Raw genomic sequence first — 54,383 nt, 5'->3', positions numbered from 1 at the left:
GCACTGCCCAGAGTCAGCGCGTAGGCTACAAAACGGGGCGTCTCATCTCGATCTCGCCACTGCCGCAACGCCAATACAGCCCCGAATAGGGCGGCATAGGGCAGTCCTTCGCTCGAAATCTGTAGCCACACGGCCATGGCGGCGCCTGCGACCATGCCGCCGCGTGCAGGCCTTATATCCATGGCACCGGCAAGCGCGATCGTCGCCATCAGGATCTGCCAGCCATGGTGATCGATTCGCAGCGGCCCGAACTGCACAAGGATGGTCGGCGTCGTCAGCATAAGCACCGGCGCAAGTATCGCCGCCGGTTTGCCAGCAATGCGAACGCTGGCAACATGCAGCGCCCATGCCAACGCACCCAGCAACAGCAGTGGAACCGTCGAGCAGGCGATCACTTCGGCCAGGTGGCTGCCCAGCACCGGTCGCAGCAGCAGGATTATCGCCGCGATCGGCATATCGACGATCCGCGACCAATGCATGGGTCCGCCAAATGGCGGGTTCACCCGATGCTGACTGACATCCAGAAAGGCTTGGCCGCCGAGCCAGTCCCGCACCTGCTGAAGGCGCATTGCGTCGTCCGGATCACGAAAGCCCAAAACGTCTAGCTGGTCGAGGGCCAGCCACAACAGAATGATGGAACAGCAAATCCAGGCAAGGATGAGCCAGCGGGCACTAGGGGTGGTTGTCCCCCCAATGTCGCGGGTAAATCCCGTGCGGATCTTAGCGAGCGGCGAAGACGCCATATTTCCGGATCGCATATACAGATAGAAAGCTGGCGGGGATGGCGAACAGCTTCGCAAGCGCCGGGGTCATTCCGGCGGCTCCCAGAACACTGATAAGGCCGGATGTCACGGCGATGCCGACCACCGCGCTGACGGCAAAGCCCAGACGCTGCCGGTTCGTCGGGCCGACAGCCGAAGGAAAAACGAAACGAACGCTGATCAACCAGTGCAGCAGCAGGCCCGATGTATAGCCGATGGCCCCCGCTATCGTAGGCGGCACATCGAAGCGCAGCAATGCCAGGAACAGCAGCATGTCGCCGCAAAGCGCGCAAAGGCTGGCCAGCAAATAGCGGACTATGGTGAAGCGGACGGTGAGGGCGCTGCTCAGATGGCCAAGGTTCATCAATGCATGACTGCCGGTTTACGCGGCCTTCAGGCGGCCGGGCACCCGCCGCACGCTCCCCAGCGCCGCATTCTGCCCGATGGCTTCTTCGCCTTCCTCGCCAGCTTCATGATATTCGGCATCCTCGTTGACCGCCCAGATGTCGAACTGCCGCTCGCCAGCTTCGATGTTCCGCACCGTCAGCATGGCGGTCATCATCGCATGATCCTGATTATTATAGCGGTGCATGCCGTTACGGCCGACCAGATGCAGCGTCGGGTAGAGCTGCTCCAGTTCCGTCCGCATCTTCAGCACATTGGCGGCATAATCATCGTCATAGACGGGATAGGCCTTCTCCTGACGGACGACCGCTCCCCCGACCACATCGGCAGGATCGCACAGCCCCAGTATCGCCATTTCGCGCTTGGCGAGCTCGACCAGGGCATCGTCGTTCGATGACCAAAGGCCATCGCCCTCGAAGCAGAAATATTCAAGGCCGACGCAGGCGAGCGATGGATCTGGCACCATTTCCGGAGACCAGCTTCGGAAATTCTGGATGCGGCCGACCTGAACCTTCGAATCATGGATGTAGATCCAGTTGTCGGGAAACAGGTCCTCCGACTTGATCATCAGCGCCACGGTCAGGAAGTCGCGATATTTAAGCTCCATCGCATTGCCGAGCGTCGCGGGCAAAGGATGAATGCGGCCCGCCAGCTCACGCATCGGCGCGGAACTGATGACATGACGCGCCTTCAACAGCACCTCACCCTCGGGACCCTGAGCGACCATCTGCCACCGGCCGGTGCCTTGGTCGTGCGACAGCTGCTTGAGGCTGTGCGCCATCAGCACCTTGTTGCCGCCCTTGACGACGAAGTCCCGTGCGGCTTCCCACATCATGCCGGGGCCAAGGCGTGGATAGCGGAAGCTTTCCAGCAAGGTCTTGGTCGCCATGCCGTCATTGGGCCGCTTGTTGAGACCCAGCGAGCGCTTCAGCCCATCCTTCACCGCGCCCCAGAGCGACAGACCCTTGATCCGCTGCGCCGCCCAATCAGCCGACATCTCGTTGCAGGGCATGCCCCAGACCTTTTCGGTATAGGTCTTGAAGAAGATGGAGAACAGCTTGTGTCCGAACGCGTTCACCGTCCAATCCTGAAACGACCGGACATTGCGGTTCGGCAGCAGCCTCGCCTTCGCGAAACTCGCCATGCATAGCGTCGATCGCCACACGCCCAGGTTCCACAGCGCTTCGAAGGCGCGCAGCGGATAGCTGTAGAATTTGCCCTCATAATAGATGCGGCTCATCCGGGGGCGCTGGATGAAATCATTGGGCAGGATCTCGTTCCAGAGATCGACCACCTCTTTTGACTTGGAAAAGAAGCGGTGGCCGCCAATGTCGAAGCGGAATCCGTTCAGTTCAACAGTCCGGCTGATCCCGCCGACATAGCGGGGGTCCTTCTCGATAACGGTGACCGAATAGCCCTTCTTGGTGAGCAAATAGGCCGCAGTCAGGCCTGCCGGACCCGCGCCGATGATGGCGACATCCACATTCTGGTCGATTTCCGGCATGCAATGCCCCCCGATAGGCTAACTTCTATCATCGGAATTGGCGGAAATCATCTAAGGAATGGTTAATGATCAGGTAAGCATGGCGGGGCAGGTGAACCGCCCCGCCAGCCTGTCTTAGTGGCGGAAGTGCCGCATGCCGGTGAAGACCATGGCGAGGCCCGCTTCGTCCGCCGCCGCGATGACTTCCTCGTCACGGATCGATCCGCCCGGCTGGATCACTGCCGTCGCGCCAGCTTCGACCGCCGTCAGGAGGCCATCGGCGAAGGGGAAGAAGGCGTCGGAAGCCACCGCCGACCCGATGGTGCGGGCTTCGCTCCACCCTGCCTTATCAGCGGCATCCTTGGCCTTCCACGCCGCGATGCGCGCAGATTCGAGGCGGTTCATCTGCCCCGCGCCGATGCCAGCAGTGCTGTTGCCCTTGGCATAGACGATGGCGTTGGATTTCACATGCTTGGCGACGGTCCAGGCGAACAGGCAGTCATTCAGCTCCTGATCGGTGGGCGCGCGCTTGGTCACGACCTTCAACTGATCGCGCGTGATGCGGCCGTTGTCGCGGCTCTGCACCAGCATGCCACCGGCAATGCTCTTCATCATCAACCCGGTCCGCGCCGGGTCGGGCAGTTCGCCCGTCAGCAGCAGGCGGAGGTTCTTCTTCTTCGCAAAGATCGCCTTGGCTTCCTCATCGGCGTCGGGCGCGGCGACGACTTCGGTAAAGATGCCGCTGATCGCTTCGGCGGTCGGGCCGTCGAGCGGGCGGTTGACGGCGATGATACCGCCAAAGGCCGAGACGCTGTCGCAGGCGAGGGCGGCTTCATAGGCTTCGATCAGCGTATTGCCGGTGGCGACGCCGCAGGGATTGGCGTGCTTGACGATCACTACGGTCGGCGGGCCGTCACGGAACTCGCTGACCAGCTCCAGCGCGGCGTCGGCGTCATTGTAATTATTGTAGCTGAGCTCCTTGCCCTGAATCTGCTTCGCCTGGGCAATGCCATTGGCGGAAGGACCGACGGGCAGATAGAGCGCGGCCGACTGATGTGGGTTCTCACCATAGCGCAGCGTCGCGCCGAGCTTGCTCGATACGGCCAGTGTTTCGGGGAAATCGACGCCCTGATCGGCAAAGGCGAACCAGCTGGCGATCATCGAGTCATAGGCGGCGGTGGCGGCATAAGCCTTCGCCGCCAGCATCCGGCGGAAGTCATAGCTGGTCGCGCCGCCCTTTTCCGTCATCTCCGCGATCAGACGGGCATAGTCGGCCGGATCGGTGACAATGGCGACACTCTCATGGTTCTTCGCGGCGGAGCGAACCATCGAGGGGCCGCCAATATCGATATTCTCGATGATCTCCTCGCGCTCTGCCCCCTTCGCGACCGTGGCGGCGAAGGGGTAGAGGTTGACGACGACAAGATCGATGGCGCCGATTTCATGTTCCTGCATGGAGGCGACATGGTCGGGATTGTTGCGCACGGCGAGCAGGCCGCCATGAACCTTGGGGTGCAGCGTCTTGACGCGGCCGTCCATCATTTCCGGGAAGCCGGTGAGGTCCGAAATATCCTTCACGTCCAGCCCGGCATCGCGCAGAGCCTTGGCCGTGCCGCCGGTGGAGACCAGTTCAACGCCATGTTTGCCCAGCGCCTGACCCAGTTCGATGAGGCCGGACTTGTCCGACACGGAAAGGAGGGCGCGTTTGATGGTGACGTCTGACATGATGCTTCCTGCTGTTCGAAGTGCCGCTCAGGCTTGCCGCAGCCCTCTAGTCCTGCCGGACCGATGCGGCAAGCGATAGGATTTGGGGTAAGGGGCCTTAGCTCATCCGCTTGAAGAGCCAGCCGATGGTCGATCCGCCGGGCAGTGCTTCGGCGGTGATGACCAGCTGGCGGGTCTCATGGGGGCGGCCTTCCCCGTCCACCCAAAGGCTTTCCTCTATGGCGAGCTTCCCGGCATTGGCGCGGAACTGCCAGATAGGCCCCATCTCGATGCGCAACAACGCGCCCATGCCGTCCGCCGTGGCCGTCGGTTCGACTCCGGGCGCGAGGTGGAATCGTAGCTCAGCGGGCAGCTTCACCGGCCGACGGCGGCGCGCGGCAGGCGTCAGCATGTCTTCGCCCCGGATTTCGCGGCCATCGATGCTGACGAGCAGCAGGCGGCGATGGACATAGCCCATGCGCCGCACATAGCCGTCATGGCTGATCTCTATTCGGCTGCCGCTTTCCTGTTCTTGCCGGTGAAATTCGACTTCAGTGACGCCGCGTCCCAGCGTGCCGTCGGGGAGCAGGGCGGTGGAATTGCTATTGTTCAGCACCAGTGTGCTGTGCGCCGCCGTGGTGCGCAGGCCCTGTGCGAGGCCGCCGGGCATCCATGCGCCCTCAAGCGCCGCGCCGCCGCAATTGACGATCAGCCGCTGCGGCCCATCGCTGATCTCGATCGCGGTGGTGGAGGCGCATCCCGCCTCGGCCAGTCGGGCGACCGGCGGTGGCGCAGCATCGATCTGGACGATGGTCGTGCCCGCGACGAGCCGCTGATAGCCCCAGTCGCTCGCTTGTCGCAGCGGACGCGCACGCACGCGGCTCGCCCGGATCACGGCTTCTATGATGGCGGGGTCGATGGCGCCCGTGCCCTGCCAACTGCCAAGCCCGCCATCGCCATGGGTAAGGCTTAGCAGCGCGGGAACCATTCGCCCCTGCGCTTCGGCGAGGAAAGGCGGCACCTGTTCGCGGCGAACATCATAAACCGCCCGCACCATTGCCAGCAGCATGATGGCGTCCAATTGGTCACTGGGCGAGCGCGAGACAATGCCGCCATCGCCATGAACCGTGTTTTCGATCGCGCGCTTGAGACCCGCCTCACCGAAAATCTTGCGGGCAGCGCCGCCCGGCAGCAGCATCGAAGCCGCGACGATCCCGCCCCAGGCCACCAGACGCGGGAGGCCAAGCGGGGCCTTGTCCGCGCCGCGATCCAGATGCCGCGCCGTCCGCGCGATGCAGTTCAGCACCAGCGAGCGATAGACCAGATCGCTGGATGACAGGATGAGCGGCGCATGGGCCGACCAGAAGAGCAGCCGCCAACCGGCATTGTCCGCACGCCATGCCGGTTCGCTCGGCGTTTCGGCATGCACGTCCAGCCATTTGCGCAGCACGGCTTCTGCAATGGGCGCACCCTGTTCCCGCGTCGCCGCCGATGACAGGTCGCGCAGCCACGCAAAGCTGTGCAGATAATCGGCGAAAGCCGGGATGACGGTCAGGCGATCGAAATCCAGCGTGTTGACCGGCTGCTTCAGTCCGCGAAAAAGGAAATAGCCAGCGCGGATCGCCTGGCCAGCCTTCGCATCACCCGCAATCTCATCATCGGGCACCGCGAGCAGTTTGAGCGGATATTTCCCCTTCAGCCGCCGTCCGTGGATCGGCGTCTTCCAGCTCATCAGGTAAAAGCGGTTGGCGACCCGTTGGGCCAGCGACAGGCCCTTGTCATCCGCGACGCGGATGAGGCGCTTGCCCTGTTCGATTCCGTTTTCGGCTGGTTCTGATTCCGCCGTATCCGCAAGCGATGGGCTGGGGATGCGCCGCTTGTCGCTCACCCGCCCTTGAGCTTCCGGATATTGTCGGCATAGGCGGAAGGCCCGCCACGGAAGGTTGCGGTGCCAGCGACCAGCACGTCCGCGCCCGCTTCGATCGCGCGCGGGGCAGTGGTGAAATCGATGCCGCCATCGACCTGCAGGCGAATGTCACGCCCGCTCTTGTCGATCATCTTGCGGATCGCCTCAATCTTGCGCAGCTGATTTTCGATGAAGCTCTGCCCGCCAAAACCGGGATTGACGCTCATCACCAGGATCAGGTCGACATCATCGATCAGATAATCGAGCATCTTGGCCGGGGTGCCGGGATTCAGCACCACGCCCGCCTGCACGCCCAGCGATTTGATATACTGGATGGATCGGTGAATGTGCGGCCCGGCTTCCGGGTGGACGGTCAGGATATCGGCACCTGCCTGAGCGAAGGCGTCGAGATATTGGTCCACCGGAGAGATCATCAGGTGAACGTCGAACGGCTTCTTGCTGTGCGGGCGCAGGGCCTTCACCACGGCCGGGCCGATCGTGATGTTGGGTACGAAATGGCCGTCCATCACGTCGATATGGACCCAGTCGCAACCCGCCTCGTCAATCGCGCGGACCTCCTCGCCCAGGCGGGCGAAGTCGGCGGAGAGGATGGAGGGCGAGATAAGGATAGGGCTGGTCATCAACAGTCGGCTCTAGCCGCGCCTTGGGTCAAGGGCAACGGCGCAGTTCGACCTTATCCACAGGCTTTTTCGGCGCTCGTTGGCGCGGGATTCAGGGCAGGTTGAAAATAGTGGGATCAAGGCCGCGTGACGCCACCGATCCGCGCGGCAAAAACTGCTTCACGCCGTGGAGCGCGACGACATGCGCGCCCTCCAATATCGGGGCGGCGATGAGGCGCATGGTGCATTCGCCGCCGTCGAGCGGCCGTATATCGACGTCCACGGTGAAGCCGCGGCGATGGCGAATGGCATAGGCGCGTAGCTGCTCCATCGCCTCGCGAGAGTCGGGTTGGTAGAGTGATGTGGCGAGCGGGCGCTGAACCGTCATGCCCCGTTCCAGGCCAAACAGATCATAGACGCCGCCTGTCCAACACAGGCTGTCGTCGTCAAGATTGCAGTGCCATAGGCCAATGCCCCGCTCCGCCAGCGCCTGATCATCGCGCGCGGTATGATCGTCGAGCGACACCGAGGCGAGATGCTGGTGCAGGTCGTAGAGCGGCCAGCTATGGTTCAGGGCAAGGGGCTCGGTCGGGCGCAAGCGATGCCTTTCAGACGTTGCCAGATCTCAGTTCTTACAGGGTTGACCTTAATTCATTGTGGCGCGCGGGCAAGCCGGGCAACGAAAAATCCGTCCGTTCCGCCTTGGTCGGCCAGCGTCTCGGGCAGGGTGCGCAGCCAACCGTCCGGACGGGGGGGCAGGCCCTGCGGCAATTCGGCCACGTTCGCGCTCTGAATGCTGAAATCGGGATGGGCGTGAAGGAAGGTTTCCAACTGATCTTCGCCTTCCGCTCGTTCCAGGGAGCAAGTGGCGTAGATCAGGGTGCCACCGGGCCTTAGCCATTGGGCCGCGCGGCTCAGCAACTCCGTCTGTAACTCGGCAAGTTCGGCAATCTGGCGGCCCCCAATGCGATGCAGCACGTCGGGATGGCGGCGATAGATGCCGGTCGCGGTGCAGGGGGCATCGAGCAGGATGGCGTCGGCGGGGGTGGCGGGCTCCCACTGGCGCAGATCGGCTTGAACGATCGTGGCGGAAAGGCCGGTGCGCGACAGGTTTTCGCTCAGCCGTTCCAGCCGCTTCTTCGACTGGTCGATGGCCGTCACCTGCCACCCTGCGGCGGCGAGTTGCATCGTCTTGCCACCGGGCGCCGCGCAGAGGTCCAGCACCGTGCGGCCCTCGCTCTGGCCAAGAAGGCGCGCGGGGCAGGAGGCGGCGATGTCCTGCACCCACCATGCGCCTTCGGTGAAGCCGGGAAGCTCCGTCACCGGTCCGTGATCGGGCAGGCGGACATGGCCTGGCGCGAAACTTTCGCCGCCCAGCTTTGCGGCCCAGCTCGCGGTTTCTGCCGGGTCGCGCAGGGTGACATCGACAGGCGGGCGCACGGCATAGGCGCGCGCGGCGGCAGCGGGCATGTCACTGCCCCACTGGCTTTCCCAGCGCGCCACGACTTCGTCCGGCAATGTGGCTGGATCGGGGAGGGTGGGTGTGGCGCGCGTGACAGTGCCGAAGACGCCATGGACCAGCTTGCGCGGGCCGCCATCGACCAGCGGCAGCGCGGTCGCAATGGCGGCATGGGGCGCGGTGCCTAGCGCCAGCACCTGGATGAGGGCAATGCGCAGGACCATGCGCGCCTTGGCATCCGGGGGCAGCGGCTGGCGGGTAGCGCCGTCGATCAGCGCGTCGAGATCGGGCAGGTGGCGCAGTGTCTCGGCGGCGATGGCATGAACGAGCGCCCGGTCGGGAGCGGGCAGGCCCTGTGCTGCGCCATGCAGCGCCAACTCCAGCGGATCGCCCCGGCGCAGGATGGCGTCGAGCAGGCGCAAGGCGGCGCGGCGGGCGGGGAGGCCGGGAATATCTGTGGGTCGGGGGGCTAATGAGAGTTGGGCAGGGCGGCGGGGCATCAGCGGGCCCTACGCGTTTTCCCCTCTAGGGTCACCTTTAAAGAAAATGAGTGACGATAATGCCGACCAGCAGAAATAATCCTATCCAGCTGCCGATGCCGACCCATAGTGCTACCCAATCCGACCGGCGGGGGCTAGCGCGGACGCCTTTCGGCACTGTCCGCAATGAGGAAGGAATGCGCTTGGCGCCCAATGTCGTGACAAAGATGACGCGCCGCCCCACGCCATGAAAGAATCGCGCCGTGTGACGGGAGAAGATGTGCTCGACGGTCAGGTCGATCACCAGCCCACCCGCATGTCGGAATAGCGCACCCGCGACTTCGGCTGCGGCCTCGCCAATCACGTCTACCATTAGCGCCCGTTTGGATTGAGCGCGCTCGACCGGCGGCGCGGTGGAGCTGCGACAGGGTTGAGTGCCGATACGGGGATGGTGGAGGGTGCGGGCACGCCCATTTCCTCCAGCGCCGCGATGCGCTTTTCGGTCGCGGGGTGGGTGGAGAAGAGTTCGCTCACATGAACAGGGACGATGTAGAGCTGGGCGGCGGCGGGATTGCGCTCGGCCACATGGTTCGGGATCATCTCCGCCTTGCCGGAAATCTTGGCGAGCGCGGATGCGAGTGCGCGGGGATTGCCGCTGATCTGCGCTCCTGCGGCGTCAGCGCCATATTCGCGCGTGCGGCTGATCGCCATTTGCACGATCATCGCGGCGAAGGGCGCGACGATGACCGCCATCAGCGTGGCGAGGATGTTGCCATGTCCATTCTCTTCATTGCCGCCACGGAAGAACAGCCCGAAATTGGCGAGCATCGAAATGGCGCCCGCGATCGTCGCGACCATGGTCATGATCAGCGTGTCGCGATTCTGCACATGGGCGAGTTCATGCGCCATCACGCCCGCCACTTCCTCACGGGTCAGCATAGACAGCAGGCCCGTCGTCGCGGCGACGGCGGCATGTTCGGGATTGCGGCCCGTGGCAAAGGCGTTGGGATGCGGCTGGTCGATCAGGTAGACGCGCGGCATGGGAAGACCCGCCCGCTGGGCAAGATCGCGCACCAGCCCATAATATTCGGGCGCGCTCTGCGCATCCACCTCCCGCGCATTGTGCATCGACAGCACAATCTTGTCGGCGTTCCAGAAGGTGAACAGGTTCATGCCCGCCGCAACCAGCAGCGCAATCATCGCGCCGCCGCTGCCGCCCAGCGTATAGCCCAGCGCCATGAACAGCGCCGTCATTGCCGACAACAGCATCACCGTCTTGAAACCGCTCACTTGTCTTCCACTCCTTTGCAGCCCAGATAGCGGGGCATGCATGAATATGGGGTTGCCGGTGCGGCGCCACAATCGAAAGGCTTTTGGACATGGGAACATATAACGGCAAGCGTCCCGCGCATGTGAAGCCGCCCGCTCATCTGTCGAAGAGCCCGCCGGTGCCTGCGCCCGACCCGATCGACCACCCCTCGCGCCACGAGGAAGAATTGAGCCCCGTCCGCTACGGCGACTGGGAACGCAAGGGAATCGCTATCGATTTTTGAATGTCAGCAATTGCCCCTCGATCGGTTCATCGCTGATTATGCACGTCTTCCGCTGGCCTGTGCCCTCGCTGCGAGCGGCGCGGTGCGTTCCTCTAGCCTTTGCTACCCGCTTCCGTGCAGGATTCAGCGGGGCAAAGGAAGAAAACAGAGCCGGGGTGGGTCGTGAATCATATAGCCGAGATAAAGGTGAGGGCGGTGTCTGAATATGCGCCGGAAGATGCGGCGCTGCTTTGTGCCGTGGGTCGTCTGGTCTGTGCCTGGACGATGCTGGAACAGAGTCTGGAGGCGAAAATTGCCATGATGCGGGAAGCGATGGGTGACGTACGAACCGTCGGCACCCGGATGCGCCCCGGCATGGCGAAACTGATGACCGAGCTTCGGACGATGGTGGCGATGCGCGACAAGCGCAACGCCAGCGCGCTCAAGGAGATTTCGGATATCGAGCGACACATGCAGAGGATCGATCGCTTCCGATCGCTCATCATTGGCGGCTTTCAGCAGCCCGCGCCCGGTGGTTTTACGTGCCGCGACGCGCGGAACAATCACACGCATGTCTCGCTTGATCACCTCGATGCGGAGATATCTTCGCTCGAAACGGTGGCACAGCGCCTGCTGGCCGTCTGACCGGGCGAGGTAATCCTCCCGCTATGCTTGACCTTTGACACGTGGAGGGCGAAGCCTGTCCGCGCGTCTAGCGAGAATGGAGTACCATGCCCTACAAGCCTATCCGCAAAGCCGTGTTTCCTGTCGCAGGCCTCGGCACGCGCTTCCTGCCTGCCACCAAATCGGTGCCCAAGGAACTGCTGCCGGTCGTTGACCGTCCGCTGATCCAATATGCTGTCGATGAGGCGCGCGAGGCGGGCATCGAACAGATGATCTTCGTGACTGGGCGCGGCAAAGGCGCGATCGAGGATTATTTCGACATCGCTTATGAAAGCGAAGCCACCCAGCGTGAGCGCGGCAAGGACCTGTCAGCCCTGGACGGCACGCGCCTTGCGCCCGGCAACGCCGTCTTCTTGCGTCAGCAGGAGCCGCTGGGCCTGGGCCATGCAGTCTGGTGCGCGCGCGACATCGTCGGGGACGAACCCTTCGCTATCCTGTTGCCCGACGAATTCATGAAGGGCGCGCCGGGGCGAGGCTGCCTCAAGCAGATGGTCGATGCTTATAATCAGGTCGGCGGCAATCTGGTCTGCGCGCTTGAAGTGCCGATGGCCGATACGCCGAGCTATGGCGTGATCGATCCGGGCCAGCGCGATGGTGCGCTGACCGAGGTCAAGGGGCTGGTGGAAAAACCTGCGCCCGGCACCGCGCCCTCCAACCTTATTCTGCCGGGCCGCTACATCCTGCAACCTGAGGTCATGAAGATTCTCGCGACCCAGGAAAAGGGCGCGGGCGGCGAGATCCAGCTGACGGACGCCATGGCATCGATGATCGGGCAGCAGCCCTTCCATGGCGTGACCTTCGACGGCCGCCGCTTCGACTGCGGCTCAAAGGCCGGCTATATTGAAGCGAACTTGGCGCTGGCTTTGGAACGCGAAGATCTGGGCGAGCATATCCGCAAGTTCGCGCTGGCGGAATTGGGCGCAACGACGATCGCTGCTGCTGCTTGAGAGTATTTCACTAAGAGAGTTGGTCCGGTGCTGCCGGGCCACTTTTTTTGTTTGGTACGGAGGGAGCCGTTCCTACCGCAGACCTCTCTATCATCTCCCCTCCCGCAAGCGGGAGGGGTCGGGGGTGGGCCAGCGCAACATCAGCCTCGTTTTAGGAGGGGTTATCGCGAGAGCTTGCCAAGCTCGCGCCCACCCCTAACCTCTCCTGCTTGCGGGAGGAGAATGTCTCCGGGCCGACCCTCCAAATATCCATCATCGACATGAAAAAGGCGGCCCCTCACAGAGCCGCCTTCTTATCGTTTCAGCGCGAAGCCTCAGAACGGCACTTCATCATCCAGATCATTGTCGAAATTCGGCCCGCCAGCGCCGCCCCGGGCACCACCTGACGAGCGCCCACCGCTGCCGCCGCCAAAGCCGCCACCGCCGCTGCCACCGCCGAAATCGTCATAATCGCCGCCAAAGCCGCCCGAGCTGGCGCCCCAATCACTGCCGCCGCCCTGCGAGCGACCACCGCCCTGGCCACCACCAGGCGCGCCGTCGAGCATGGTCAGCACCGCGCCCGGCCCCTGCAAAACCACTTCGGTGGTGTAGCGGTCGTTACCCGACTGATCCTGCCACTTACGCGTGCGCAGCTGGCCCTCGACATAGACCTTCGATCCCTTGCGCAGGAACCGCTCGGCGACGCCCGCCAGACCTTCGGAAAAGATCGAGACGCTATGCCATTCGGTGCGCTCCTTGCGCTCGCCGGAATTGCGGTCCTTCCAGCTTTCGGAAGTGGCGATGCGAAGATTGCACACCTTGCCGCCATTCTGGAAGCTCTTCACTTCGGGGTCAGCGCCCAGATTGCCTACCAGAATGACCTTGTTGACCGAACCCGCCATATTTCCTCCGATACTTTGGAGGTTCTTATAGTCGGCTGGCCTGCGGACGCTACCCTAAACCGAGGGCTGTTGCTGTCCAGTAAGTAACTCCCGCCGCGACATAAGCGAGCGCGAAAAGATAGCCGATCATGAAGAGCGGCCATTTCCAACCGTTGGTTTCCCGCTTCGTCACGGCGATCGTCGATATGCACTGCGGCGCGAACACGAACCAAGCGAGGAAGGCGAGCGCAGTGGGCAGCGGCCAATTATCCTTCAGCCGATCGCCCAGGCTCCGTTCCAGCTTGGTCTCATCTTGATCCGCATCGAGCGAATAGACGGTCGCGAGTGCCGACACTGCCACTTCCCGTGCGGCCATTGCCGGGATCAGCGCGAGGGAAATGTCGCGGTTGAAACCGATCGGTTCCAGCACGACGTTGAGCCCGTTGGCGATCCGTCCGGCGACCGAATAATTGACCTGGCTGACGCTGCTGTTCTCCGGCGCCTTCGGAAAGCTGAGCAGCACCCACAGGATCACGGTCGATGTGAAGATGATCGTGCCTGCACGCTTCAGGAAGATGACGGCACGCTGCCATAGGCCGAGCAATATGTCCTGCGGGCGCGGCCACTGATATTTGGGCATTTCCATCAGGAAGCTGCCGCTTGCGCCCTTGGTGACGGTCGCGCGGAGGATCAGCGCGACCAGCATCGCGCCGACGATCCCGGCGATGTAGAGGCAGAACAGCACGAGTCCCTGAAGGCCGATGCCCAGCCCCACGTTGCGCGCCGGGATGAAGGCGCCGATGATCACCGCATAGACCGGCAAGCGCGCCGAGCAGGTCATGAGCGGCGCGATCAATATGGTCGTCAGCCGGTCCTTCGGATCGGCGATGGTGCGCGTGGCCATGATGCCCGGCACGGCGCAGGCGAAGGAGGAAAGCAGCGGGATGAATGCGCGGCCCGACAGGCCGACACGGGCCATCAGGCCGTCCATCAGGAATGCCGCGCGGACCATATAGCCGGTCGCTTCCAGCATCAGGATGAAGAAGAAGAGGATGAGGATCTGCGGCAGGAAGACGACCACCGATCCGACGCCGTTGATGACGCCATCGACCAGGAAGGATCGTAGCAGGCCATCGGGCAACGCGTTGGTGATGATCTTGCTTGCCGTTTCGGCCAGCCCCTCGATCATGGCGATCGGCGCTGCCGACCAGGCATAGACCGCCTGGAACATGATGAAGAGCAGCCCGAGCAGCAGCAGCAGACCTGCAACGGGGTGGAGCGCAACCCGGTCGACCGCGGCGGTCAGGCGGCGCGAGGGCGTTTCGCGAACCACCGCCGCGCGTGCGATCCTGCGCGCCTCGCTGCGCAGGGCATCGAAGTCGAGAGGCGCGGCGGTAGGCCGGACCTTGGCACTGCCATCGAACAGCGCGTCCAGTTCGGTGCGAAGATGGTCGAGCCCGCGTTTCCGAACCGCAACGGTCGAAATGACCGGCACACCCAGCTCGCGCGAGAGGATATTTGCGTCCAGTTCCAGCCCGTCGCGGGTGGCAAGGTCCACCATGTTGAGCGCCACGACCGTCGGCAGGCCAAGGGCGATCAACTCGAGCGCGAACCGCAGATGATTGTCGAGGTTGGAGGCATCGACCACCACCACCAGCGCGTCCGGCAGCCGCTCACCATGTTGCTTGCCGAGGACCACGTCGCGGGTCACCTGCTCATCGGGGCTGGTGGGATTAAGGCTGTACGTACCGGGCAGGTCGACCAATTCGAGCGGGCGGCCATCGGAAAGCGACAGCCTGCCTGCCTTACGTTCCACCGTGACGCCGGGATAGTTGCCCAGCTTCTGCCGCGCGCCGGTCAGGGCGTTGAATAGGGCGCTCTTGCCGGCATTGGGATTGCCGACCAGCGCGACCAATGGCAGGCCACTCATGCCGCCTCCGCCGTACCCGTGCGGACGGTAATCGCGGCCGCATGATTGCGGCGCATCGCAATGGTCATGCGCCCGACCTTGCAGGCGATCGGACCCCGGCCGAGCAAACCGCCATGATGCAGCGCTTCGACGCTGGCGCCTTCGCACAGACCGAATTCACGCAAACGCTGGCCGTCCGACGCGGAAAGCGCGTCCCAGTCGATCAGGTCCACATAGGCTGGCTGGCGCAACGGCAGTTCGGACAGGCGCAAGGAAGTAATACTCGCTGAGATCACCTGCGAGTGACTATCAATATAGATAGGAAAAGGCCAGCCGGAATCGCGGCCTTTCGCGGGCAGTCAGATTGCGGGGTAGCGGAGCCTGCCGATGAAGCGAGCAAGGCTCAGCCGCTCGCCGCCGCCTATGCCTTTCCACCTCGCCTTGGCTCGTTCGAAGCGCATCACCCCTTCGATACGCCGATCGAGGAAGGCGCGGCTATCCGCCCAATCTTCGCTTTCATCGTCCACGAACACCAGCAGCGTTGCGGCATAGACAGCCGCGAGCGTGAGGCGCTTGCTATAGTGATTGAGGTCGGTCGCGCTGTCGCCAGCCGCGCGCCACATCACGTCGGCCGATCGCCAGCCCAGGCGGGCAGCGCGGACGCTATTTTGTGGCAGGGCCATGATAGCGAGCGCCCGGCGCAAGGCTTCCCGGTCGCGCGCCAGTAGCGTCAGCCGTGCCGTGACCAGCGCGATGATGCGCTGGCGGATCGACATGGTGACGAGCTTCTCTGGCGTCAGCGCCTCCAGCATGCGCGTGTCGATGCTGGCGAACCAGGCATCGATCATGTCCATGGCGCCCGTCGAAAAGGCAAGATGGGCGATGTCGGCATCCACCCGGCCTTCCGACGCGGCCATGGTGACCGCTTCGGCGCGCCAGCCGTCAAATGCGGCATGGCGGGGCAGGATCGGCGCGAGAAACGCCCGCACTTCATCAAGGGTCGGGTCTTCAGGCAAGGTCGTCATGCCCCTTATGGTAAGGCGCGGCACGCCTGCACACAAGCGCAGGACTTCGATCAAAACATGATGTTGCAACATATCATTAGATATGATGTAACATCATGTCTGTGATGAGCAGAAACGCGCGCGGATTTTAGGATGGAGGATGCGATGGCAGTAATGGCAATGCATGCAACGGGCGGCGAGAGACGGCCTGGCTATAGTGGCGGGGGCGGGTCGCCCGTCGCGATCGGAGCGACCATCGCCGTCCACGCGCTGGTGGTGGGCGCTTTCATCCTTATACCCAAGGAGGTGATCGCCCCCTATGTGCCGCAGATCCTGATCGGCAAGCAGATCCCGCTCAACCCGCCGCCTCCACCCGAAGCGCAGCCCCAGCCGCCCGAGAGCAGGCTGCCGGTGCGGCCGACGACCGACCCGATTCCGACAAATCCCGATGATCTGGTGATGCTGCCTGACAGCGAAACGGGGCCAATCGTGCCCGCCGGTGGCACTGGTACTGACACGGGCGGGGGTGTCACCCTCCCGCCGATTGAACCAGTATACGAGCCTCGGCTCGTCGAACCCGGTATCGACCCGCGCGCCATGTCGGCGTTCCAGCCGGATTATCCCGGATCGATGATTCGCCAGGGGATGGAAGGCTCCGTCACCGTCCGCGTCAGCATCGGCGCGGATGGCAAGGTGACGGCTATCGAAAGGCTCTCCGCCACGGACGAAGCCTTCTGGATCGCGACCCAGTCGCACGCCATGCGCAAATGGCGCTTCCGGCCCGCGACTCGGGACGGCGTGGCTGTGCCAGGCACGAAGGTGCTGACCGTCCATTTCAAGCTGACCGACCGTTGAATGCCGCCATGCCGGATGCAAGGCCCGGCTTTGCATCCGGCGCCGCCATCTCCTATATAGCGGCGATGGCGATCTTCCCCCGTCCGGTCTCTCCCAGAAGCGCTCTAGGCGATATGTGGAGCTATTTTCGCGAGAATCGGCCGCATAAATGGCCGCTGCTCGGGCTGTCGATGGCGATTACCTGGGTTATCATGTGGGTGTTCATGGTCGACGCGAACACCAACACGATGCCGACCCGCAACAAGATCATCTACGTCCAGAGCTGGGACGCGAGCCGGTCGGACGCGGCGATCATCCTGCAACAGAAGATCGACCTCGCAAAGAGTGAGGCTGCCTTGCAGAAGCGGCAGAAGCAGATGCAGGGATGGGCCGACTCATTTGGCATCGACTGGCGCACCGAAGAAGCCCGCAACAGCGCGCGCCGCAAGGAAGCGTTGAAGCAGATCAATGCCCAGCTCGATTCGCGACTGGCCAAGGCGGAGGCGGCGGAAAAGGCCGCGCCCCAGACCAGCCAGAATTGAATTTCCCGATGGCCGACCCTGCCGACGACCGCCGTTTCATGGCAGCGGCGATCGCCCTGTCCGAGCGCGGGCGGGGTCTGTCCACCCCCAACCCCAATGTAGGATGCCTGGTCGTCCGCGACGGCGCCGTGGTCGGTCGCGGCTGGACCCAAAAGGGTGGCCGACCTCATGCCGAAGCCCAAGCGCTCGATGAAGCAAAGGATCAGTCGCGCGGCGCGACCGCCTATGTGACGCTGGAGCCCTGCTTCCACCTGTCTGCTCGTGGGCCGCGCTGTGCCGACCTGATGGCGCGGGCTGGCGTCGCGCGCGTAGTGATCGCGCTGCGTGATCCCGACCCGCGCACCGATGGCCAAGGTGCGGGGCATCTGCGCGCGCGAGGCATAGAGGTCGAAATGGGCCTGATGGCGCATGAAGCTGCTGCGGCGATGCGCGGCTTTGTCCTGCGGCAGACGCTGGGCCGCCCGGCCGTCACCCTGAAGCTAGGCCTGTCGCTCGATGGCTGCATCGCGCTCAAGGACGGGTCGAGCCGCTGGATCACCGGCGAGGCGGCGCGCGCCCATGCACATCTGGAGCGGGCGCGGCATGACGCCATCCTGGTCGGCGGCGGCACTTTGCGCGCCGACGCGCCCCGCCTTGATGTCCGGCTACCGGGACTGGAGGATCGCTCACCCCGCCGCCTGCTGCTGACTCGCGGCCGGGCGCCCAAGGGGTGGGAAGCCATTGCGCAGCCGGAGGATATTGCCGCGCTCGACCATGTGGACCATCTGATGGTTGAGGGCGGCGCGGCGGCGGCGGCGGCCTTCCTGCGCGCCGATCTGGTCGACCGCCTCCTGCTCTACCGCGCGCCGATCATCATCGGCGACGGCCTTGCGGGGATCGGCGACATTGGACTCACCGATCTTGGCGAGGCGCACCATCGCTGGACTCTGACCGACGGACGCCAATTGGGCGAGGACCGGCTGGAGGTTTACGAACGGCGGCGCGGCGCTTAGGAGCGTCACGGAACCAGCAGGATCGCATACCCATGTTCACCGGCATCATCACCGACATCGGCACCATTCGCTCCGCCGAGCAGCGCGGGGACCTGCGCCTCGTCATCGGCACTGCCTATGACATGGAAGGCGTTGCGATCGGCGCTTCGATCGCCTGTTCGGGCGCCTGTCTGACCGTGGTGGAAAAGGGCGCGGACTGGTTCGCCGTCGATTTGTCGGCCGAAACGGTGGAGCGAACCGCGCCCGGACTGTGGGCGCAGGGCGGCAGGCTGAACCTGGAACGCGCGCTTAAGGTCGGGGATGAACTGGGCGGGCATATCGTGACCGGCCATGTCGATGGCGTCGGCACATTGGTGTCGATCACGTCGGAAGGGGATTCCACCCGGCTGGTGATCGCCGCGCCCCCGGCGCTGGCGTCCGCGCTTGCCGCCAAGGGGTCTATCACGGTCGATGGCATCTCTCTGACCGTGAACAGCGTTGAGGATCAGCCGGACGGGTCCGTTCAGTTCGGTCTGAACATCATTCCGCATACGGCTGCGGCTACGACGCTGGACGATCTGGCGACCGGCCGGAGGTTCAATCTGGAGATCGACGTGCTGGCCCGTTATCTCGACCGCATGCAGAGCCTTCGCGGATCGATGTGATTCGCGCTTGAAATAATCACATCATAATGTGATAACTGCGTCCCGAGGCCGATCTGGTCAAGGAGTCGCAGTCATGTCTTCCGCGCTTATCGATACCGTTCGCACGCTGGTCAATGAAGGGGGCATGTCCCGGTCGGGCCTTGCGCGCGCTGCGGGCCTTCATGCCAACTCCCTGCGGAAACTGGGCGAAACGGATTGGAACCCGACCGCCGAAACGCTGGGCAAGCTTGAAAATTATCTGGCGCGGCGCGAGGGCGGCACTGCGCTTGCCTCCCCGGAAGAAATCATCAACGAAGCGCGCAACGGCCGCATGTTCATCCTGGTCGATGATGAAGACCGCGAAAATGAAGGCGATCTGGTGATCCCGGCGCAGATGGCGACACCCGATGCGATCAACTTCATGGCGACGCATGGCCGGGGCCTCATCTGTCTCGCGATGACCAAGGATCGGATCGATCATCTGGGCATCGACCTTATGAGCCGCAACAACGGCACGCGGCATGAAACCGCCTTCACCGTGTCGATCGAGGCGCGCGAGGGTGTGACCACGGGCATCAGCGCCGCCGACCGCGCGCGCACCATTTCCGTGGCGATCGATGGCTCCAAGGGCCGCGATGACATCGTGACCCCCGGCCACGTCTTCCCCCTCGTGGCCAAGGATGGCGGCGTGCTCGTGCGCACCGGCCATACCGAGGCGGCTGTCGATGTGGCGCGTCTCGCCGGGCTCAACCCGTCGGGCGTGATCTGCGAAGTGATGAAAGACGATGGCACCATGGCGCGCCTCGACGACCTCATCCCTTTCGCGCAGAAGCACAAGATGAAGATCGGCACGATCCGCGACCTCATCGCCTATCGCCGCCGTCATGACCATATGGTCGAACGGCGCGCCGAAACGGTCTTCAACAGCAAGTGGGGCGGCGATTGGAAGGCGATCAGCTTCTATAACAAGGCGACGCAAAGCGAACAGCTGGTGCTGCAAAAGGGCCATGTTTCGCCCGACGAACCGACGCTGGTGCGCGTGCATCAGCTTTCGCTGCTCGACGATGTCTACGGCGCCAGCGGCCCCCGCTGCGAAATCCTGCGCAAGTCGATGGAGATCATCGCCAAGGAAGGCGCGGGCCTCATCGTCGTCCTGACCAGCAATTCGCCGGCCGATTTCCTGACCCGCATCCTGCGCCATCATGCTGGCCAGCCTGGCAGCGGCATGGACGAATTGCGCGACTATGGCGTAGGGGCGCAAATCCTCGCTGAACTCGGCGTGCACGACATGATCCTGCTCACCAATTCCAGCCACAGCCTCATCGCGCTTGACGGCTATGACCTTGCCGTGGTTGGGCATCGACCCGTCGAGCTATAAAAAAGGATATCGGCCGTGGCGAAATTCCTGATCGTTGAAGCCCGCTTCTACGAACATCTCAATGACCTTCTGATCGAAGGCGCGGTGGCCGCGCTGGAGGCGGAAGGGCATAAATATGAAGTGGTGACGGTGCCCGGCGCGCTGGAAATCCCCGGCGCGGTTGCGCTGGCGGCGGAGTCCGGACGCTATGACGGTTTCGTGGCGATCGGCGTGGTGATCCGCGGCGAAACCTATCATTTCGAAGTGGTGTCGAACGAAAGCGCGCGGGGCCTTATGGCGCTCAGCATGGACGGCATTCCCATCGGCAATGGCATCCTGACCGTCGAGAATGAGGCGCAGGCGCTGACCCGCGCCAAGCCGGATGAGAAGGACAAGGGCGGCGAAGCGGCCAAAGCCGCGATCGCCATGCTGGGCCTGCGCGAGAAATTCGGCGCCTAGGCGCTTCGGGCTTTAAAAGAGCATCGCCTCTTAATCCCGTTCGCCCTGAGCTTGTCGAAGGGCTTCACTTCTTTTTTGGAGAAAGGGCCGACCCTCGGAGCGGCCCTTTCTCCATAAGGTTCAGCCCGCCTTGGCGAGAACCGGATAATCCACATAGCCCTCGCGGCCCTGCGTGTAGAGCGTATCGGTGCTCAAGCGGTTCAGCGGAGCCCCTAGCGACAGGCGATCCGGCAGGTCGGGATTAGCGATGAACGGGCGGCCAAAGCTGATCGCCTGGGCAAGGCCGCTGTCCAGATCCTCCTGCGCCCGCCCCGCGTCATAATCGCTGTTCAGGACGAGCGGGCCGCTGAAATGACGGCGGACGAGCGGCGACTGACGCGGAACGTTGCTCGCGCCTCGGCTGCCGTCCGGACGCAGCTCGCGCATCTCCAGAAAGGCGATGCCGATCGGGTCAAGCGCCTTGGCAATGGCGATGGCAAGGCTGGCGGGATCACTGTCGTCCGTCCCCTGCGACGCGCCGTTGATTGAAATCCGCACCGCCGTCCTGTCAGCACCGATGGCGTCGGCGACAGCTTGCGTGATCTCGCGCAGCAGCCTGACACGGTTTTCGGGGCTGCCGCCATAGATGTCCTGCCGCTGGTTGACGCCATCGCGAAGAAATTCGTCGAGCAGATAGCCGTTGGCGGCGTGAACCTGAACGCCGTCAAATCCGGCTTCGCGGGCATTGCGCGCGGCTGTGACATAGGTGGCGATCAGAGCCGGGATTTCCTCTGCGTCCAACGCGCGGGGCTGCTCATAGGGCTTGTTGCCTTCATAGCTATGGGCGTGGCCGGGCGCGGCGATCGGGCTGGAAGATACGGGCTGCTGCCCGCTGACGCTGGAATGGACGAGGCGACCCATGTGCCAGAGCTGCGCGAAGATGCGGCCGCCGACTTCATGCACGGCCTGAGTAATCGGCTTCCAGGCCTCCGTCTGCTCAGCCGTCCAGATGCCCGGTGCGAAGGGCCAGCCTAGTCCCTGACGCGACACGCCTATGCCTTCGCTGATGATCAGGCCGGCCGAAGCGCGCTGGCGATAATAGTCGGCCATGATCGGTGTCGGCACATGATCGCGGCTGGCGCGGGCGCGGGTGAGCGGCGCCATCAATATGCGATTGCGGGCCTTGATGGCGCCCAACTGAACAGGATCGAAGAGGCTGGTCATGAAAATCCCCTTATTACGGTTGCAATTTGCAACGCATAAGCTTGCCGACGCCAGCTAGGGATCGGTGATCAGGCTTTCAAGCCTGTTCGTGGCAAGATGTCAAAACAGTGTGTCGACCGCATGAATGGCCAATCCTACAAGGCCACCGACCAAAGTACCGTTAATCCGGATATATTGAAGGTCGCGGCCGACAGCGCTTTCGAGGCGGTTGGTCACGGTTCCCGCGTCCCAGCCGCGCACGGTTTCGCTCACCAGTTTGACGATGGAATCGCCATAGGCGGCCGTCGCGCCGACAGCCGCGCGGCGCACGAAGCGGTTGATCAGCAGGCGAAGGCGGGCATCGTCTTGAAGCGTGGTGCCCAGCTGGCGCAGCGCCTCGCCCAGCCGCCCCGCCATCGCCTTGCCCGGATCGCGGACGGCGCGCAGCAGGCCGGATCGTGCCTGTTCCCAAAGGCCGTCTATCCAACGCTGCATTGCAGGATTGTCCACGATCTCGTCGCGGATGCGGGCCACGCGTTCCTGCATGGCGGCGTCGAATTGCAGGTCGCTTGCCAGCTTCGCCATGCCCTCTTCGGCCTTGAGGCGCAGACTGTGAGCTGGGTCCGCCGCCATCTCCGCCAGCAGACGCCGCAGCCCGTCGATGATGGCGTTGGACAGATTTTCATCCAGGCCCGTCCAGCGCAGAACCTTGCCCGCCCGGTCATGCACCATCTGGCGGATAAGGTGGTCATTGGCCTCCAGCGTGCGATCGGCCCAATGGATAATGCCGTCCATCACAGGCGCATGGCGGCCATCGCGCATTGCCGCCTCGATCGCCTGACCGATCAGCGGCGCGATATTCATGCCCCGCAGCCTTTGGGCGATCGCACCCTTGACCATGCCGCCAAGCCGCTCCTGATCCAGCGCCTCCAGCATGTCCGCCACCAGCCGGGACGCCCCTTCGCGCAAGCGCCCATCGCCGCCTGACGGGCTAGCGAGGAAGCGTCCTGCGGCGGCGGCGACGTCCAGCCGCTGCATCCTGCGCGCAACAACGGCGGGGGTCAGGAAATTGTCGCGCAGGAAAAAGGCCAACGTGTCGCCGATCCGGTCCTTGTTGCGCGGGATGATCGCCGTGTGCGGGATAGGGAGGCCCAGCGGATGCCGGAACAGGGCGGTGACGGCGAACCAGTCGGCAAGGCCGCCCACCATCGCGGCTTCCGCAAATGCCTGAACGAAACCGATAGCTGGATGCAGATGGACGGTAGATCGCGCGGCAAGGAACAGCAGCGCCATCGCGATCAACATGCCCGTCGCAACCACCCGCATGTCGCGCGGCGGCCGGACAGACACGTCGGCGGCGATCGGGGGAACGGGAAGCTGATTCATTGTCCGTCCAACGGTTACGCCGCCGTTTCGTTCAGCCATGCGCTTCTTTCAGGCGAGCCGACTGACATCATTCCGCCGGTTGTGCATTTCCCTCATGCTTTGCATCGTCCCCAGGCTTGTATGTGAGCAGACGGCGGCTGAGGCGCGGACCTGCCCATCCTTCGATCTGAAGAGCCAGACTGAATGTCGCGGGCACGATCACAAGGGTGAGGAGCGTGGACAGCAGCAAACCGCCGATCACTGTGATGCCCATGGGCGCGCGCCATGCGCTGTCGCCGCCCAGCGAGATGGCGGTGGGCACCATGCCCGCAACCATAGCGACGGTGGTCATGACGATCGGCTGTGCGCGCTTGTGCCCCGCATCGATGATCGCGTCGAACCGAGGCACGCCCTTCTGGATTTCCTCCAGCGCGAAGTCGATCACCAGAATGGAGTTCTTCGCGACGATCCCGAGCAGCATCAAGATGCCGATCATCACCGGCATGGAGATAGGGTGCCCGGTAAGATGCAGCGCCAATGCCCCGCCGAGCGGCGCCAGCAGCAGCGATCCCAGATTGACGAACGGCGGCATCAACCGCTTGTAGAGCAGTGTCAGCACCGCGAGCACCAGAAGGATGCCGGAAATGACCGCAACCGTGAAGTTCTTGAGCATTTCTGCCTGCCACTTCGATTCGCCGGTGTTGATCTTCTGAATGCCCGGGATACGGCCTTCACTGATTTCCTTCATCGTGGGCAGCGCGTTGATCTTCTTCATGGCCTGACTGCTGACGATACCGGGTGCGAAGTCGGCATCGACGACGATCCGGCGGATTTGGTTATAGCGACGGATTTGCGTCGGCCCGGCACCGAATTCGATATCGGCGACCACCTTCAACGGAACCGAACCGCCGCTGACGGTCGGCACGGGCATGTTCTCGATCGTCGCGATGTCGCTGCGGCTGTCCTCGGCCACGGCCACGCGGATGGGAATCTGGCGATCCGATAGCGAGAATTTGGCCGTATTCTGGTCTATGTCGCCGATCGTGGCCACGCGAATGGTCTGGCTGAGCGCGGCGGTGGTGACCCCCAGGCTCGCGGCCAGGTCGAATCGGGGTTTGATGATGATCTCGGGCCTATTCATGTCGCCCTGGACCCGGGGCGACCGGACTTCCTTCACGCCGCTCATTTCGGAAACCAGCTTGTTAGCGACACGATCCAGCAGCGCGGCATTGTCGCTGCCGAGCATGATCGTAACGTCACGGCCCATGCCTCCACCCGCTTGCGACTGGAAGTTCACACGGGCATCCGGAATTTGCTGGAAGCGGGGCGCCATGCTGCGTTCCCACTCGACCGAGGAAGCAGGCCGGTCCTTCTTCAGTGTAAGATAGATGTTGGCGCTGGTCGGTTGGATGTCGGCGAAGGCCGCGTTGACGAACTTGGTGTCGGCGGTCAACATGTCCGCAACGCGCCGGGCGACTGCGGTGGTTTGCTGTAGCGTGCTGCCGGGCACGGTTTCGATCTTCACCTGGCTGTAATCGGTGTTCATCGATGGCTGGAATGCCATTGGCAGCGTCCCGAAGGCGAGCAGCGTGGCGATGAAGGCCAGCCCCCCGATGCCGACGGTCCAGATGCGGTGGTCGCGCAGCCAGGCCGCAAAGCGGGGGCGGGCGCCTGATGCGCGATAGGCTTTGGCCCGGCTTTCATCGAGCGACCAGTGCAGCACACGCATATAGACGTCCATCAGCCAGCCCTCGCCATGGCTTTCCTTGCCGTGCGCCTTGAGGAAATAGGCCGCGACCATGGGCGTAATGAGGCGAGCGACGGCCAGGCTGAGCAGCACCGCGACCACGACGGTCATGCCGAACTGGATGAAGAACTGGCCCGAAACGCCGGGCATCAGCGCAACTGGCAGGAATACCGCGACAATAGCCATCGTCGTCGCCAGCACTGCCAGGCCGATCTCGTCGGCCGCGTCGATCGATGCCTGATAGGCTGTCTTGCCCATGCGCATGTGGCGCACGATATTTTCGATTTCCACGATGGCGTCATCGACCAGCACGCCCGCGACCAGGCTGAGCGCCAGCAAGGAGGTCACGTTGAGCGTGAAGCCCATCATGTCCATGAACCAGAATGTCGGGATGGCTGACAGCGGGATTGCCGTGGCGGCGATAATCGTCGCGCGCCAGTCACGCAGGAACAGGAACACGACGACAACCGCCAGCACCGCGCCTTCGATCATGGACTGCATCGCCGCATGATATTGGCTCTTGGTATAATCGACGCTGTTGAAGAGTTCCTTGTAACGGATCTTCGGATTTTCTTTCTTAAGCTGGTCCAGCACCTTGATCGCATTGTCGAACACGGTGACGTCGGATGATCCCTTCGCCTTTTCCAGGCTGAAGCTCGTCACCTGCATGTCATTCATCAGCGAAAGCGACCGTTGTTCGCCATACATGTCGCGCACATCGGCAAGGTCGGACAGCTTGACGGTGCGGCCGCCGGAGATGGCGATCTGGGTCTGGCCCAGGGCATAGGCGTCCTGCGCATTGCCGAGCACGCGGATCGCCTGCTCGGCTCCCGCGATTTCGGTGCGGCCGCCTGCCGCGTTCAGGTTGACCTGTTGTAACTGCTGATTGACCTGCGCGGCCGTGACGCCGTGCGACTGCAGCTTGGCGGGGTCGAGGATAACGCGAATTTCGCGGGTGACGCCGCCACCACGCCTGACCGCCGCCATGCCCGGCACAGCAAGCAGGCGCTTGGCGACAGTATTATCGACATACCATGACAATTGTTCCAGCGTCATGTCGGTCGCTTCGGCACTGAAATAGGCGATCGGACGATCGGCATCGAGCCGCGTCACCTGCGGTTCCAATATGCCTTCTGGCAGTTCGCTACGGATCTGGTCGACAGCGTTCTTGACGTCGGCAACGCCCCGATCGATCGGCGTTCCGATCTGGAACTGCACGATCGTCATCGAATTGCCTTCGGAGACGGTCGAGGTGATCTCGTCAACGCCGCTGATACCGCGCACGGCGGCCTCGACACGCTGCGTTACCTGGGTTTCCAGTTCCGGCGGCGCGGCGCCCGGTTGTAGTACCAGCACTTGAGCAATGGGGAAGGTGACGTCGGGCTGCTGGTTGATGTCCATGCGGCCAAAGCTGACCATCCCCGCGAGAAGCAGGGCGACGAATAGCACGAGCGGGGACACCGGGTTGCGGATGGCCCAGGCCGACATATTACGAAAACTCATGACGGCTTCCTCGCCTGCGCGGGCTTACCCGGCCTTTTGAACTTGCGGCCGCACCTTCTGCCCGGGCCGCAGAAAGGCGCCTGCCGATGCGACAATGCGTTCGCCGCCATTCAGGCCTCGCGTAACCGCAACGCCCTTCGGGGAGACCTGTCCGACCTCGACGCCGCGCCGTTCGGTCTCGTCCTGCGCGTTGACGATGTAGACAAACTGTCCCTTGGCATCGGTCTGCACGGCGGACTCCGGCAGCAGCGGGGCCGTTGCCGTGCCGCTGACGATGCGGGCAGCGGCAAATCCGCCGGGGCGGATCGCCTTGTTATAGGGTATGGAGATGCGCGCGATGCCCTGCCGCGTCTGTGGATCAACGACCGGCGAAACCTGCCAAATGCGTCCGGTGAATTCCGTCTGGCCACCGACAGGGGTGACCGTCGCGCTGTTTCCCGGCCGCAACGTGGCGAGATCGCTCTCGCTCAATTGGGCCAGAAGTTCCATCTCGCCATCCTTGGCCATGCGGAAAAGCACGCCGCTGCCCGAACCGACAATCTGACCGGGTTCGACGTCGCGGGTCAGGATCAGCCCGGATGCAGGGGCGCGAATATCAAGCCGTCCCGTCCGGGCACGCTGTTCGGCCAATTGTGCAACCGCGACATTCACTCGGGCGTTGGCGGCATCACGCGTGGCTGTGCGCTGATCGATATCGGCCCGGCTGATGAAGCCGCGCTTCACAAGGGCCTGGGCACGGTCGAGCTGCGCCTGAGCCAGCTTCGCATCGGCGCGATTTACCTCTACCTGTGCGGCAAGTGAACGAACCTGCTCCGCCTGTACCGACCGTTCGATCACCGCAAGCACCTGCCCGGCGCGAACCCAATCACCCGGTTGCACCAGCACGCGCGTCACCTGCCCGCCCTCACCGACGACGCCGACAGGCATTTCCACACGCGCGGCCAGTGATCCCGTGCCGCTGACGGTGCGGGCCACGACCGACTGGCCTGGCACAAGGACGGTGACGACCGGCGCGTCTTCCGCAGGGGCTGCTCCATCCCCTCTCTTGCCATGCATGCTGATCCAGGCTGCAACGGCAATCAGGATGATCGCAATCACCGCGCCAATCGTAAGCGCCCGCCGCCTTGAAGGGCGCGGTTCTTCGCCAAAGACGCGCGCCGGAACATCTCCGGCCACCTGAGTTTCGTAATTCATCCTGATTCCATCATTCGGCCGACGGGCCGACCGGCGCTGTGTTATATGAATACATCACCCGGCTCAACCCTCAATACACTTTGCACATCGGCGGAGCAACGCGGGCTGGCCGCCTTTGCTTGCCAAATTCATGCGCCTGTGGCGCTATGCGGCATGAAGTGGACGGGAGGCTAGGATGGAATTACTAGGTTGGATCATCGTCGGCCTGTTCGCAGGAGCGATTGCCCGTTTCGTGATGCCGGGCAGAAATCCCGGTGGATGCGTGGTTACGATCCTGTTGGGAATAGCTGGGGCATTATTCGCCGCTTATGTCGGTCGATTATTGGGTGTCTATGAAGCGGACGAACAGGCGAGCTTTCTTGCGGCCGTATTGGGCTCGATAGCCGTTCTGGCCATCTATCGCTGGTTTGCGGGGCGCGGCTGAACGAACGGCGAAAAGGGCCGCGTCGAAACGCAGCCCTTCATACCCGCCAGCTTAGCTTCCGGGGTGGTTAACGCATTGATCCGCGACGGACCAGGTTGACGATGGCAAGCAGCACGATCGCACCCACGAGGGACACGAGGAAGCTGTACAGCGTCAGACCCTCATTGATCGAACCGCCACTGAAAATCAGGCCGCCGATAAAGGCGCCGACTATGCCCACCACGATGTTTAGAAGGATGCCCTGCTGCGCATCGGTGCGCATGACCATGCTGGCAAGCCAGCCGATGATGCCGCCGACAACAAGCCACAAAATGATACCCATTTCACACTCTCCTTGGACCACCGCCCCCAGCGGGTTGGCTGATGTATTTAACGGCGAAGTCGGCTTCGCGTTCCCTGGGAAATGTTTCTGGCTTGACAATGGCCGGTGAATCGGTGCGCGATCCAAGTGAAAGGGCCGCCGGATTTGCATCCGGCGGCCCTTGATGTGCCTGCATCCTTCGCTGTCCGGCGTTGAGCCGGACACGGAGGATCAGTATTTCTGCTGCCGTTCGTAGAGCGACTTGTAATATTGGATCCGCGTAACACGCAGGCCGTGCATGCCCGACCGATCGACAGCGCGCTGCCAGCCTGCAAATTCCTCAAGCGTCAGCGAATAGCGCGCGCAGGCCTCATCGACGGTCAACAAACCACCGTTGACGGCGGCGACCACCTCGGCCTTGCGACGGACGACCCAACGGGTCGTATTCGCGGGAGGCAAGCTCTCCAGAGTCAAGGGTTCCCCGAGCGGCCCGACGACCTGAGCAGGTCGGATTTTTTGATTTTCTATCATTCTCACCCTCAAAAAGCGGCACTGGCGTTGCCGAATTCAGCAGCGGCAACCGGTATGCGCGTCAGCCCTGAAGATCAGCTAAAGCGCCACGGTAAACGCCCCCTTCATCATCCTTGTCCCACTCTTAAATGCTGTGCGATCAACGGGTTGAAGCTTCCCGTCGGGCGCGCGGCCTCGATCATGCCGTCCGGACGTGGCGCGAACACTTCGGCCAAATCCTGGATCCAGTCGCTCGTCTCATCCTGCCCCCGCAGGACCCCGGCCACCGCCCGCGCGGTCGGGCTGGCCGCCTGCTCCGCCGCCGAGGCGGCGCGCAGCAGCGGCCAGACCGGCGCATGCGGCCGACTGACGGGTCTGGCATTGGCGGGTTTGAGCCCGCCTGCCCGAAGGAAACCAAAATCCATGGGAAGGGAGGTAGCGAAAAAAGGATAAGGTCCGGTAAACTCGCGGGGCCGAAACGACGCTTTGCAGCGCGCGGCGTGGAATCCCGCTGGAATGCAACGGCGCGGACGATTATATGCCCGGCCATGCAGCCCCAGTTCCAGTTGCCCGAACCGCTTGCGAAGCGGCGAATCGTCGTTGCCATGTCTGGCGGCGTCGATTCGAGCGTCGTCGCCGCCCTTGCCGCGCGTACGGGCGCCGAAACCATCGGCGTGACGCTACAGCTTTACGATCACGGCGCCGCTGTCGGCCGCACGGGCAGCTGTTGCGCGGGGCAGGATATACGGGACGCGCGCGCTGTCGCCGACCGTATCGGCATCGCCCATTATGTCTTCGATTATGAAAGCCGTTTCAGGGATTCCGTCATCGCCGACTTCGCCGATGAATATATGGCGGGGCGGACGCCCATCCCCTGCGTCAAATGCAACATGGGCGTGAAGTTCACCGACCTGTTCCAGATCGCGCGCGATTTGGGCGCGGATTGTCTGGCGACCGGCCATTATGTCCGCCGCGTCGAAGGAGCGCAGGGCGCCGAACTGCACCGCGCGGCCGATCCGGCGCGGGACCAGAGCTATTTCCTCTTCGCTACCACCCAGGCGCAGCTTGATTATCTGCGCTTTCCGCTGGGCGGTCTCCCCAAGCCGCAAGTCCGCGAAATCGCCGCCGAACTGGGTCTGTCGGTGGCGCTGAAGCCGGACAGCCAGGACATCTGCTTCGTGCCCGATGGCGATTATGCTGGCGTGGTTCGCAAGATTCGCCCGGACGCCGATGAAGGTGGCGAGATCGTCCATATCGACGGCCGCATCATGGGCACGCACAAGGGGCTGATCCACTACACCGTAGGCCAGCGAAAGGGGCTGGAGATCGGCGGGCAGGCCGAGCCGCTCTATGTCGTCCGTCTGGACGCGGATGCTCGGCGGGTGATCGTCGGACCCAAAGCGGCGCTCGCGGTGTCGGCGGCGCGGCTGAGCGACATAAACTGGCTTGGCGGCGACTTCAGCGGGCCGCTCACCGCCAAGGTGCGGTCGATGGCAAAGCCTGTTCCGGCAAGACTGGAGGGTGATCGCCTGATGTTCGACGCACCCGAATATGGCGTGGCGCCGGGTCAGGCCGCCGTACTCTACGCGGGCGACCGGGTACTGGGCGGCGGCTGGATCGAGGCCACCGAGGCTGTACTGGCGCAAGCTGCATGAATATTGTCCTTTGTGGCGCGCGCGGCTAAGGCCCGCCGGTCATGACTCGTCCGCTCACACTCGCCATTCCCAAGGGCCGCATCCTCGATGAAGCGCTGCCGATGCTCGCGCGCGTCGGTATCGAGCCTGAAGCGGAATTTCATGACAAGAAAAGCCGGGCGCTGCGATTTGCCACCAACCGGCCCGATATCTCGATCATTCGCGTGCGCGCCTTCGACGTCGCGACCTTCGTCGCCCATGGCGCGGCGCAGATCGGCATCGTCGGTTCGGACGTGGTCGATGAGTTCGATTATTCGGAACTCTACGCGCCGGTCGATCTCGACATCGGTCATTGCCGTCTGTCGGTCGCTGAACCCGTTGACCTTGCGGGCGAGGATGAGGCCGCGATGAGCCATGTGCGGGTCGCCACCAAATATCCTTACCTCACGCGCCGCTATTATGAGGCGCGCGGCATCCAGGCGGAATGCGTGAAGCTGAACGGTGCGATGGAACTCGCGCCCTCGCTCGGCCTGTCGCGCCGGATCGTCGATCTGGTATCATCAGGCGCGACGCTCAAGGCAAACGGGCTGGTCGAAACCCATGTCATTATGCAGGTGTCGGCGCGCCTTGTCGTCAACCGCGCTGCCTACAAGATGCGGTCGGCCGAACTGGCGCCGCTGGTGGAAAGCTTCCGCAAGGCCGTGGGGAAGCGCGATGCCGCTTAGGCTCGACAGCCGCGACGCTGATTTCGCTGCTGCCTTCACGGCGCTGGTCGATGCCCGACGCGAGGCGGATGAAGATGTGTCGCGCGATGTCGCGGCAATCCTGAAGCGCGTCCGCGCCGAAGGCGACGCCGCGCTGGCCGATTACACCAGCCGGTTCGACCGGCACGATCTGGAGGCAAGCGGCTGGGCGGTTACCCCCGCCGAGTGCCGCGCCGCGTTGGACGGCATCTCGCCTGAGTTGCGCGGGGCGCTGGAACTCGCGGCGGCGCGGATCACCGCCTATCACGAAAAGCAGCGACCGCAGGACAGCGACGGCACCGACAGCGCTGGCGTACGGCTGGGCGCGCGCTGGCAGCCGGTGGACGCGGCTGGGCTTTACGTGCCGGGCGGCCGGGCAGCCTATCCCAGCTCGCTGTTGATGAACGCCATTCCCGCCAAGGTGGCTGGCGTGTCACGTATCGCCATGGTGACGCCGACGCCCAATGGCGTGATCAACCCGCTCGTCCTTGCCGCTGCCAGCATTGCGGGGATAGAGGAAATCTGGCGCGTGGGCGGCGCGCAGGCCGTGGCTGCGCTCGCCTATGGCACGGATCGGATCAAACCGGTCGATGTCATCACAGGCCCTGGCAATGCCTGGGTCGCCGAAGCCAAGCGTCAGCTTTACGGCGTAGTCGGCATCGACATGGTAGCCGGGCCGTCGGAAATCGTCGTTGTCGCCGACGGTAAAAATGATCCGGACTGGATCGCCGCTGACCTGCTGAGCCAGTCGGAGCATGATCCGACCAGCCAGTCGATCCTCTTCACCGACGATGCCGCTTTCGCCGATGCCGTGGCGGCGGCCGTCGAAAAACGACTGCCGCTATTGTCGACGCAGGCAGTCGCCACGACCAGCTGGGCGGCAAACGGCGCGATCATCCTCGTGCGCGATATGGAAGAAGCGATGCCGCTGGTAAACCGTCTCGCGGCCGAGCATCTGGAACTCGCGGTGGACGATCCCGACGCCCTGTTCGCGCAGGTCCGCCATGCCGGGTCGGTGTTTCTGGGCCGCATGACCCCCGAAGCTGTCGGCGATTACGTCGCAGGCCCCAATCATGTGCTGCCCACGGGGCGCCGTGCACGCTTTTCTTCGGGACTCTCGGTGCTCGACTTCATGAAACGCACCAGCTTCCTCAGCCTGGATCAGGCTGCGATCGATGCCATCGGCCCGGCGGCGGTCGCGCTGGCGGAGGCGGAGGGGTTGCCTGCCCATGCCGCCTCGGTGGCGGTGCGGCTCAAATAACCTCTGTTCGCCCCAATCTTGTCGAGGGGCAGTATTTTCTTCAAGAAGGGCAGGGCTTCGACAGGCCAGCCCGCACGGCTATATGGAATCCTGATGACTGAACGCTCCAAATCCCGCTCCGCAGCCCGGCTTGCCGCGGTGCAGGCGCTGTACCAGCTGGAAATGGAAGGGACGCCCCTCGCCACCCTGCTGCATGAATTTCATCAGCATCGTCTGGGCGCGACCATCGAAGACGTGACCTATGCCGATGCGGAAGAGAGCTTTTTCGACGATGTCGTGACCGGCGTGGACAAGCGGCGTGGCGAAATTGACGCCATGATCACCGCCCGCCTGTCCAAGGGCTGGAGCCTTGAGCGGCTGGACAAGCCGATGCGGCAGATCTTGCGGGCGGGCGCCTATGAACTGATTGCGCGCAAGGACGTACCGACCGGCACGGTCATCAGCGAATATGTCGATGTCGCTCATGCCTTTTACGACAAGCGCGAGGCGGGTTTCGTCAATGGCCTGCTGGACGGCGTGGCGAAGGACGTGCGCCAGTAACGAACCACCTCCGTCCGGGCTGAGCCCTTCGACAGGCTCAGGACAGGCTTGTTGAAGCCCTTAACTTCTTTAAAAGAAGAAAGACCCTTCGACAGGCTCTGGGCGAACGGAGGTCAATTATGTCCGCTGAATCCCGTTTCCTGACCCTCTTGCGCCTGCTGGCCAATGATCCCGCCGCGCGCGGCTTGCAGGACGATGTGGCGGTGCTGGACGTGGGCGGCGCGCGCCTGATCCTCACCAGCGACACGATGGTGGAGAGTGTGCATTATCTCCCCGGCGATCCCCCTGCGGACATCGGCTGGAAACTTGCCGCCGTGAATCTGTCCGACCTTGCCGCCAAGGGTGCGCGGCCCGTGGGTTGTCTGCTCAATTATGCGCTGTCGGGCGACGATGCCTGGGATGCTGCGTTTCTTGAGGGGCTGGGCGAGGCGCTCAGCCGTCATGCCATGCCGCTATTGGGTGGCGACACCGTGCAGATGCCGCAGGGCAGTCCACGCAGCTACAGCCTGACGGCGATTGGTGAGACAAGCGGCCCCGTGCCCGCCCGTAGCGGCGCGCGCGCAGGTGATCGTCTCTATCTGACGGGTCCCGTTGGCGATGCCGGAGCGGGGCTTGAACTGCTCCGCGCGAACGCCGCCGCATCCGGGCCGCTGGTGGAGGCTTATCGCCGCCCCCGGCCTCGGCTCACCGAAGGCGCGCTGCTTGCAGGCCAAGTCCATGCGATGATGGATGTGTCCGACGGCCTGCTGATCGATGCCGCCCGCATGGCGCAGGCTAGCGGATTGGCTGTCACCATCGATCATGTTCCGCTTTCCCCGGCGCTGGAGGTGGTCAGCGGCGGCAGCACTGCCGCTCAGGTGGCAGCGGCGCGGGCGGGCGATGACTATGAACTGCTGTTCGCACTGCCGCCCACGACAAATCCGCCAGTACGGGCCATTCCGGTGGGTTGTTTCTCATCGGGGTCGGGGCTGAAGCTGATCATCGACGGCGCAGAGATGCCGTTGCCCGACCGGCTGGGCTGGGAACATGGCTGAGCCGGGAGCCCGCCAGGCCCTGATTCTGGTGCGTTTTGTAACGGCTTGACGCCGCCCGTCCTGTCTGTAGCTTCCGTCCATCCTTTTCTCAGCCCGGTTGGACGCCCATGACGCGCATAACCTTGATGCTGATTGACGCGGTGCCTGATGCCGGATGCGTGAATTCCGGCCGCCTGCGCGTATGCCTTTCGCCCGCCCGTTTTTCCCTGCGGAGTGGCCGATGACAGCAAAAACAGGGGGAGAGGAACATCCATGCAGATTGTCTATATCGCCATAGGGTGCGGGCTATTAGCCCTGCTCTACGGCCTGATAACCAGTCGTCAGGTACTGGCGGCCTCCGCCGGCAATGAAACCATGCAAGCGATCGCGGGGGCGATCCAGGAAGGGGCGAAGGCCTATCTCAGCCGCCAATATATGACCATCGGCATGGTCGGGGTCGTGGTCGCGGCGATCGTCTTCTTCTTCTTGGGCGCGACGTCCGCGATCGGCTTCCTGATCGGGGCGATCCTGTCGGGCGCAGCAGGCTTCATCGGCATGAACATTTCGGTGCGCGCCAATGTCCGCACCGCCGAAGCGGCACGCACGACTTTGCAGAGCGGCCTCACCGTCGCCTTTCGTGCTGGCGCGATCACCGGCATGCTGGTGGCGGGATTGGCGCTGCTCGCGATCAGTGTCTTCTTCTGGTATCTCACCGGACCCGCAGGTCATGCGCCTGACGACCGTCTGGTGATCGACTCTCTGGTTGCGCTGGCCTTTGGTGCTAGCCTCATCTCGATCTTCGCGCGCCTCGGCGGCGGCATCTTTACCAAGGCGGCGGACGTTGGCGCCGACCTTGTCGGCAAGGTGGAAGCGGGCATTCCAGAGGATGACCCACGCAATCCCGCCGTGATCGCCGACAATGTGGGCGACAATGTGGGCGACTGCGCCGGCATGGCGGCCGACCTGTTCGAAACCTACGTCGTCACCGTTGGTGCGACCATGGTGCTGACGGCACTGCTGGTGAGCGGGGTCGATAACATCTTCCTGCAACGGCTGATGGCGTTGCCGCTGATCGTCGGCGGCGTGTGCATCATCACGTCGATCATCGGCACCTATATGGTGCGTCTTGGTGCCAGCCAGTCGATCATGGGTGCGCTCTACAAAGGCTTCTGGACGACAGCGATCCTGTCGATCCCGGCGCTGTATTTCGTTACGCAATTCACGCTGGGCAACCTCAACGCGCGCTTTGGCACCGATCTGGACGGCGCGGGCGGCTACACCGGCATGGCGCTGTTCTGGTCGATGATGGTGGGCCTTGCCGTTACCGGCCTGATCGTCTGGATCACCGAATATTATACCGGAACCAACTATCGCCCGGTCCGCAGCATCGCTCGCGCGTCGGAGACCGGTCATGGCACCAATGTGATCCAGGGACTGGCCGTCAGTCTGGAAGCGACGGCGCTGCCGACGCTGGTCATCGTCGCGGGTATTATCGTCGCGCATCAGCTGGCGGGCCTGATCGGCATTGCCTTTGCGGCGACAGCGATGCTCGCGCTGGCGGGCATGGTCGTGGCGCTCGACGCCTATGGTCCCGTCACCGACAATGCGGGCGGCATCGCGGAGATGGCGCATCTGGATGACAGTGTGCGGAGCAAGACCGACGCGCTGGACGCAGTGGGCAATACGACCAAGGCGGTGACGAAGGGCTATGCGATCGGGTCAGCCGGGCTTGCCGCGCTGGTGCTGTTTGGCGCTTACACCGAGGATCTGAAATTCTACAACTCGGCCCTCGGCCTGACCGAGCCGGTCGATTTCAGCCTGTCCAATCCCTATGTCATCGTCGGCCTGCTGCTGGGTGCGCTGCTGCCCTATCTGTTCGGCGCAATGGGCATGACGGCAGTGGGCCGCGCGGCGGGCGACGTGGTGAAGGATGTTCGCGATCAGTTCGCCACCAACAGAGGCATTATGGAAGGCACCTCACGGCCCGACTATGCCCGCACTGTCGACCTTGTCACCCGAGCGGCGATCAAGGAGATGATCATCCCCAGCCTGCTGCCAGTGCTGGCGCCGATCGTCGTCTATTTCTCGATCTCTGCCGTGGCCGGAACGCCCAATGGCTTTGCGGCGCTCGGTGCATTGCTGCTGGGCGTGATCGTGTCCGGACTGTTTGTCGCCCTTTCCATGACATCGGGTGGCGGCGCATGGGACAACGCCAAGAAATATATCGAAGATGGCAACCATGGCGGCAAAGGATCGGAAGCGCATAAGGCGGCGGTGACCGGCGATACCGTGGGTGATCCCTACAAAGATACCGCCGGGCCTGCGGTCAACCCGATGATCAAGATCACGAACATCGTCGCGCTGCTCTTGCTCGCCGCTCTGGCGCACGGCGTCTGACGGCATTTCGCAACGAAAAGGATATGACCCCGCCCTACCATGGGGCGGGGTCATTTTTTGTGCGGAAGGCGGATTTGACGGTTGCCGCTATCGGTCACGCCGCAGAAACAATAGTCACAAATATTACATAAAAGAGAAATGACGTTGTCACATAAAGGTCATAGTCGCGCCCCGACGCCATGGGGCGGAGGGAGATTATGATGCGACCGATTTTGAAACTGGCGCCTGCGCTGGTGGCTTTGGCCATTCCGGCTGTGGCGCATGCCACGGAGGATGACCAGCTTTGGACCGGCGTTAGCGCCACTGTGAAACTGAGCGACAAATGGCGCTTCTCGCAGGAGGTGATCGCCCGGTTCAGCAACGACCGCGACGGTCTGTACGAGGTCGAAATGAACTCGTTGATCGGCTACAAGGTCAGCAAGAAGGTGACGGTTTGGGCGGGATACACCCATGATCCCAATTACAATGCCGGTGACTTCTCGGTGATGGAACATCGCGGCCGCCAGCAGGTGACGTTCGACAATATCGTGAAGATCGGCCCCGGCCAGCTCAGCGCCCGCCTGCGCCTTGAGGAACGCTGGCGCGAAGGCGTCGATGGCACGGCCTGGCGCTTCCGCCCCTATGTCAAATATGTGCTGCCCTTCAAGGAAGGCGGCAAGACCGCGTTGGTGCTGAGCCATGAAAGCTTCATCGACCTCAACACCACCAATTTTCAGCGGGTCGAGGGCGAAGAGCGGATGCGTAACATGATCGCTATCACGACCCCGATCGCGAAGAATGTGAATGCGGAAATCGGCTATCTGCATCAGCATGGCTTCCGTCCGAATGCCGACGATGCCAACGACAATGTGGCCTCGCTATCGCTCAGCTTTTCCTTCTGATTGTCGGCACCGGAGCGGGGGAGGGCGGTGCCTTTCCCCGCCCGACGGATGAAGCGGCGGCGCTCCAGCTTGCCCCTCTACCTCTTGCGGGCCTATAGGGCGCGCCATGACCAGCGAACCCTTCCGATCGCAACTGGCGGCCCTTGAAAAGCGCGGCCGCCTGCGCCGTCTGGTGCCGCGCGCCGGGCGCGACTTTGCCTCCAACGACTATCTGGGCCTGGCGTCCGATCCGCTGATCGGTCAGGCGGTGGCGGATGCGGTGGCGCGGGGCGTGCCGGTGGGATCGGGTGGCTCGCGCCTGCTGCGCGGTAATGCGCCCGAGCATGAAGGGCTGGAGGCGAAGGCGGCGGCCTTCTTCCGGACACAGGCGGCGCTGTTTCTCGCCAATGGCTTTGCCGCCAACTGCGCCTTGTTTTCGACATTGCCGCAGCGTGGCGACCTGATCGTCGCGGACGAGCTGATCCACGCCAGCGTCCATGACGGCATCCGCCTGTCCAAGGCCTCCACTGTTTTTGCCCGACATAATGATGTGCAGAGTTTCGCTGACCTGATCACCGCCTGGCGCGAGGAAGGTGGCAAGGGGCGCATCTGGATCGCGGTCGAAACGCTTTATTCGATGGACGGCGACACGGCGCCGCTCGCCGATCTCGCAAAACTGGCCGCGCAGCATGACGGGATGCTGATCCTGGATGAAGCGCATGGAACGGGCGTGTTCGGCCCCAGCGGCCGGGGCCTGTCCGCCGGGTTGGACGGGCTGCATAATGTCGTGACGCTTCACACCTGCGGCAAAGCCATGGGCGTGGAAGGTGCACTGATTTGCGGGCCGCAGATCATCATCGACTATCTGATCAACCGAGCGCGCCCCTTCATCTTCTCCACCGCGCCCTCGCCGCTGATGGCGGTGGCGGCGTCGGCCGCGCTCGACCGGATCGAGCAGGCGGATGACCTGCGCGCGCGGCTGAAGACCTTGTGCGTCGATGCCGCCGAAGTCATCTGCGCGCCGCTGGGCTTGCCTGCGCCGCGCACCCACATCGTCCCTGTGCTGCTTGGCGAAGACCGGCGCACCATGGCCGCCGCCGCCGCGCTGCAGGAGGCAGGCTTCGACGTGCGCGGCATCCGGCCGCCGACGGTCCCGCCCGGCACCAGCCGCCTGCGCATCTCCCTGACATTGAATGTCGGCCGCGCCGATGTGGCGGCTCTTGGCGAAGAACTGCAAAGGGTGATGGCATGACGCGCTTCGTCGTCACCGGGACCGATACGGACATCGGCAAAACAGTCTTCGCTGCCGGGCTCGCGGGCGCCCTTGGCGCTTATTATTGGAAGCCTGTTCAGGCGGGGATCGACCCCGAAGGCGACAAGGAAACGGTCGCACGGCTAGGCGGCATCCCCAATGCGCGCATCCTGCCGGAAGCCTACCGCCTTACCACGCCCGCCTCGCCCCATTTAGCGGCTCGCCTCGACGGGGTTGAAGTCCGCCTCGACAATCTCGCTTTGCCGCAAGTGGACGGCCCGCTGGTCGTGGAAGGCGCAGGCGGCGTGCTGGTGCCCCTCAGCGAAACTTTGCTGATGGCCGATCTCTTCGCCCATTGGCAGCTGCCCGTCATCCTGTGCGCCCGCACTGCGCTCGGTACGATCAACCACAGCCTGCTCAGCATCGAGGCGCTGCGCAGCCGGGGCGTGCCGCTGGTGGGCATCGCGTTCATCGGGGACTCCCATGAGGAGAATGAGCGCATCATCCCCCCACTCGCCAGGGTGCCAAGCCTCGGCCGCCTCCCGCGCCTCGACCCGCTGGATGCCGCCAGCCTGAAGGCTGCTTTCGCCCAGAATATCCGCCTGCCCTGAAGAGGGGCGCAGCCGCTTTTGCACGATTTTCGACAAAGGACATGGACTTGTCGCCCTGCGCCGGGTCAATTGCCATGATCGGATCAAGCAAGGGATGCTTCGATGAAAAATCTTTTGATGAGCGCCGCGATTGGCGCTCTGCTGCTCGCGACCAACGCCGCGCAGGCTGACCAGGCGCCATCGGCCAAGCCGACCTATGGCAGCTACGGCTTTGACGAGAAGGGCATGGACCCGGCCGTCAAGCCGGGCGATGATTTCTACCTTCATGCTAATGGCGGCTGGGCCAAGGCCACGCCGATCCCTGCCGACAAGTCCAACTATGGCGCGTTCAACGTCCTTGACGACCTGTCGCGCGAACGCACCCGAGGCATATTGGAGGAGGCAAGGAAAGACCCCGCCAGCCGGATCGGTCTCGCCTATGCCAGCTATCTGGACGCCCCCACCGTGGAAGCGAAGGGCCTGACCCCCATCACGCCCTGGCTCGCGAAGATCGCGGCGGTGAAGGACAAGGCAGGCTATGCTCGTCTCGCGGCGGAGGCTGCACGAGCCGGTATCGCAGGCCCGTTCACTTTCTATGTGGGACAGGATGACAAGGCGCCCGACACTTACATCCTGAACCTGCGCCAATCGGGCCTAGGCCTGCCGGATCGAGACTTCTATCTACAGCCCGACGAGAAGATGGCGGCAATCCGTACCGCCTATCTCGCGCATCTCGAACAGATGCTGACACTGGCGGGCGCGAGCGACGCAAAGGCGCGCGCCGCTGCCCTGATGGTGTTCGAAACGGAAGTGGCAAAGGTCCACTGGACCCAGGTCGACAGCCGGGACGCGGACAAGACCTACAACCGCATGACACTCGCCGACTTGCAGAAAGCCGCGCCCGGCTTCAACTTCTCGGCCTATTTCGCCGCCAACGGCCTGAAGCCGCAGGCGCTGATCGTCGCGCAGCCGACGGCGATCGCGGGCGAAGCAGCACTGATCGCGCGAACCCCGATAGGCGTGTTGAAAGATGCCCTGTTGCTGCGCAGTCTGCACAGCTACGCCACTTACCTCCCCGACCGGATCGCCGACGCCGACTTCGCCTTCTACGGCACCACTCTATCCGGCACGCCGCAGCGCGAAGAGCGGTGGAAACGCGCCGTCAGCTTCGTCAAGGAGGCGATGGGCGAGGAAGTCGGCAAAATCTATGTCGCCCGCTATTTCCCGCCGGAAACCAAGGCGGCGATGGACCAGCTCGTCAAAAATGTGATCGCCGCCATGGGCCGCCGCATCGACGGCCTCGGCTGGATGAGCGATGGCGCGAAGGCGAGGGCGCACAAGAAGCTGGCCGCCTTCACGCCCAAGATCGGTTATCCCGACAAATGGCGGGATTATAGCGGGGTTACGATCATCGCAGGCGACCTGTTCGGCAACGCGGTGCGATCGAACCAATATGAATTCGACTATCAGATGGGGAAGCTCGGCAAGCCGATCTACCGTTGGGAATGGCAGATGACGCCGATGGAGATCAACGCCTATGCGGACTTCTCCATGGTGGAGATCGTCTTCCCGGCCGCCATCCTCCAGCCGCCCTTCTTCGATCCCCATGCCGATCCGGCGGTGAATTATGGCGGCATCGGCGCGGTAATCGGCCATGAACTTAGCCACCATTTCGACGATCAGGGCGCCAAATATGATGAGACCGGTAAGCTCAACCAGTGGTGGAGCGATGCTGATGTCGCTGCCTTCAAGGCTTTGACCGGCAAGCTGATAAAGCAATATGACGCCTACGAGCCTTTCCCCGGCGCGCATGTGAAGGGCGACTTTACCTTGGGCGAGAATATCGGCGATCTGGCAGGCGTCGCGGTGGCGCTGGACGCCTATCATGCGTCACTCGGCGGCAAGCCCGCGCCGGTGATCGACGGCACCACCGGCGATCAGCGCTTCTTCCTCGGCTGGGCGCAAGTATGGCGGCGCAATTATCGCGAGCCCAACTTGCGCCAGCGGCTGGTCACTGACCCGCATTCGCCGTCGCAATATCGGGCGGATACCGTGCGGAATTTCGATCAATGGTACGCCGCCTTCAACCCGGTGCCCGGCAGCAAGCTCTATCTCGCGCTTCAGGATCGGGTGAGAATCTGGTGAAAAGATGAGCATCAGTAACGATTCTGCCCTGCGATGAACCGTGATGGTGCGAGTGATGAGCTGCGCCGCGCCCGGCCGTCGTCCCTCAAATCTCACGTTTCGCCGGAACACTCTTTAAACCTCGTGCGCTCTTCCACAGCTTTGAGACATCAAATCGCAAGGAGAAGCATGTTGACGGGTTTTCGTTCATCACTGGTTTTGAAGACGGCAATGGCATCGGTCGCTTTGTTGGCAGCGGCTCCAGTTCTGGCTCAGGGCGCCGCAACTCCGGCTACGCCCGCGACGCCTGCCACTCCGGCGGCGCCTTCGGCCGATGCGGGTAAATTTAGCGATGCTGACATCAAGCTGTTTGCGGCTGCTGCGGTCGAAGTGACCAAGATTCAGTCCGACACCAGCATCGCTAATGCGGAAAAGCAGCCCAAGATGCTCGCCGCGTTGCAGGCATCGGGCATCGCTCCAGAAAAGTTCAATGAGATCGGCCAGGCCGCCGCCGCCGACCCGGCGTTGCAGCAGCGTATCCAGGCCGCGGCACCGGCTGCTCCCGCCACCCCGGCGACGCCAGCCGCCCCTGCTGCCCCGGCCACCCCGGCCAAGTAAGCGGGAGCGCCATAATATAGGGGAGGGTGCTTGGCCTGACGCTTGGGCTATTCTAAGCGTCTCGCCATGACCTCCCCTATATGGCACCCCTTCACCCAGCACGGCCTCAACGAACCCATCCCGCATGTCGTTCGTGCGGAAGGCGCCCTGTTGCATCTGGCAGACGGCGGCACGTTGATCGACGCCATCTCCAGTTGGTGGGTGACGACGCATGGCCACTGTCACCCCCGCATCGCCGCTGCCATCGCTCAGCAGGCCGGGCAGCTTGACCAGCTGATCTTTGCAAATTACACGCATGAGCCTGCCGAAGAGGTTGCGCGCGGCCTGATCGAACTCGCCCCCCGCGCGGAAGGGCGCGACCCGCTCGCCCATGTCTTCTATTCCGACAGCGGATCGACCTCCGTCGAAGTCGCGCTGAAGATGGCGCTCGGCTACTGGCACAATCGTGCGCTGGATGGTTTGTCCGCGTCCCGGCATCGCATCCTTGTCCTCGAACATGGCTATCATGGCGACACGATCGGCACGATGTCGGTCGGCGAGCGCGGCGTCTACAATGCCGCATGGACGCCCTTGCTGTTCGACGTTGGCACCATTCCCTTCCCTGCGCCGGGAACGGAGCAACAGACGCTCGACGCGCTGGAAGCGGCTTGCAAGGAGCATCCGGCGGCGTTCATCGTTGAACCTTTGGTGCTGGGTGCTGGCGGGATGCTGATCTACCCGCCTGCCATTTTGCGGCAGATGGCGGAAATCTGCGCCCGACATGATGTTCTCTTCATTGCCGACGAAGTAATGACCGGCTGGGGCCGCACCGGCACAGTCTTCGCTTGCGAGCAGGCGGGCGTCGTGCCGGACATCATGGCCGTCGCCAAAGGGATCACCGGCGGCTCCGTCCCCCTCGCGGCGACACTAGCCACGGCGCGCATTTTTGATGCGCACAAGTCGCAGGACCGGGCGCGGCTTTTCTACCATTCGTCCAGCTACACAGCGAATGCCATCTCCTGCGCGGCGGCCGCGGCCAACATCGCCATCTGGCGCGAAGAGGATGTGCTCGGCCGCATCGCCGCGCTCGAACAGAATATGGCGGAGCGACTCGGCAAGCTGGCGCTTCATCCCGCCTTCGAAAATGCCCGGCAGCTTGGCACGATCGTGGCGATTGACCTGATCGCGCAGGACGCCGGTTATCTGTCCGACCTTGCGCCGCGCCTGCGCGCCTTCTTCCTTGATCGGGGCATATTGGTGCGTCCTTTGGGCAACAGCATCTACCTGATGCCGCCCTTTTGTACGGATGTGGATCAGCTGGATCACATCTTTGCGGCCTTGTCTGACGCGGGCGATGTATTTGGCGTGTCAGCCTGACTTTCATTTTCCGCATTTTGCCGCTATGGCGGCGCGATTTTTGGTTTCCCCAGGATATTATGGCAAAAGAAGAACTGCTTGAAATGCGCGGACAGGTTGTGGAGCTTCTCCCCAACGCCATGTTCCGCGTCCGGCTTGAAAATGATCACGAGATCCTTGGCCACACGGCGGGCAAGATGCGGAAAAACCGCATTCGCGTGCTGGTGGGCGACGAAGTGTTGGTCGAACTGACCCCCTACGACCTGACCAAGGGTCGGATCACTTACCGCTTCAAATAAGCCGCTTTTTCGATGCGGCTCATCCTTGCTTCGGCTTCTCCCAGACGGTGTGAACTTCTGGGTCAGATCGGCGTGCGTCCCGACGCTGTGGACCCCGCCGATCTTGATGAAACCCCTTTGAAAGGCGAATTGCCAGCGACCTATGCTGCGCGCGTGGCCGCTGAAAAGGCTGCGCTGGTGGCCGCCCGCCATCCCGGCGCGCTGGTGCTGTCAGGCGATACGGTCGTCGCGGCAGGCCGCCGCATCCTGCCCAAGGCAGAGACGGAGGGTGAAGCGCGAGCCTGTCTTTCGCTGCTCTCCGGCCGCCGTCACCGCGTGCTGAGCGCTATCACGCTCATCGATGGCGAGGGCAGGGCAAGGCATCGCCTTTCCACCAATATCGTTATCTTCAAACGTCTGGAGCGCGCCGAGATCGACGCCTATATCGCCAGCGAAGAATGGCACGGCAAGGCAGGCGGCTATGCGATTCAGGGCCGTGCCGCCGGGCTGATCCGCGCGATACAGGGCAGCCATAGCGCGATCATGGGCCTGCCCCTTTACGAAACCCGCGCGCTGCTGAAGGCAGCGGGCTACCCATTGGACTAGAGGGATGGCAAGGGAAATGGCACATTTCCCGGCTCGGCAATCCCGACCAACAGGAATATATTATGGCCGAATGGCTCTATGAAGAAGGGATTGGCGAGGCCCGCGCCGCGTTGATCGAAAAGGGCCGTTTGGTCGAGGCACAGATCGAGCGTGAGGGCGATGGCGCCCGCGCCGGTGCGGTCATGCAGGGCAAGCTCGTCCGGACCATCATCCCCAAGAAGCGCGGCATCGCCCGCCTGATCTCGGGCGAGGAAGTGCTGGTCGAACCCATCCCGCCAAAAACCGCAGAGGGTGCGACCGTTCTCCTCGAAATCCTGCGAGAAGCCATCCCGGAGGAAGGCCGCCCCAAGCTGGCCAAGGCCCGCATCGCCCAGCCGGGCTCCAAGGTGCATCCGGCTCCCAGCCTCCTCCAGCGCCTGCGCGCCACGGGCCTGCCCATCACCCCATGCCCGGCCCATGGCGAGGATCGCTTCGAAGCCCATGGCTGGAGCGAACTGATGGAAGAGGCGATGTCCGGGGAAATCGGCACGGAGGAAGCGGCGCTTCGCATCTTCCCGACGCCCGCGATGATCCTTATCGACGTAGACGGATCGCTGCCGCCCGCGAAGCTCGGCCCCAAGGGCGCGAAACTGGCGGCGCAGGCGATCCGACGCATGGGGCTGACCGGGTCGATCGGCGTCGATCTGCCCACCATGAACAATAAGGATGAGCGCGCCGTCGCCTCCGCGCAGATCGACAAATATCTGCCGCTTCCCTTCGAACGCACGGCGGTGAACGGCTTCGGCTTCGTCCAGGTCATCCGCCGCCGCGAGCGGATGAACCTCATGGAGTTGTTGCGGGCTGATCCGATCGAAACGGCGGCTCTCGCATTGCTCCGCCGTGCCGAACGGGAAGGCAATGGCGGGCCGGTGACGATCACCGCCGCGCCCCCCATCATCGACCGCTTGCACAAGACAACCGACTGGCTGGAGCAACTCGCCCGCCGACGCGGCGGCGCCGTCAGCTTGAAGGCGGACCCGGCCCTTGCCATATCGGCGGGCCATGTCGCCTAAATCATCCTCCTGCCCGATCTGCGGCCAGCCAGCGCATCCCGACACGCGGCCCTTCTGCGGAAAGGCCTGCCGCGACCGTGACCTGCTGCAATGGCTGGGCGAAGGCTATCGCGTCCCCGGAACCCCCGCCGCCGACGAGATGAAAAAAAGCGACGATGATGGGGTGGACAACCCCCCGGATTGATGCCTATAGGCACGCCTCTCAACGCCGCCGGTGGTCCTCCCCGGCGCTCGTGCCCGGGTAGCTCAGTTGGTAGAGCATGCGACTGAAAATCGCAGTGTCGGCGGTTCGACTCCGTCCCCGGGCACCATTTGTTCTCAAAGCCCTGAAATCGTTAGAAAATCGTCTCAAAAACGGTCTTCTAACCCTCGCTCCCCCACAGTTCTGCTACACAGTCGAGTAGCGGAGAGTGCTGAAAAGCCTTGGAAATCAAGGGCTGTGGGTTCCAAGAACTGCTACACAAAGCTGCTACACAAACTGCCATCAGGCATGTGTTTGCGGGGTGGCCAGTTCTATCTTCGACGCCGTGTTCCACACGATATTCAGCAGTACATGGGCCGAGCCGAAATTTGGCGCTCACTGCGGACAGACAGCCTGAAATGTGCTGTTCGTCGCTTCCCCCTGATCGCCTCTCAAATCGAAGCCGAGATCGAAGGCGCGAGGCTACGAGTGGGATTAACCGTCGATCAGATGTTGCTCGGGACGGTTGGCCCGTCCGCTCCGATAGGGCAGCAAATGCAAGTGCCACCGACCCCGATGAGGGTTTCGGCGGAGCAGCCCGCCATAGCGTCTCAAACGCCGCTCCTGACCTTTGGTGAGGTCTATGACCGTTATATCAACGATCCGACACGAGGTTGGTCCATTCGGACGCGGAACTCATACGACACCTGTCGCAAGGTAGCCGTGGCCATCATCGGTGCTGATCTGCCAATTCGAGATTTTGCCCGGGCGCATTGCCGAGATTTCATAGAGACGCTGCGTTTTCTGCCGAAGAACGCGAACAAGCGCTTCCCGCGCCTCTCCCCTCGACAGGCGGCGGAGAAGGCCCGAGAGGGGCAATTGGACAATCTCATTAGCTCGGCCAATGTGAACGCATATCTCACCGATCTGTCGAGCTTCTTGAACTGGGCTGTTCAGGAAGAATATCTCGACCGGAATCCTGCCCGTGGGCTGCGGCTGCCCGACGAGGTGTCGAAGCGCGACAAGCGCTTCCCCTTTTCTCCGGCTCAGTTGAAGAAGATTTTCAACGCGCCGCTCTATCGAGGGTGCGCCGACGGAGAGCGCGGGTATTTCCTTCCGGGGAACGAGCATCCGCAAAACGCTCGGTTCTGGATCCCGCTCATCGCTCTCCACACGGGGATGCGCCTCAATGAAATCTGTCAACTGGATGTGACCGATGTGCGAGAGATAGACGGCGTCCAGTGCTTCGTGGTGAGCGAAGTGTCATTGGTCGGCAGCACGGATAAGCAATTAAAGACAAGGTCCAGCGAACGGGTCGTTCCCGTTCATTCAAATTTCGCTGATTTCGGCCTGTTCCATTTTGTTGATAGGCGTCGCCGAGCGGGAGAGAAGAAGCTATTTGGAGAAATAGCACCGGGACCGAGAGGTGTCCGGGCCGTGGCATTCTCCAAGTGGTTCACGCTGTTCACGCGAAAAGCGGGAGCCGCACAGGATCGAACCTGCTTCCACAGCTTCCGGCATAATTTCCGCGACGAATTGAGGGCAGCCCGGATCGACCACGATGTCGCGTTAGCGATTGGCGGCTGGACAAATGGCTCTTCGACGAAGAGCAACGCATCGGAAAATTATGGCAGAGGTCATGGAGTGAAGGTGCTTAATGAGGCGATTTGTCGACTCGCCTTTGAAGGAGTTGATCTCTCCCATCTGACCCGTGCCGACACAGGTTGAGGCCTATGGCTGCCTTGCTTCTGTTACTGAAGGCTCATAGCGAGATTTCTCACGGTCGTGCCCCCTGTAACAATCTCTGTCTGGCTGCCTGATATTCCTCATCCGTGATTAGTTCATCATCGAACATCTGTTTCCATTTCCTCAGTTCATCCGCGACAGAAAACGGATGAAGTGCTTCGCGGCCCATTATACGACCGACTTTGGGTTTCTCTGGAATCCTTCGACTCATAGAATTAATAGCTTCACGAACTGCGTGCAAACGCCGATCTAGCGGGCGAACCCATAAAAATTCTGTCGCAAGTATACAGAACACTAGGGCAGCCGTCCCCCCGAGCGACATTAGAAAATAAGTCTCTCTCTCTTTGAAATCTTGTTGAGAGGTTTGATATTTTCCTAGTGCGGTTTGGAAATCATTATAATCTGAATGCCATGCATCTCCCCGCAATGCCTGTTGCAGGGGTGTTTCGTTGAGATATTCAGCATATTTCGGGTCGTTATATGGGTCAGGGAACTGATGGATGCTGGTCGCCTCGCGATAGAAATACGCCGCAGCGATCAGAAGTCCGACTAGGGAAACCAATGCCCCGATTTGAAGCATCCGAGAGGTGACCTTGATGTTCGCCGTATTGCCGCCTTTTAGACCTGCTGCCAGCCCGAAGAGCAAAACCAGAACGGGTATTAAGCCGACGCCGCTGAAACATGCGCCAACCATGAGAAGCGCCATGGTCAACAATTTGAAGTTATCGACTCCGCTGGAGAAGTCCGACTGCCGATATTCATCTGTCACGATCACCCCCATGGCCCTGAAGTGGCACCGCTTAATGCAGGAGCGGCACGTCGCACAATGATGTTTTGTCGCCTTTAAAGCCGTATAGATTAGTTGTTCCCGAAATCCTTAACTGTGGGGGAGCGAGGGTTAGAAGACCGTTTTTGAGACGATTTTCTAACGATTTCAGGGCTTTGAGAACAAATGGTGCCCGGGGACGGAGACTGCCCCGGGTCATTTTCGGGTTCTTGGGCGTCGTCGTTGTTTTCCATGGGGTTTCCTTTGTCGCGGGTTCGATTCCCGGGGACGGCATCGAACCGGCTCCACTATGTCGCGGCTGTGCTATAATCTGGCTGGATCATGCGCGGAGGCTCCGAGATCGTGATTGAGCATGAGGAACGGTTCGGTAATGGGCATGACGATGATTGCCCGATCTGCCGAGGTGAGATGTCGGACGAGTTCGTCGCCATGATCCAGCAGGCGGCGGCGCAGCCGGGACCCTCGATGACCGCCGAGGAGTTCATCGCGCGGCTGCGTGACATCGACGCCAGATCGCCTCACCCCGATTGAGATCAGGCCGATTGGGCGGTCATCTGCTGCTTCAGCCGGTGGACGGTGCCGACGCCAACCTTGAGCTTCTTTGCCGTGGCATTGATGCTCACGCCCTTCATGAGCGAGCGCCTGATCTTCTCGGCCTTGTCCGGGTCGAGGCGGGGGCGGCCACCTTTCTTGCTGCTGCGGGCCAGACCGGCCCTCACCCTTTCGGAGATCATGGCCCGCTCGAACTCGGCGAAGACGCCCAACATCTGGAACATGGCCTTGCCCGAAGGCGTGGAGGTGTCGAGGGCTTGGACATGGAGATAGAGATCGACGCCGCGGGCATCGAGATCGCCCAGCATGGTGATGAGATGTTGGAGGGACCGTCCCAGACGGCAGACCGACCATGCCGCCAGCATGTCGAACTCGCGCCGGGCGATCCCTTTCAACATCGCGTCGAGGCCGGGGCGCTTCTCGCGTCCGCGTGCGCCGCTGATCCCCTGATCGGTGAAGTGGGCGACGATCTCCCAGCCCATGCGCTCGGCCATCAGGTGGAGATCGCGAAGCTGGTTTTCGGTGGTCTGGGAGTCCTGAGAGACACGGGTATAAAGGGCTACGCGCTTGGTCATTCCAGAACCCTCTCACAGTTCTGGAATGCGTCAAGTAGTTCTTTTAGTTCGATTATTTCTCATTTCCGTGAGAGCGTCGAGTCTCACTGAGGGAGGCATCTATGTCGAAGACGGCGATCAAGAACGCGATCAACCACACCATCGGCTACATCGAAGACCTCGGCGGCGGGAAGCAGAAGGCGCTCGACGCCAGCTACCACACGCTGGGCTATTATGATCCCACCACCAACAGCACCAAGGACGCCACGCACCGGACCATCGCCAAGGGCAATGTCCTGTCCGGGCTGATCTACGATCGGCGATAGGCGCGGGCGATCAGATTGCCAGCCTACATAAGGTCTCATCGATGGCGCTGAGCGGCAGGCGCTCAATGAGGGCGCACTTATCTTCCCGGTCGATGGGAAGCCATCGCAGGCAGGCAGGGTGATCGCCGACGATGGCGATGTAGGCGGGTGATCCGTGTTCCCCGGCATACCAGTGGGGGATGATCAGCATGAGGCCGAAGTCGGCGGTGGCGGCTTCGAAGCAGGCGTGCTCCTCGATCCGTTCGACCGAACATCTGACGCCATCGATGTCGAAGCTCTGCTCGTCGCCGGTCAGCATGAGATCGATGAGGCCGAGACATTCAGTGAGGGGGATCGGCGTGGGCATACCGATATTTAGGACGCTACTCGCCGATCTTCGACGCTGACGCGAAGTGGAGGCTGAGGAGAGTGCCGCTCCCATGATGAGGCGGCTCGAACCGGACCTCAATATGGGTAGCACCGGCAGCGATCATCTGCGGCAGCGCCCAGAAGGCATCGGCAGGAAGATAAGCCATCAGGGAGCAGCCACTCTTGCGCAGGTTCACCAGCATTAGGAACGGATTGTTGGTGACCGGGGTTCGCTCATCTCGTGAGAAGGATCGTTCGCAGACCAGAGATATATCGATCTGTCGGTCGAGGTGCTGCTTCAACCGGAGGCTGATCTGCTCGATGCGCCCCACGATGTCGAGGGTGGCCTCGTCCCCCATCGGGCGGTCACGCTCGGCATCCTCTGAGATGTAGTAGCTCTGCTCAACCGCCTCGATCTTGGCGATCAGCATGCTGGGCTCGGGTCGAGGCGGTTTCTTTCGGGGCATGACCTGTCAGGCAGCGCCCCTCACTTGCGAGGCTTACCGGCATCGCTGCGCTTCGTTCGCCAACGCCCGTCATCGTTCCTAGAGCGGGTTTGCCCAGCAGTGGGGCCAGTCTTGACCTTCGGACCGTCATTTTTCCGGTCATTCCCATTGTTATCGAACAATCCCATGGCCGACACCTCCTTGTCTGTCCAAGGTAGGAAAGCGGTCAGCCTCGACAACACAGGGCAGGTGGTCAGGTTACCTGACGCTCAACCGGACGAAGGCTTCAAGTCGGCGTCGGGCAAGAGCTTAGCCCTCCAGACGCGATGAAGAGATTCACGGTCGGCTCGCAGCCCCTGCTGTTTTTCCACCCATGCTTCGAGGTGGGTCTTCTTCTTCGCAGCCATTGCCACCTTCTGGCGGCGAACCTTGTTGAGATAGGCCTCAGCCTTTGCCGCTCGTCGCCCCTCTACTCGGGCGGCAGCCCAAGCCTTGGCCAGCTTCTCCTCAGGGGTGAGCGGCTTCTTATCGATCTGCTTCGGCTTCACCTTGACCGCCGTTGGCTTCTTTACCGGCTGAGCCTTCTTTGCCGACGATTTCTTTCGCCGACGGGACTGATGCCCAAGAGCCCCACGCCTCGCCAATTCTCTCTTTTCCTCAGGCGTGAGGTCCCGGATGACGGTGATCACCCGGTCAGGTTCGACAAAATCTCGATACTGCTGAGCCCGCGCAGGGTCGGGTTGGTAGAGTCCGCCATTTGCCCAATCCAGTCGCGACATCACCATCCCCCTTGACGCCGAACCATCATTACGCAGCCGGTTCCAAAATCAACCATTTTTGGAACGGTGAAAATCGGGATGCCGGATCGACCGAAACGCTGGGCTTTTTTGGACGTCATTTCCGACCAGTTATTGGAGCGCCCGGATGTGTCCCTTCGCGGCTCTCGTCGGGCGGTGCCCGAATGGTCATGGAGAAGTATGAGGGCATCGAGGAGCCGAGATGTTCCAGTCGAGATGAAACTTGCCTCCTTGATGATGAACAGGGAGACGGCTTGGCATCGCCAGATGTCGAGCCATTGAACCTGTTCGCGGTGGGCGCAGGCGGGACCGCGTAGCGGGACCGTCACGGCCGACGCATCAACTGACCATCAGATCATCCACATCCATCCAGCGGTGCCGCGCAGGCGCGTCCCCGGCCCTTGCCATTCCCTCGATCCTTGCTGGCGCGGCAAGCCGCCCCATCAAGCATCGATCCAATAGCTACGGGCATGTCGGTGGTGTCGAAGTAGAGAAGCTCGATCCCCGATGTCCGCATGAAAAACCCTATATCTTTAGAGAGTTATTTGAGGACAAACATAAGAGCCGCGAAAGGACATGCCTCCGCTACGTGGCTTTGGGCAGCATCGCAGCAGCGACGCGGTGCTCGGCGATAGCGGAATACTTGCGCGTAGCCTCCACCCCGATGGAACGACGACCGGTTTGAAGGGCCGCCACACAGGTGCTGCCGCTTCCCACGAAAGGATCGAACACTATTTCCCCCTCATTCGAATAGGTGCGGATCAGATATTCGAGCAGAGGCAGCGGCTTTTGAAAAGGATGAAGGCCACGCTTATCCTTCGGGCAATAGAGGGTGCTGCGCGGATTGTTGGTTGTCCCCTCGTATTGCCGACCCGGATTATGCTTGATGTTGCGGAGGTAGGCGGAGTGCTTTCCCTTGCTGACAACCAGCATACCGGCAGACCTCTGCCCCAGCGCATTATAGGTGTAGCGGCGATTGGTGCGGTTCGCGCTGATGGTAGTGCCGAGGCTGAACACCAAGATGTCCTCATGCTGCTTCAAGGGGAGATTGCGAGCTTGGAAGGCTTGCGTGGCACGGTTCTTCAGCCAGACAAGATCATATTTGAAAAGATCGCTAGCTTCGCAGACCAGCCTCGACGTGAAGGGCTGCGACCCGAACAGGATGATCGTTCCGGTAGGCTTGACGATGCGCCGGAACTCCGTCCAAAGAGCCGTGAGGTCGATTTTCGGATCGATATCCAAACCCGTGGTATTGTAAGGCGGATCGGCCAAAATCAGGTCAACGCTGCCGTCAGCCATCGACTTCATCACCTCGAAACAATCCGCGTGGCGCAGGTCCGGCGCGAAAGTCTCGGCAGGCGCGGGCTCACCGACGATGCGTGCGCGAACATCCGTGATCACGGAAGGCGGCATGTCGTTGGCGGGCACCGGCAGCGGGAGAGACTTCTTCTGCTTTTGGCCCGGCTTGGAACTCTTCACAGGACGGCTGAGCGTTACGAGGTTATCAGCGCCGATCTTCTCACTGCTGTTCGGAGCGCGCAACCGCCAGCGCGCGGGTTCCACCGTCGCTTCGATCCTGTCCGGGAAGGTGGCGGTGAGCTTTTCCATCCGCTTGTAAACGGTGCCGAAGGCCACACCGTGGTCGGACACGATGAGCGCCTTGCGAATGGCGTGAGCGCTCTGCCATTCCGCGGTGAGAGCGTCGAGAAACACTTGATCGGCAATGCCGGTGCGCACGTTGGTAGCGACCGGGGCAACCTCGGGTGCGGGAACATCAAGGGCATCGTTAGCAGCAGCGAGCGGCTCCTTCCGAGGCATCTCTCCAATAAGAGAACGCAAGGCGGTCTGCCAACGTGCGAACTCGGTCTCGGCTGCCTCGGCGCGGTCATTGGCCGCCGAAATCTGAGCGGCAATCGTCGCGCCAAGCTGTTCAAGGATAATCTGGATCGGTTCGACGGAAAGGTTGATCTGTTCCATTGGCGGTAAGCTCCTCATGAAGTGATGAGGCTTTTTCTCACCTAACCGCGTTCGGCTCATTCTCGTTTTGGACAAGCTCCCCACGCTGTTTTTTCAGACCAAATCGTCGCACTTCAATTTATGCCGAGCATGTTTTGGACAAGCTCCGCAGTTCAAGCCTTCGTTAAGAGCGCGCAGCTACTTCCAGCGCATGACCGAACTTGATCGACTGCGCAGAGAACTCGCGGAACGCTGGCTCGCAAAGCATGGTGAGGATGGATTGCGAAGGGCGCTGGGAACCTTGCGCGGCAATGTTAAGATGATTCGCGCCAAGCGCCATAAATCGCTTGAATGGGCGCAAAAAATGGAAGCTCACCTCGACGCTGCCAGACGCGAAATCGGAGAGCACGCTAAGCGCCCCGTCGAGTTGTGCAAATGGCTTAACGACCACCACATCCATTCATCCCAACGCGGCCGGTTCATCCCAGCGACGCTCGATATCGAACTCTATGGTGTCGCTGATCGATACGCCGAAGACCTCGTGCTGGAATGCCGCACCAAAATGTCAGCACGCGCGATGTCGGCAGATTTCAGTCTGAGGGGTGATGATCAATCAACGCTTGAATCCGAAGCCATCGAGAAACTCGTGCCGGTTGTGGCGTTAGTCTATCGCCTACAAGGCATGACCGTCCCCTCGGAAAGCGATCTGCGCGAAGGTGCAAAATCGAAGGTCATTGATATTGCTCAGAGCCAACGGGAGTCGAGATATGATCCCATGCTGGCCCGCGAATGCTTTCTAACTGACGACGAACTTGACCTCATGGCTCCGGCATTTCGTGAAGATGATGGTTTTTGGAAGATGGTTGAGAAGATGGCCAGAGACATTCCGTAATTGCTCCAACCATTCCCTAAGAAAACTAAAACAATTCTGTATATCTAACCAACGATTTTTGAATAATATTTCAAATTTTCTATAAATCAGTGATAAATATTAAAATCACTGAGGTGGAATATGGCTTGGAAGCATTATAGTGTGTGGAATTCGGGGACTGTCGCGATCATTGATGGAAATAATACATCAAGAGATGCCCGGTTTGAAATCGGTGTGATTGAGACTGGTAGGCAGCGTGTCTTTCACCGCTTCTACCTCAGGCTGACATTGCCGGATGGTGAAACGATACTGGGTGAAGACCCATACAATGTTTACACTGCTGTGCTCGATGCGAATGAGCAGCTTGAGGCGCGAAACTCTCAGATGACGGCCGCAGCGGTCGAACCCGGATTTTATGAAAGCGGCCTAAGCCACAATTCGGGCTACGGATACCTGCCCGGCTTCGATGTCGCGATCCATATGATGGATATGCCACCCTCAGGGCACCTTGATAATGATGAGGGCGATGCATTCGTCGAGGGGCTGATCCGGGAGGCCGTCGATGGTATGTTTAAACCAGCCGCGTCGAATGTTGAACGGCCAGCATTACGCTGACATCCTCCCTGCCTGTCCGCAGCAAAGGTTACCTCACCGCGCTTGCTCGGCTGAGGAGGGCTTGCAGCAATCCGTCCGAAGGTCCTTCATCTTTAACGATGCCATCCGGGGCGTT

The 54,383-nt window shown here is 62.3% G+C and carries 60 protein-coding genes and 1 tRNA gene (2 of these 61 only partly in view); 32 read left to right on the top strand and 29 right to left on the bottom strand.

Going from position 1 to position 54,383, the window contains the following annotated elements:
* The 10 genes from ACZ5ZH_RS10600 to htpX all read right to left on the bottom strand — a co-directional run.
* Nucleotides 1-743 carry the 5' end (the start) of a hypothetical protein gene (locus tag ACZ5ZH_RS10600; RefSeq protein ID WP_464775180.1) on the bottom strand. 1,087 nt of this gene lie to the left of the window's left edge, so only the first 743 of its 1,830 coding nucleotides appear in the window; its start codon is at nucleotides 741-743; its stop codon lies beyond the left edge, outside the window.
* Nucleotides 721-1,125: a GtrA family protein gene (locus ACZ5ZH_RS10595; RefSeq protein WP_464771479.1), complete on the bottom strand. Its 405-nt coding sequence runs from the start codon at nucleotides 1,123-1,125 to the stop codon at nucleotides 721-723. Before ACZ5ZH_RS10595 ends, ACZ5ZH_RS10600 begins: the two co-directional genes overlap by 23 nt.
* A gap of 18 nt (nucleotides 1,126-1,143) precedes the next feature.
* Nucleotides 1,144-2,670, bottom strand: a complete 1,527-nt coding sequence (locus tag ACZ5ZH_RS10590) for an NAD(P)/FAD-dependent oxidoreductase (RefSeq protein WP_464771478.1) — start codon at nucleotides 2,668-2,670, stop codon at nucleotides 1,144-1,146.
* Between the two features lie 114 nt (nucleotides 2,671-2,784).
* Nucleotides 2,785-4,374, bottom strand: coding sequence for a bifunctional phosphoribosylaminoimidazolecarboxamide formyltransferase/IMP cyclohydrolase (gene purH, locus ACZ5ZH_RS10585; RefSeq protein WP_464771477.1), 1,590 nt, complete (start codon nucleotides 4,372-4,374; stop codon nucleotides 2,785-2,787).
* 97 nt (nucleotides 4,375-4,471) lie between these two features.
* Nucleotides 4,472-6,241 (bottom strand): heparinase II/III family protein, encoded by a 1,770-nt coding sequence (locus tag ACZ5ZH_RS10580; protein WP_464771476.1) that lies wholly within the window; start codon nucleotides 6,239-6,241, stop codon nucleotides 4,472-4,474.
* Nucleotides 6,238-6,900, bottom strand: coding sequence for a ribulose-phosphate 3-epimerase (gene rpe / locus ACZ5ZH_RS10575; RefSeq protein ID WP_464771475.1), 663 nt, complete (start codon nucleotides 6,898-6,900; stop codon nucleotides 6,238-6,240). Before rpe ends, ACZ5ZH_RS10580 begins: the two co-directional genes overlap by 4 nt.
* A gap of 91 nt (nucleotides 6,901-6,991) precedes the next feature.
* The gene (locus ACZ5ZH_RS10570) at nucleotides 6,992-7,477 is read right to left on the bottom strand and encodes a diguanylate cyclase (RefSeq protein WP_449474413.1); all 486 of its coding nucleotides are present in this window, start codon (nucleotides 7,475-7,477) and stop codon (nucleotides 6,992-6,994) included.
* A 53-nt stretch (nucleotides 7,478-7,530) separates the two neighbouring features.
* Entirely contained in the window at nucleotides 7,531-8,838 is a 1,308-nt protein-coding gene (locus ACZ5ZH_RS10565; RefSeq protein ID WP_464771474.1) for an RsmB/NOP family class I SAM-dependent RNA methyltransferase, read from the bottom strand.
* Between the two features lie 37 nt (nucleotides 8,839-8,875).
* Nucleotides 8,876-9,190 (bottom strand): hypothetical protein, encoded by a 315-nt coding sequence (locus ACZ5ZH_RS10560; RefSeq protein WP_460986957.1) that lies wholly within the window; start codon nucleotides 9,188-9,190, stop codon nucleotides 8,876-8,878.
* Nucleotides 9,190-10,149, bottom strand: coding sequence for a zinc metalloprotease HtpX (gene htpX, locus ACZ5ZH_RS10555; protein WP_464772637.1), 960 nt, complete (start codon nucleotides 10,147-10,149; stop codon nucleotides 9,190-9,192). Before htpX ends, ACZ5ZH_RS10560 begins: the two co-directional genes overlap by 1 nt.
* Before the next feature lie 47 nt (nucleotides 10,150-10,196).
* Between htpX and ACZ5ZH_RS10550 the strand changes: the two genes are divergently transcribed.
* The 3 genes from ACZ5ZH_RS10550 to ACZ5ZH_RS10540 all read left to right on the top strand — a co-directional run bounded on the left by ACZ5ZH_RS10550 (nucleotide 10,197) and on the right by ACZ5ZH_RS10540 (nucleotide 11,980).
* Nucleotides 10,197-10,370 (top strand): DUF1674 domain-containing protein, encoded by a 174-nt coding sequence (locus ACZ5ZH_RS10550; protein WP_196224799.1) that lies wholly within the window; start codon nucleotides 10,197-10,199, stop codon nucleotides 10,368-10,370.
* Nucleotides 10,371-10,565: 195 nt separating this feature from the next.
* Nucleotides 10,566-10,994, top strand: a complete 429-nt coding sequence (locus tag ACZ5ZH_RS10545) for a hypothetical protein (protein WP_196224798.1) — start codon at nucleotides 10,566-10,568, stop codon at nucleotides 10,992-10,994.
* Nucleotides 10,995-11,080: 86 nt separating this feature from the next.
* Nucleotides 11,081-11,980 carry a UTP--glucose-1-phosphate uridylyltransferase gene (locus ACZ5ZH_RS10540; protein ID WP_449474409.1) on the top strand — a complete coding sequence of 300 codons (900 nt, stop codon included), beginning with the start codon at nucleotides 11,081-11,083 and terminating at the stop codon, nucleotides 11,978-11,980.
* A gap of 314 nt (nucleotides 11,981-12,294) precedes the next feature.
* On the opposite strand, the gene ssb is transcribed toward ACZ5ZH_RS10540, so the two are convergent.
* From ssb to ACZ5ZH_RS10520, 4 genes are all read right to left on the bottom strand, one after another.
* Nucleotides 12,295-12,861 (bottom strand): single-stranded DNA-binding protein, encoded by a 567-nt coding sequence (gene ssb, locus ACZ5ZH_RS10535; RefSeq protein WP_464771473.1) that lies wholly within the window; start codon nucleotides 12,859-12,861, stop codon nucleotides 12,295-12,297.
* Between the two features lie 49 nt (nucleotides 12,862-12,910).
* Nucleotides 12,911-14,770, bottom strand: a complete 1,860-nt coding sequence (gene feoB, locus ACZ5ZH_RS10530; protein ID WP_464771472.1) for a ferrous iron transporter B — start codon at nucleotides 14,768-14,770, stop codon at nucleotides 12,911-12,913.
* A complete protein-coding gene (locus ACZ5ZH_RS10525; RefSeq protein WP_449474405.1) occupies nucleotides 14,767-15,021 on the bottom strand; it encodes a FeoA family protein in 255 nt (84 codons plus the stop codon). Before ACZ5ZH_RS10525 ends, feoB begins: the two co-directional genes overlap by 4 nt.
* Nucleotides 15,022-15,108: 87 nt before the next feature.
* The gene (locus tag ACZ5ZH_RS10520) at nucleotides 15,109-15,774 is read right to left on the bottom strand and encodes a COQ9 family protein (protein ID WP_464771471.1); all 666 of its coding nucleotides are present in this window, start codon (nucleotides 15,772-15,774) and stop codon (nucleotides 15,109-15,111) included.
* Between the two features lie 144 nt (nucleotides 15,775-15,918).
* Between ACZ5ZH_RS10520 and ACZ5ZH_RS10515 the strand changes: the two genes are divergently transcribed.
* The 6 genes from ACZ5ZH_RS10515 to ribH all read left to right on the top strand — a co-directional run bounded on the left by ACZ5ZH_RS10515 (nucleotide 15,919) and on the right by ribH (nucleotide 20,560).
* A complete protein-coding gene (locus tag ACZ5ZH_RS10515; protein WP_464775179.1) occupies nucleotides 15,919-16,608 on the top strand; it encodes an energy transducer TonB in 690 nt (229 codons plus the stop codon).
* Between the two features lie 8 nt (nucleotides 16,609-16,616).
* Entirely contained in the window at nucleotides 16,617-17,129 is a 513-nt protein-coding gene (locus ACZ5ZH_RS10510) for a hypothetical protein (RefSeq protein ID WP_464771469.1), read from the top strand.
* Nucleotides 17,130-17,167: 38 nt separating this feature from the next.
* Nucleotides 17,168-18,121 carry a bifunctional diaminohydroxyphosphoribosylaminopyrimidine deaminase/5-amino-6-(5-phosphoribosylamino)uracil reductase RibD gene (gene ribD / locus ACZ5ZH_RS10505; protein ID WP_464772636.1) on the top strand — a complete coding sequence of 318 codons (954 nt, stop codon included), beginning with the start codon at nucleotides 17,168-17,170 and terminating at the stop codon, nucleotides 18,119-18,121.
* A gap of 32 nt (nucleotides 18,122-18,153) precedes the next feature.
* A complete protein-coding gene (locus ACZ5ZH_RS10500; protein WP_464771468.1) occupies nucleotides 18,154-18,765 on the top strand; it encodes a riboflavin synthase in 612 nt (203 codons plus the stop codon).
* A 73-nt stretch (nucleotides 18,766-18,838) separates the two neighbouring features.
* Nucleotides 18,839-20,122, top strand: coding sequence for a 3,4-dihydroxy-2-butanone-4-phosphate synthase (ribB, locus tag ACZ5ZH_RS10495; RefSeq protein ID WP_460986949.1), 1,284 nt, complete (start codon nucleotides 18,839-18,841; stop codon nucleotides 20,120-20,122).
* 15 nt (nucleotides 20,123-20,137) lie between these two features.
* On the top strand, nucleotides 20,138-20,560 hold the full coding sequence (gene ribH / locus ACZ5ZH_RS10490) for a 6,7-dimethyl-8-ribityllumazine synthase (RefSeq protein ID WP_196224790.1): 423 nt from the start codon (nucleotides 20,138-20,140) through the stop codon (nucleotides 20,558-20,560).
* Between the two features lie 120 nt (nucleotides 20,561-20,680).
* Here ribH and ACZ5ZH_RS10485 read toward each other — a convergent pair whose 3' ends face one another.
* The 4 genes from ACZ5ZH_RS10485 to ACZ5ZH_RS10470 form a co-directional block, all read right to left on the bottom strand.
* Entirely contained in the window at nucleotides 20,681-21,763 is a 1,083-nt protein-coding gene (locus ACZ5ZH_RS10485; RefSeq protein WP_464771467.1) for an alkene reductase, read from the bottom strand.
* Nucleotides 21,764-21,862: 99 nt separating this feature from the next.
* A complete protein-coding gene (locus tag ACZ5ZH_RS10480; protein WP_464771466.1) occupies nucleotides 21,863-23,128 on the bottom strand; it encodes a DUF445 domain-containing protein in 1,266 nt (421 codons plus the stop codon).
* Between the two features lie 67 nt (nucleotides 23,129-23,195).
* Nucleotides 23,196-26,357 (bottom strand): efflux RND transporter permease subunit, encoded by a 3,162-nt coding sequence (locus tag ACZ5ZH_RS10475; RefSeq protein ID WP_464771465.1) that lies wholly within the window; start codon nucleotides 26,355-26,357, stop codon nucleotides 23,196-23,198.
* A gap of 24 nt (nucleotides 26,358-26,381) precedes the next feature.
* On the bottom strand, nucleotides 26,382-27,551 hold the full coding sequence (locus ACZ5ZH_RS10470) for an efflux RND transporter periplasmic adaptor subunit (RefSeq protein WP_464771464.1): 1,170 nt from the start codon (nucleotides 27,549-27,551) through the stop codon (nucleotides 26,382-26,384).
* Nucleotides 27,552-27,726: 175 nt separating this feature from the next.
* Between ACZ5ZH_RS10470 and ACZ5ZH_RS10465 the strand changes: the two genes are divergently transcribed.
* A complete protein-coding gene (locus ACZ5ZH_RS10465; RefSeq protein ID WP_460986944.1) occupies nucleotides 27,727-27,975 on the top strand; it encodes a GlsB/YeaQ/YmgE family stress response membrane protein in 249 nt (82 codons plus the stop codon).
* A gap of 67 nt (nucleotides 27,976-28,042) precedes the next feature.
* Here ACZ5ZH_RS10465 and ACZ5ZH_RS10460 read toward each other — a convergent pair whose 3' ends face one another.
* From ACZ5ZH_RS10460 to ACZ5ZH_RS10450, 3 genes are all read right to left on the bottom strand, one after another.
* Nucleotides 28,043-28,297 (bottom strand): GlsB/YeaQ/YmgE family stress response membrane protein, encoded by a 255-nt coding sequence (locus ACZ5ZH_RS10460; RefSeq protein WP_449474394.1) that lies wholly within the window; start codon nucleotides 28,295-28,297, stop codon nucleotides 28,043-28,045.
* A gap of 210 nt (nucleotides 28,298-28,507) precedes the next feature.
* Nucleotides 28,508-28,807 (bottom strand): CtrA inhibitor SciP, encoded by a 300-nt coding sequence (gene sciP, locus ACZ5ZH_RS10455; protein WP_097092542.1) that lies wholly within the window; start codon nucleotides 28,805-28,807, stop codon nucleotides 28,508-28,510.
* Nucleotides 28,808-28,914: 107 nt separating this feature from the next.
* A complete protein-coding gene (locus tag ACZ5ZH_RS10450; RefSeq protein WP_464771463.1) occupies nucleotides 28,915-29,211 on the bottom strand; it encodes a hypothetical protein in 297 nt (98 codons plus the stop codon).
* A 123-nt stretch (nucleotides 29,212-29,334) separates the two neighbouring features.
* Here ACZ5ZH_RS10450 and mnmA point away from each other — a divergent pair, with 123 nt between their 5' ends.
* The 18 genes from mnmA to ACZ5ZH_RS10360 all read left to right on the top strand — a co-directional run bounded on the left by mnmA (nucleotide 29,335) and on the right by ACZ5ZH_RS10360 (nucleotide 46,998).
* A complete protein-coding gene (mnmA, locus tag ACZ5ZH_RS10445) occupies nucleotides 29,335-30,441 on the top strand; it encodes a tRNA 2-thiouridine(34) synthase MnmA (protein ID WP_464771462.1) in 1,107 nt (368 codons plus the stop codon).
* Nucleotides 30,442-30,482: 41 nt separating this feature from the next.
* A complete protein-coding gene (gene hisG / locus ACZ5ZH_RS10440; protein WP_449474392.1) occupies nucleotides 30,483-31,145 on the top strand; it encodes an ATP phosphoribosyltransferase in 663 nt (220 codons plus the stop codon).
* Nucleotides 31,135-32,424: a histidinol dehydrogenase gene (hisD, locus tag ACZ5ZH_RS10435; protein WP_449474391.1), complete on the top strand. Its 1,290-nt coding sequence runs from the start codon at nucleotides 31,135-31,137 to the stop codon at nucleotides 32,422-32,424. Before hisG ends, hisD begins: the two co-directional genes overlap by 11 nt.
* A 93-nt stretch (nucleotides 32,425-32,517) precedes the next feature.
* Nucleotides 32,518-32,964: a transcription antitermination factor NusB gene (gene nusB / locus ACZ5ZH_RS10430; RefSeq protein WP_460986942.1), complete on the top strand. Its 447-nt coding sequence runs from the start codon at nucleotides 32,518-32,520 to the stop codon at nucleotides 32,962-32,964.
* Between the two features lie 119 nt (nucleotides 32,965-33,083).
* The gene (thiL, locus tag ACZ5ZH_RS10425) at nucleotides 33,084-33,998 is read left to right on the top strand and encodes a thiamine-phosphate kinase (RefSeq protein ID WP_464771461.1); all 915 of its coding nucleotides are present in this window, start codon (nucleotides 33,084-33,086) and stop codon (nucleotides 33,996-33,998) included.
* Nucleotides 33,999-34,250: 252 nt separating this feature from the next.
* Nucleotides 34,251-36,374, top strand: coding sequence for a sodium-translocating pyrophosphatase (locus ACZ5ZH_RS10420; protein ID WP_464771460.1), 2,124 nt, complete (start codon nucleotides 34,251-34,253; stop codon nucleotides 36,372-36,374).
* 200 nt (nucleotides 36,375-36,574) lie between these two features.
* Nucleotides 36,575-37,255 carry a DUF2490 domain-containing protein gene (locus ACZ5ZH_RS10415; protein ID WP_460986939.1) on the top strand — a complete coding sequence of 227 codons (681 nt, stop codon included), beginning with the start codon at nucleotides 36,575-36,577 and terminating at the stop codon, nucleotides 37,253-37,255.
* A 106-nt stretch (nucleotides 37,256-37,361) separates the two neighbouring features.
* Nucleotides 37,362-38,486, top strand: a complete 1,125-nt coding sequence (locus ACZ5ZH_RS10410; protein ID WP_460986938.1) for an 8-amino-7-oxononanoate synthase — start codon at nucleotides 37,362-37,364, stop codon at nucleotides 38,484-38,486.
* Nucleotides 38,483-39,097: a dethiobiotin synthase gene (gene bioD / locus ACZ5ZH_RS10405; protein ID WP_460986937.1), complete on the top strand. Its 615-nt coding sequence runs from the start codon at nucleotides 38,483-38,485 to the stop codon at nucleotides 39,095-39,097. Before ACZ5ZH_RS10410 ends, bioD begins: the two co-directional genes overlap by 4 nt.
* A 102-nt stretch (nucleotides 39,098-39,199) precedes the next feature.
* A complete protein-coding gene (locus tag ACZ5ZH_RS10400; RefSeq protein WP_464771459.1) occupies nucleotides 39,200-41,221 on the top strand; it encodes a M13 family metallopeptidase in 2,022 nt (673 codons plus the stop codon).
* Between the two features lie 168 nt (nucleotides 41,222-41,389).
* Nucleotides 41,390-41,818 (top strand): DUF4168 domain-containing protein, encoded by a 429-nt coding sequence (locus tag ACZ5ZH_RS10395; protein WP_460986935.1) that lies wholly within the window; start codon nucleotides 41,390-41,392, stop codon nucleotides 41,816-41,818.
* Nucleotides 41,819-41,884: 66 nt separating this feature from the next.
* Nucleotides 41,885-43,174 (top strand): adenosylmethionine--8-amino-7-oxononanoate transaminase, encoded by a 1,290-nt coding sequence (locus ACZ5ZH_RS10390; protein ID WP_460986934.1) that lies wholly within the window; start codon nucleotides 41,885-41,887, stop codon nucleotides 43,172-43,174.
* Between the two features lie 59 nt (nucleotides 43,175-43,233).
* Entirely contained in the window at nucleotides 43,234-43,452 is a 219-nt protein-coding gene (gene infA, locus ACZ5ZH_RS10385; protein ID WP_003049127.1) for a translation initiation factor IF-1, read from the top strand.
* Nucleotides 43,453-43,464: 12 nt separating this feature from the next.
* Nucleotides 43,465-44,037 (top strand): Maf family protein, encoded by a 573-nt coding sequence (locus ACZ5ZH_RS10380; RefSeq protein ID WP_460986933.1) that lies wholly within the window; start codon nucleotides 43,465-43,467, stop codon nucleotides 44,035-44,037.
* 62 nt (nucleotides 44,038-44,099) lie between these two features.
* A complete protein-coding gene (locus tag ACZ5ZH_RS10375; protein WP_464771457.1) occupies nucleotides 44,100-45,089 on the top strand; it encodes a ribonuclease in 990 nt (329 codons plus the stop codon).
* Entirely contained in the window at nucleotides 45,079-45,273 is a 195-nt protein-coding gene (locus tag ACZ5ZH_RS10370) for a DNA gyrase inhibitor YacG (RefSeq protein ID WP_464771456.1), read from the top strand. Before ACZ5ZH_RS10375 ends, ACZ5ZH_RS10370 begins: the two co-directional genes overlap by 11 nt.
* 51 nt (nucleotides 45,274-45,324) lie before the next feature.
* Nucleotides 45,325-45,400, top strand: a tRNA-Phe gene (locus ACZ5ZH_RS10365).
* Nucleotides 45,401-45,642: 242 nt separating this feature from the next.
* Nucleotides 45,643-46,998 carry a tyrosine-type recombinase/integrase gene (locus ACZ5ZH_RS10360; protein ID WP_464775178.1) on the top strand — a complete coding sequence of 452 codons (1,356 nt, stop codon included), beginning with the start codon at nucleotides 45,643-45,645 and terminating at the stop codon, nucleotides 46,996-46,998.
* Between the two features lie 49 nt (nucleotides 46,999-47,047).
* Here the strand turns inward: ACZ5ZH_RS10360 and ACZ5ZH_RS10355 are convergent, their stop codons facing one another.
* The gene (locus tag ACZ5ZH_RS10355; protein ID WP_464771454.1) at nucleotides 47,048-47,785 is read right to left on the bottom strand and encodes an SHOCT domain-containing protein; all 738 of its coding nucleotides are present in this window, start codon (nucleotides 47,783-47,785) and stop codon (nucleotides 47,048-47,050) included.
* Between the two features lie 339 nt (nucleotides 47,786-48,124).
* Between ACZ5ZH_RS10355 and ACZ5ZH_RS10350 the strand changes: the two genes are divergently transcribed.
* Entirely contained in the window at nucleotides 48,125-48,334 is a 210-nt protein-coding gene (locus ACZ5ZH_RS10350; RefSeq protein WP_464771435.1) for a hypothetical protein, read from the top strand.
* Between the two features lie 2 nt (nucleotides 48,335-48,336).
* Here the strand turns inward: ACZ5ZH_RS10350 and ACZ5ZH_RS10345 are convergent, their stop codons facing one another.
* Entirely contained in the window at nucleotides 48,337-48,930 is a 594-nt protein-coding gene (locus tag ACZ5ZH_RS10345) for a recombinase family protein (RefSeq protein WP_464771436.1), read from the bottom strand.
* Nucleotides 48,931-49,031: 101 nt separating this feature from the next.
* Between ACZ5ZH_RS10345 and ACZ5ZH_RS10340 the strand changes: the two genes are divergently transcribed.
* On the top strand, nucleotides 49,032-49,235 hold the full coding sequence (locus ACZ5ZH_RS10340) for a hypothetical protein (RefSeq protein ID WP_464771437.1): 204 nt from the start codon (nucleotides 49,032-49,034) through the stop codon (nucleotides 49,233-49,235).
* A 10-nt stretch (nucleotides 49,236-49,245) separates the two neighbouring features.
* Here ACZ5ZH_RS10340 and ACZ5ZH_RS10335 read toward each other — a convergent pair whose 3' ends face one another.
* The 5 genes from ACZ5ZH_RS10335 to ACZ5ZH_RS10315 form a co-directional block, all read right to left on the bottom strand.
* Nucleotides 49,246-49,581, bottom strand: a complete 336-nt coding sequence (locus tag ACZ5ZH_RS10335; protein WP_464771438.1) for a hypothetical protein — start codon at nucleotides 49,579-49,581, stop codon at nucleotides 49,246-49,248.
* 16 nt (nucleotides 49,582-49,597) lie between these two features.
* On the bottom strand, nucleotides 49,598-50,014 hold the full coding sequence (locus ACZ5ZH_RS10330) for a hypothetical protein (protein ID WP_464771439.1): 417 nt from the start codon (nucleotides 50,012-50,014) through the stop codon (nucleotides 49,598-49,600).
* 284 nt (nucleotides 50,015-50,298) lie between these two features.
* Nucleotides 50,299-50,808 carry a hypothetical protein gene (locus ACZ5ZH_RS10325; RefSeq protein WP_464775176.1) on the bottom strand — a complete coding sequence of 170 codons (510 nt, stop codon included), beginning with the start codon at nucleotides 50,806-50,808 and terminating at the stop codon, nucleotides 50,299-50,301.
* Nucleotides 50,809-51,181: 373 nt separating this feature from the next.
* Entirely contained in the window at nucleotides 51,182-51,343 is a 162-nt protein-coding gene (locus ACZ5ZH_RS10320) for a hypothetical protein (protein WP_464771453.1), read from the bottom strand.
* 68 nt (nucleotides 51,344-51,411) lie between these two features.
* Nucleotides 51,412-52,803: a DNA-methyltransferase gene (locus ACZ5ZH_RS10315; protein WP_464771452.1), complete on the bottom strand. Its 1,392-nt coding sequence runs from the start codon at nucleotides 52,801-52,803 to the stop codon at nucleotides 51,412-51,414.
* A 190-nt stretch (nucleotides 52,804-52,993) separates the two neighbouring features.
* Here ACZ5ZH_RS10315 and ACZ5ZH_RS10310 point away from each other — a divergent pair, with 190 nt between their 5' ends.
* Complete coding sequence (locus tag ACZ5ZH_RS10310) at nucleotides 52,994-53,674, top strand: hypothetical protein (RefSeq protein ID WP_464771451.1); 681 nt, start codon at nucleotides 52,994-52,996, stop codon at nucleotides 53,672-53,674.
* A gap of 120 nt (nucleotides 53,675-53,794) precedes the next feature.
* Entirely contained in the window at nucleotides 53,795-54,268 is a 474-nt protein-coding gene (locus ACZ5ZH_RS10305; protein WP_464771450.1) for a hypothetical protein, read from the top strand.
* A 28-nt stretch (nucleotides 54,269-54,296) separates the two neighbouring features.
* Here the strand turns inward: ACZ5ZH_RS10305 and ACZ5ZH_RS10300 are convergent, their stop codons facing one another.
* Nucleotides 54,297-54,383: the end of a DUF6161 domain-containing protein gene (locus ACZ5ZH_RS10300; RefSeq protein ID WP_464771449.1), read on the bottom strand. It continues 1,116 nt past the right edge of the window; 87 of the gene's 1,203 nt are visible here — the last part of the coding sequence; its start codon lies off the right edge, out of view — the gene reads right to left on this strand; it ends in the stop codon at nucleotides 54,297-54,299.

It is taken from the genome of Sphingobium sp. TomMM7A (assembly GCF_055397305.1).
The sequence above is the reverse complement of the archived record's forward strand: the minus strand, read 5'-3'. Positions and strand labels throughout refer to the sequence as shown.

Excerpts from the sequence above, each read along its gene's own strand:
- ACZ5ZH_RS10375 (WP_464771457.1), top strand. The coding sequence starts at position 44,100 with ATGGCCGAATGGCTCTATGAAGAAGGGATTGGCGAGGCCCGCGCCGCG.
- sciP (WP_097092542.1), bottom strand. The coding sequence starts at position 28,807 with ATGATAGAAAATCAAAAAATCCGACCTGCTCAGGTCGTCGGGCCGCTC.
- ACZ5ZH_RS10460 (WP_449474394.1), bottom strand. The coding sequence starts at position 28,297 with ATGGGTATCATTTTGTGGCTTGTTGTCGGCGGCATCATCGGCTGGCTT.
- ACZ5ZH_RS10395 (WP_460986935.1), top strand. The coding sequence starts at position 41,390 with ATGTTGACGGGTTTTCGTTCATCACTGGTTTTGAAGACGGCAATGGCA.
- ACZ5ZH_RS10480 (WP_464771466.1), bottom strand. The coding sequence starts at position 23,128 with ATGAATCAGCTTCCCGTTCCCCCGATCGCCGCCGACGTGTCTGTCCGG.
- purH (WP_464771477.1), bottom strand. The coding sequence starts at position 4,374 with ATGTCAGACGTCACCATCAAACGCGCCCTCCTTTCCGTGTCGGACAAG.
- ACZ5ZH_RS10595 (WP_464771479.1), bottom strand. The coding sequence starts at position 1,125 with ATGAACCTTGGCCATCTGAGCAGCGCCCTCACCGTCCGCTTCACCATA.
- ACZ5ZH_RS10320 (WP_464771453.1), bottom strand. The coding sequence starts at position 51,343 with ATGCGGACATCGGGGATCGAGCTTCTCTACTTCGACACCACCGACATG.
- ACZ5ZH_RS10450 (WP_464771463.1), bottom strand. The coding sequence starts at position 29,211 with ATGGATTTTGGTTTCCTTCGGGCAGGCGGGCTCAAACCCGCCAATGCC.
- ACZ5ZH_RS10560 (WP_460986957.1), bottom strand. The coding sequence starts at position 9,190 with ATGGTAGACGTGATTGGCGAGGCCGCAGCCGAAGTCGCGGGTGCGCTA.
- feoB (WP_464771472.1), bottom strand. The coding sequence starts at position 14,770 with ATGAGTGGCCTGCCATTGGTCGCGCTGGTCGGCAATCCCAATGCCGGC.
- ACZ5ZH_RS10310 (WP_464771451.1), top strand. The coding sequence starts at position 52,994 with ATGACCGAACTTGATCGACTGCGCAGAGAACTCGCGGAACGCTGGCTC.
- ACZ5ZH_RS10415 (WP_460986939.1), top strand. The coding sequence starts at position 36,575 with ATGCGACCGATTTTGAAACTGGCGCCTGCGCTGGTGGCTTTGGCCATT.
- ACZ5ZH_RS10330 (WP_464771439.1), bottom strand. The coding sequence starts at position 50,014 with ATGCTGATCGCCAAGATCGAGGCGGTTGAGCAGAGCTACTACATCTCA.
- hisG (WP_449474392.1), top strand. The coding sequence starts at position 30,483 with ATGACTCGTCCGCTCACACTCGCCATTCCCAAGGGCCGCATCCTCGAT.
- ACZ5ZH_RS10515 (WP_464775179.1), top strand. The coding sequence starts at position 15,919 with ATGGCAGTAATGGCAATGCATGCAACGGGCGGCGAGAGACGGCCTGGC.
- ACZ5ZH_RS10420 (WP_464771460.1), top strand. The coding sequence starts at position 34,251 with ATGCAGATTGTCTATATCGCCATAGGGTGCGGGCTATTAGCCCTGCTC.
- ACZ5ZH_RS10325 (WP_464775176.1), bottom strand. The coding sequence starts at position 50,808 with ATGTCGCGACTGGATTGGGCAAATGGCGGACTCTACCAACCCGACCCT.
- ACZ5ZH_RS10350 (WP_464771435.1), top strand. The coding sequence starts at position 48,125 with ATGCGCGGAGGCTCCGAGATCGTGATTGAGCATGAGGAACGGTTCGGT.
- ACZ5ZH_RS10345 (WP_464771436.1), bottom strand. The coding sequence starts at position 48,930 with ATGACCAAGCGCGTAGCCCTTTATACCCGTGTCTCTCAGGACTCCCAG.
- ACZ5ZH_RS10305 (WP_464771450.1), top strand. The coding sequence starts at position 53,795 with ATGGCTTGGAAGCATTATAGTGTGTGGAATTCGGGGACTGTCGCGATC.
- ACZ5ZH_RS10380 (WP_460986933.1), top strand. The coding sequence starts at position 43,465 with ATGCGGCTCATCCTTGCTTCGGCTTCTCCCAGACGGTGTGAACTTCTG.
- ACZ5ZH_RS10565 (WP_464771474.1), bottom strand. The coding sequence starts at position 8,838 with ATGCCCCGCCGCCCTGCCCAACTCTCATTAGCCCCCCGACCCACAGAT.
- ACZ5ZH_RS10410 (WP_460986938.1), top strand. The coding sequence starts at position 37,362 with ATGACCAGCGAACCCTTCCGATCGCAACTGGCGGCCCTTGAAAAGCGC.
- ribD (WP_464772636.1), top strand. The coding sequence starts at position 17,168 with ATGGCAGCGGCGATCGCCCTGTCCGAGCGCGGGCGGGGTCTGTCCACC.
- mnmA (WP_464771462.1), top strand. The coding sequence starts at position 29,335 with ATGCAGCCCCAGTTCCAGTTGCCCGAACCGCTTGCGAAGCGGCGAATC.
- ACZ5ZH_RS10475 (WP_464771465.1), bottom strand. The coding sequence starts at position 26,357 with ATGAGTTTTCGTAATATGTCGGCCTGGGCCATCCGCAACCCGGTGTCC.
- ACZ5ZH_RS10470 (WP_464771464.1), bottom strand. The coding sequence starts at position 27,551 with ATGAATTACGAAACTCAGGTGGCCGGAGATGTTCCGGCGCGCGTCTTT.
- ssb (WP_464771473.1), bottom strand. The coding sequence starts at position 12,861 with ATGGCGGGTTCGGTCAACAAGGTCATTCTGGTAGGCAATCTGGGCGCT.
- ACZ5ZH_RS10550 (WP_196224799.1), top strand. The coding sequence starts at position 10,197 with ATGGGAACATATAACGGCAAGCGTCCCGCGCATGTGAAGCCGCCCGCT.
- ACZ5ZH_RS10590 (WP_464771478.1), bottom strand. The coding sequence starts at position 2,670 with ATGCCGGAAATCGACCAGAATGTGGATGTCGCCATCATCGGCGCGGGT.
- htpX (WP_464772637.1), bottom strand. The coding sequence starts at position 10,149 with ATGCATGCCCCGCTATCTGGGCTGCAAAGGAGTGGAAGACAAGTGAGC.
- ACZ5ZH_RS10400 (WP_464771459.1), top strand. The coding sequence starts at position 39,200 with ATGAAAAATCTTTTGATGAGCGCCGCGATTGGCGCTCTGCTGCTCGCG.
- rpe (WP_464771475.1), bottom strand. The coding sequence starts at position 6,900 with ATGACCAGCCCTATCCTTATCTCGCCCTCCATCCTCTCCGCCGACTTC.
- ACZ5ZH_RS10520 (WP_464771471.1), bottom strand. The coding sequence starts at position 15,774 with ATGACGACCTTGCCTGAAGACCCGACCCTTGATGAAGTGCGGGCGTTT.
- ACZ5ZH_RS10510 (WP_464771469.1), top strand. The coding sequence starts at position 16,617 with ATGCCGGATGCAAGGCCCGGCTTTGCATCCGGCGCCGCCATCTCCTAT.
- ACZ5ZH_RS10315 (WP_464771452.1), bottom strand. The coding sequence starts at position 52,803 with ATGGAACAGATCAACCTTTCCGTCGAACCGATCCAGATTATCCTTGAA.
- ACZ5ZH_RS10390 (WP_460986934.1), top strand. The coding sequence starts at position 41,885 with ATGACCTCCCCTATATGGCACCCCTTCACCCAGCACGGCCTCAACGAA.
- ACZ5ZH_RS10340 (WP_464771437.1), top strand. The coding sequence starts at position 49,032 with ATGTCGAAGACGGCGATCAAGAACGCGATCAACCACACCATCGGCTAC.
- ACZ5ZH_RS10540 (WP_449474409.1), top strand. The coding sequence starts at position 11,081 with ATGCCCTACAAGCCTATCCGCAAAGCCGTGTTTCCTGTCGCAGGCCTC.
- ACZ5ZH_RS10370 (WP_464771456.1), top strand. The coding sequence starts at position 45,079 with ATGTCGCCTAAATCATCCTCCTGCCCGATCTGCGGCCAGCCAGCGCAT.
- nusB (WP_460986942.1), top strand. The coding sequence starts at position 32,518 with ATGACTGAACGCTCCAAATCCCGCTCCGCAGCCCGGCTTGCCGCGGTG.
- ACZ5ZH_RS10465 (WP_460986944.1), top strand. The coding sequence starts at position 27,727 with ATGGAATTACTAGGTTGGATCATCGTCGGCCTGTTCGCAGGAGCGATT.
- infA (WP_003049127.1), top strand. The coding sequence starts at position 43,234 with ATGGCAAAAGAAGAACTGCTTGAAATGCGCGGACAGGTTGTGGAGCTT.
- thiL (WP_464771461.1), top strand. The coding sequence starts at position 33,084 with ATGTCCGCTGAATCCCGTTTCCTGACCCTCTTGCGCCTGCTGGCCAAT.
- ACZ5ZH_RS10500 (WP_464771468.1), top strand. The coding sequence starts at position 18,154 with ATGTTCACCGGCATCATCACCGACATCGGCACCATTCGCTCCGCCGAG.
- bioD (WP_460986937.1), top strand. The coding sequence starts at position 38,483 with ATGACGCGCTTCGTCGTCACCGGGACCGATACGGACATCGGCAAAACA.
- ACZ5ZH_RS10485 (WP_464771467.1), bottom strand. The coding sequence starts at position 21,763 with ATGACCAGCCTCTTCGATCCTGTTCAGTTGGGCGCCATCAAGGCCCGC.
- ribB (WP_460986949.1), top strand. The coding sequence starts at position 18,839 with ATGTCTTCCGCGCTTATCGATACCGTTCGCACGCTGGTCAATGAAGGG.
- ACZ5ZH_RS10360 (WP_464775178.1), top strand. The coding sequence starts at position 45,643 with ATGGGCCGAGCCGAAATTTGGCGCTCACTGCGGACAGACAGCCTGAAA.
- hisD (WP_449474391.1), top strand. The coding sequence starts at position 31,135 with ATGCCGCTTAGGCTCGACAGCCGCGACGCTGATTTCGCTGCTGCCTTC.
- ACZ5ZH_RS10335 (WP_464771438.1), bottom strand. The coding sequence starts at position 49,581 with ATGCCCACGCCGATCCCCCTCACTGAATGTCTCGGCCTCATCGATCTC.